The organism is Bacillus sp. ISL-46, assembly GCF_018613205.1.
On sequence record NZ_JAGGQR010000014.1, the window covers coordinates 173,014 to 230,684 of the forward strand.

The window sequence follows — 57,671 nt, forward strand, 5'->3', positions numbered from 1 at the left end:
GTGGTGATGTTCTTGCAAAAAATGAAGAAGAAGCCATTTCAATGGCAAGAAACTATCTTTCTTATTTCCCTGCTAATTTTTCAGAGAAACCGCCAGTTCGTGAGTCTGTGACTCCTAAACCATTGAAAAAACCATTAGAAGAGCTGATTCCGGCTAATCAGAATGCACCATTTAATATGCATGATCTAATAAACGGGATTATTGATGAAGACTCCTTCTTTGAGATCAAAAAACTTTTTGCTGGCGAACTTATTACAGGACTTGCCCGCATGGATGGGAAACCTGTCGGAATCATTGCCAATCAGCCGCGTGTTAAAGGCGGGGTATTATTCCACGATTCAGCAGATAAGGCTGCAAAATTTATTAATCTTTGTGATGCCTACCATATTCCCCTTTTGTTTTTAGTTGATGTTCCTGGATTTATGATAGGTACAAAGGTAGAACGGGCAGGAATCATTCGTCATGGTGCGAAAATGATTTCAGCAATGGCTGAAGCAAGTGTTCCAAAAATCTCTGTTATTGTACGTAAAGCATATGGAGCTGGTCTTTATGCAATGGCTGGCCCTGCATTTGAACCGGATGCTTGTCTTGCATTGCCTTCTGCTCAAATTGCGGTTATGGGACCAGAAGCAGCAGTTAATGCCGTTTATGCTAATAAAATTGCAGAGCTTCCTGAAGAGGAGCGAACCGCATTCATAGAACAAAAACGTGAGGAATATAAAGAGGACATTGATATTTACCATTTAGCTTCCGAAATGGTGATCGACGGTATTATTCCAGCAAACTCATTGCGTAAAGAGCTTGTTTATCGTTTTGAGGCATACTCTTCAAAATATCTCATTTTTTCAGAACGAAAACACTCTGTATATCCGGTCTAATTTTTAACAGTTAATTTCAAATGTAAGAGACTCTATTTTAATAAGGAGGCGGATCCTGTGAAGAATGGAAAAATTGTGAACTCCTTTGTGGAAGCAATACAAGATATTTCAGATGGCGATACCATCATTGTTGGTGGTTTCGGACTGTGCGGAATTCCGGAAAGAGCAATTCTTGCCTTAAGAGATCAAGGAACGAAGGATTTAACAATCGTTAGTAATAACTGTGGCGTTGATGATTGGGGGCTTGGTCTGCTGCTTGCAAATAAGCAAATTAAGAAAATGGTTTCATCGTATGTGGGTGAAAATAAAATTTTTGAAAAGCAGTTTTTAAGCGGTGAGCTAGAGGTCGAACTAGTCCCTCAAGGAACGCTTGCTGAACGAATTCGTGCCGGCGGCGCCGGAATACCTGGTTTTTATACGGCTACTGGGGTGGGAACTCCAATTGCAGAAGGAAAAGAGCACAAGGATTTTAAAGGAAGAACCTATTTATTAGAAGAAGGAATTGTCGGCGATTTTGCCCTGGTGAAAGCCTGGAAGGCCGACCCACTTGGAAACCTTGTTTTCCGAAAAACATCACGCAACTTTAATCCATTGGCTGCAATGGCCGGGAAAATTACAATTGCAGAAGTCGAGGAAATCGTTGGGGTAGGAGATTTAAATCCTGAAGAAATCCATACGCCAGGAATCTACGTTCAACGTGTGCTGCTCGGAACAAACTATGAAAAACGGATAGAAAGACGTACAGTAGTACAAGCCTAATAGTTTAAAAGAGACAAGGAGTGAGTGGATTGAAGGATGCGCGGTTAACCATTGTAAAACGTGCGGTTCAAGAAATTCAGGATGGAATGAACGTAAATTTAGGGATTGGGATCCCTACCCTTATTGCCAATGAAATTCCAAGCGAATACAACGTCTTGCTTCAATCAGAAAATGGCTTATTGGGCATTGGACCTTATCCGGTTGAAGGGACAGAAGACCCCGATTTAATAAATGCGGGAAAAGAAACGGTAACTGCTGTACCTGGTGCTTCTTTTTTCGACAGTGCAGAATCATTTGCAATGATTCGCGGTGGTCACATCGACCTTGCTATCTTAGGGGGAATGGAAGTTTCTCAAACATGAGATTTGGCTAATTGGATGATTCCAGGGAAGATGGTCAAAGGAATGGGCGGAGCCATGGACTTAGTAAACGGCGCAAAACGTGTTGTGATTATTATGGAACATGTTAATAAGCACGGAGAATCAAAGGTCAAAAAAGAGTGTACACTTCCCCTTACTGGAAAAGAAGTGGTCCACCGTTTAATAACAGATTTGGCTGTATTTGATTTCACTCCGGAAGGAATGGTTCTCGTGGAAACCCAGGACGGAGTATCGGTTGAGGAAGTTATTGAAAAAACGGAGGCTTCATTTAAAATTGGTGTCGAATTACTAGTTAAGTAAAAGGTGTTGGGCAAAATCTTATAGCAATAATGGAGGCAGTTTCCTACCGTAAGGATCATTATTTTATTGAACTAGATGACCAAGATTAAGTGGTTGATGAGATATTTTTTAGAGCTGTCCTTAAGGCAGCTTTTTTTTGATGAAAGGATTAGGTTATAGATTAAAAATTTATACAAATGTTTAATTATTGGTTTTTTTGTCCATAGTTTTTAAGTAAATCATTTTTATGGAGGGCATTAAACGTGGGAGAATTTACAAAAGAAATAGTACCATTACCCGAGGAATTTTATGTTCAGCCCACGCTTGACCTGGCAAAGGCATTGCTCGGATGCCTCCTTGTAAAAGAAACGAATGAAGGAATGACAGCAGGATATATTGTCGAAACAGAAGCTTACATAGGTCCTGGTGACAGGGCTGCACATAGCTACAATAATAGAAGGACGGCAAGAACCGAGGTCATGTTCCAACGGTCCGGCCTGGCCTATACCTATGTTATGCATAGGCACTGCCTCTTCAATGTGGTTAGCGGCGGTGAAGAAAATCCTGAAGCCGTTTTGATTCGTGCCCTTGAACCTCGAGATGGTCTCGAGATTATGAAAATAAGGAGGGGCATTGAAGAACTTTCAAAACTGACAAATGGCCCTGGCAAACTGACAAAATCATTGGGCATTACCATGGAGGACTATGGACGTCCCCTCACTCCTCCACGATTATTTATTGCCAAAGGCTTTTGTCCAGAAAGCATATCAGTCGGAAAAAGGATTGGAATTGAAACATCTGGTGAAGCCCGTGATTATCCATGGCGATTTTGGGTTACTAATAATCAATATGTTTCACGGCATCAAAAGTCTGAGTATGTAATTGTCTGAACAGTAAAAAGGACTTAACTCGTTGGTTAAGTCCCTATAATAAATGGATTCGTTAGTTTTCCTTAGTAATTATTAGGCTTACAGCCAATAATTTATTCCTTTCCTAAAGTTTATTTATCGAAAAGGATTATCCATTTAATCCTTTTGTTTCGATTTTACTAGTATGAAGTTTTTTCCGAAAGGACAATCCTAATCAACACCTCCTCATCATTAAATTGGATGGGTTCTGATCACCTGGACCGATAAAATCTAATGCGGCAGGAGAAAATACTGTAAATTTTCTTTTACTGCCCTCCAAAGCAATTCGGATTGGCTCATGAACTTCATGAGCCTGAAAGAAATTACCTCCCGTGATTATTCTCTTTTTCTTCCTCCTTACGATGGCAGTCATATTTTTCTTGCTATCTGCGTTAACAGTGGCACGCTCTTTCACTTTCTCATTAAGTACTAATAGTCCTTTCTCGGTTTGGAAAACTTCTTCTTCAATCGAAGCGACCATTCCGATTTCACGTTTGTTTATGACCAAGATGAAGTTATATCCTGTATCAGTTTTCTTTTGTAAAATGTTAACTTCATCTGTGATAAACGTGACGAATTCTTCGGGTTCTTTCGTGTGTGAATCTTGAGAGTTTTCTTTTTGCTTAATGACTCGATAATATGCTTTTGCTCCAATTCCTTCATCTGTAAAATCAAAAGGTTTTATACTCTGGGTGCGTACAAAGAATAATTGATTTACCTTCTCTTTACTGTTTAATTGGACACATAAAGCAACATCTTCTTTCATCACCGTTCCTTCTTCGTCAGAATGCATAGGGATATTCATTTTCATCCCTGGAAATTGAACGAAGATGTAACTGAAGTTTTTCTTAGGCTGTACATTCGAAAGTCTCATAAACTCACAACCTTTCCGATTTGTACAAGATTATTTTCCTTGTAGGTGTATAATTCAATATCGTTCTTCACATTCCTGTATGATTAGAAAGAGTTTTCATCGTCACTTTCTTATGAAATACGATGGTTCCTCCTAAATTATGAGTAAATCTCCTAGCGAAACATGTAAATGATAAAATTCTGCTTTCTAAAACGACAATTTACAGCCTATTATTGAGTATATTTTATAAATCCTGTTAGATTCTTTTTTTGGGAATTTTTTTTAGGTTGTGCACTATATGGAAGGATATGGATAAAAAAGTAAGGATGTCAGTGCTATATTCTCGAGTTTGAATGACATTCTTGTATACAGCAAAATACACCGTTTTTTTGACTTTGTGTGACCTTGAATTCAATGATAAGATGAAACCTACGTAAAAGAACAATTCGCCCAGGGGAAAAGAACTGAAAGGAATGATTTGTTATCAATCATTTACAATTAAGTTATACGAGCGAAATGGAAAAAGCGATGTATAGTGCACATGGTGTAGGTCATGAAGATTACAGAAGACATCATACAGTGAGAATGAGAGTCGAAAAACGCCGTAAAAAGGATTATACTAATTGTCTTAGAATGGTTGCAGATTTAGACCGGCTTGTTCATTTTAATAATCGATTAAAGGCATGAATCAAAGTGGAAACCAATGTGAATGAACACTGGTTTCCTTTTTTTGATTAAAAGCAAAAATAAATAAGAAAAATTCCTCATCCTTGTCTTATTTAGGGTGGTTTTTTTCCCATTTATTAAACTTATAAATAGGTTAATCTTAACTGGACAAGAAAATTTAGGTTCAGTAGACTAAAAACTAATTCATAATAAATACCTTTATTATCATAAGAGGTCATACAAGCAACTTTAATTAGAGGGGTAAGTTTGCTCTGAAATAATTAGAAAGCAATAGTAAAATTTCCTGTCACCTAATCTACTATAGCGGAGGAATGAACATGTTAGAATTTGATACAAATATGGACCAACTCGCCAAGATTAAAGTCATCGGTGTTGGCGGCGGGGGAAATAACGCCGTGAATCGTATGATTGACGAAGGAGTTGAAGGTGTAGAATTTATTGCCGTTAATACAGATGCACAAGCTCTTAATCAATCAAAAGCAGCGGTCACGATGCAAATTGGTACAGCATTGACAAGAGGTTTGGGAGCTGGGGCTAATCCAGAAATAGGTAAAAGAGCTGTGGAAGAGAGTAAACAGCAAATAAAAGAAGTGTTAGCAGGTGCAGACATGGTTTTCGTTACAGCCGGTATGGGAGGTGGTACCGGCACAGGTGCAGCGCCTGCCATTGCTGAAATTGCCCGCAATCTTGGTGCCCTGACAATTGGAGTTGTCACACGTCCGTTTAAATTTGAAGGCCGCAAGCGTGCAGCTAACGCAGAAACTGGAATTAATGAAATGAGGGAAGCAGTAGACACCTTAATTATTATTCCCAACGATCGCTTATTAGAGATTGTAGATAAAAAAACACCCATGATTGAAGCTTTTCGGGAAGCGGATAATGTACTACGCCAGGGTGTTCAAGGGATTTCCGATTTAATTGCTGTGCCAGGGCTAATCAACCTTGATTTTGCTGACGTGAAAACGGTCATGTCCCATAAGGGAACTGCCTTAATGGGAATTGGTATTGCTAAAGGTAAAGATCGTGCTGTTGAGGCTGCGCAGAAAGCCTTAAATAGTCCCTTACTTGAAACTTCTATCAATGGAGCTCATGGTGTGATCATGAACATAACTGGTGGAAATAATTTAAGTCTTTTTGAAGTACAGGAGGCAGCCGATATAGTTGCTTCTGCTTCTCATGAGGAATTAAATATGATTTTTGGTTCGGTCATTAACGAAAACTTAGATGAAGAAATTATCGTAACTGTTATTGCCACTGGATTCACTGAGCAAGAGGAGATATTAGCACAACCGCTTTCCCAGCCATCAATGGAAGAAATGTCTAATCCATATCAAAGGGAAAAACGTATACAGCGTGAACCAATAAACCGAGGCGAACCAGTTCAAGATTATGAAAGACACTCAGAACAGTCAGAAGAATCTCTGAATATACCAGCGTTCTTGCGCAATCGAAAAAAACGATTTTTATAAATTTAACATCCGCATTTTCATTTGAAAGGGTCAAAAGGACAAAACTTGTAGAATCTAATAGAATATGTCCTCATGAAAGGCTCATGAGGACAAATCTTGTAGAATCTAATAGAACATGTCCTCATGAAGTAAAACCAACGTTTCAGGAATACAAAAGTGTATTTAAAACCCGTAATGTTTGGGTCAGTATGCTAATGGCTATTTTTTACATGATGTACTTATTAGTATTTACCTGCTTCATGCCGATTTTTAGCTGGTGTTTCGAAAATATAGTACTGGCCAATATGGAGCCAACTTAGGAATCATGGGGATAGGGATGTGGACAGCCGTTGTTTTCTTCTTGTTATCCTTCTTACTTAAGGAAACCGAACCGGAAAAAGTATCTCGTGATATTTCAGAATATTCCGGAATTAATATATCTCTTTAAATTAAAAAAAGGACGCTATCATAATGTGTTGGAAAATACATTACGAAAGCGTCTTCGTGTTAACTTTAAAATAATTTCTTCACTTGTTATTTTTTCAATGTAGTGGTTGAACTTCTAATCACAAGCTCAGGCTCGTAAACGATGGATGGAGGAATGTTGTCCTTTTTTTCGACAGCAGCAACAATCCATTTTGCAGCATCAATACCCATTTGCATTTTTGGATGGGTTACTGATGTAAGCTTTACATCTGATGCCTCTGCTAAAAAGGAGTCATCGTAGCCAACAATCGAAACATCATCAGGAATACTTAATCCAAGTTCTCTTAACATATTTAATATTTGTAAGGCCAGTTGGTCATTGTAACACACTATTGCTGAAGGGATTGAATCTGCATTGAAAAATTTTTCTAATCGCTCTAATAATCTGCTATCTTTTTCATCGGTGGTATAGGTAATCACCATCTCCGGGAAAAATGTGATGCCATGCTCTCTGAAAGCGCGGATAAAGCCCTGCATACGATTTACCCCTTGGAGGTCATCAGTTTTAAAGAGTCCAACTATCTTTTCATGGCCTAATTTAATTAAATGTTCAGTAGCCGCAAAGCCGCCGTGCTCATCATTCACAATGATATGAGGAGGCATAAGCTGGGGATAGAATTGGTTAATCATTAAGTATGGGATATGGTTCTGTTCTAATTCCAGATAGTAATGAATGTTAGGATTGTAATTGCTGCTTTTGGTAGGCTCAACAATAAGACCGTCAATGTTCCTGCTTAACATCGATTGTAAACATTGTTTTTCTTTCTCAACATCATTATCCGTACAAGCAAAGGTTAAAGAATATCCCTCAGCTGTTAAATATGATTCAATTCCTTTGATAATGGAAGGGAAAATATAGTCAGAAATGTAGGTGGTTATAACTCCGATATTTTTTCCATTACTTGATTGATTCTGGATTTGAGGCTTTTCATTCCCCAACTTATTGGAACAAAAGGTTCCAGCACCTTGTTCTCTGTATAGCCATCCCTCATGAACCAAATCCCCGATAGCTTGACGAATCGTATGTCTGCTTACACCAAACATTTTGACAAGTTCATTTTCAGAATAAATCTTATCCCCAGGTTTTACCTGACCGCTAGTTATCCATTCTGTTATCTTTTCCTTTACCATATTATATTTAGTTTGTTGAGCCAATTGGATTACACCACTTTCAACTTGGAAGCAAGTTTATTTACTTATGCGTACAACATGTTTAATAAAATAATATTAACAAAAAAACAAGAGATTGACCATGAGATAATTTACTAGCATTATACGTACAAGTTGCGGCTGACCTATTATTTGTGATGCTTTTGGAATTTGTATAGATCAAGCTTTTGAATATGTATCCTCAGATTGCACAGTGTAAGGCTATATCGAAAATCATGTTATAATAAAGTTGAGCTATGTTCCGTAATAAGGCAATAATAAAAAAGAGTAGGAGTTAATAAAATGATTAAAGTTGTATGTAAAGCAAAACTAAAACCAGGTGTAAAAGTGGAAGAATATTTTATATTGGCAAGAGAAGTTGTGTCAGAAACTAGAAAAGAAAAAGGCTGTATAACGTACACACTTCATCAAGATATCAATGATCCGACCATCCTTACTATGCTCGAAGAATGGGTGGATGAAGAGGCTCTAAATCAACACAATAAAAGTGAACATGTTATGAAAATTGTTCCAGAGCTTAGAAAACTTCGAGAAAGTACAGAAATCAACCTTTATAGAGAAGTAAAATAATCCCCAATGGAAATTGGATCGAGTTTATGGAGATGAATCCTAAATCTCCATATATGAGAGGTAAAAAAAGGAAGTACTTACATATCCTTCTTGTCCCGAGCACCTTCCTCCCACGATAATGGTGCCTGATTTAGAATAAATGAGAAAAAATATGCTTTCTAAAACGACAATTTATAGACTATTCGCTAAATTATGTATTAAAATGAATTTTATATATTATAGCTTCACGAAAATAATATAGGAAACCCTCGTTAGCAAATTTTATCGGATAGTAAAAACTTTTAATATAACCTTGGAGGATGCTATGAACTTTGTTAGTACACGCGGAAACGTAAATAAAATTGGTTTTATTGATACAGTCTTAATGGGATTAGCTAATGATGGGGGACTATTAGTCCCCGAGAAAATCCCGCATATTCCTGCAGATAAGTTAGAAGCAATGTCCCAGTTAACTTATCAGGAACTAGCATACGAAATCTTTTCCTATTATGTTGATGGTGAAATTCCAGACAATGAGCTAAAGGGTTTAATCGAGAAAAGCTACGCAACCTTCCGCCACCCAGAAGTAACACCTGTTCAAAAGCTGAAGGATAACATGTATGTGCTAGAACTGTTCCATGGTCCGACCTTTGCTTTTAAAGATATTGCTCTGCAATTCTTAGGGAATTTATATTCCTATGTATCAAAGAATACAGGTGAATCAATTCATATTCTCGGCGCTACTTCAGGGGATACGGGTGCCTCAGCGATTGAGGGTGTCAGAGGAAAAGAAGGCATTCGCATTTGCATTTTGCACCCCCATGGCAAGGTAAGTAAGGTACAAGAATTACAAATGACGACCGTTGATGACAAAAGTGTTTTGAATTTAGCCATAAATGGAACGTTTGATGATGGTCAAAGAATCATCAAGGAATTGTTCGCAGATGTGGATTTTAAAAACAAATACCATCTGCGTGCGATAAATTCCATTAACTTTGTTCGTATAATGGCGCAAACAGTTTATTATTTCTATGCGTATTTCCAAGTAACAAAAGAGACAGGTTCACAGAGCGTTAACTTCAGTGTGCCGACTGGAAATTTTGGAGATATATTTGCTGGTTATCTTGCAAAGAAAATGGGTCTGCCGATTGGTAAACTCATCGTGGCGACCAACGAGAATAATATTTTAGAGGATTTTATCCGTGATGGGGTGTACATGCCTGGTGAGTTCCGCAGTACGTATAGCCCTTCTATGGATATTCAAGTAGCTAGCAATTTTGAGCGATATTTGTACTACCTGCTTGGTGAAAATCCAAACGAAGTATCTGACTTAATGGAGAAATTCAAGTCAGAAGGGAAAATTGTCGTGAACGAGAAGCAGCTCCGCCAGGTGAAAGAGGATTTTGCGGCACATGGAGTTGAAGGGAAAGAATGCTTGGAAACCATCAGTAAGTACTATGCTGAAACGAATTATTTATTAGATCCACATACTGCTTGTGGGGTCGCTGCATACGAAAGTTGTAATGAACCTATTGAGGTTTGTGTTACACTTGCAACAGCCCATCCGGCAAAATTTAATGAATCCATTGAACGTTGCGAAATTAAGCAGACATTCCCTGAAGAAATTAGACAATTGTTTAATAAACCACAGCATCTAGAAGTTGTTGAGGCGGATAAAGATGAAGTGGTTCGTCAGTTAGAAACACTTTTTCGTTTTTCAGCTAAATAAACTCTAATTCTTTTAAAAGAAAAGGCAACTACCCCTTATTTGTGGTAGTTGCCTTTTTCTATGCGATTCACTCTACTATTGAAATCAAAGAAAAGAAAACACACCGATAAACCTTAATGGAAGAGAAAAACAAATGAAGCTATCATGGGGATTAAATAAAAAATAACTATTATTAAACAACTACCTATCTCTAGAAATAAGAGACAGGTAGTTGTTTTTATTTTACTCATCAACAAATCACAGTCTAAATGAATCTAGTATGATAATTTTGGATGATATTGAAAAAGTTCTAAATATATATAACCTTTTCTAAAAAAGTTAGAATTTTAAAAAAATAGAATAAAAATTACAATAAAAAGTGTAAAGAGGATTTATAAAAATTTATGGGGGGCAAAAGAAAATATCGTTTAAGGATGTTAATTTCAAAAATGTAACCGTTATCAAGTTTTTAAAAATGATTAGAAAATTGGAGGGATTAATCAATGAATGTTTGGCAACCAAATAGCCCATTAGGGGGATTACCATTTATTAAGAATGCAAGTTCAAAACGTGAATCAAGCTACGATCGAACAGGGGGAAATAGAGATTTTGTTATAGTGGAACCTGGAGCAACTGCAGTAATGGCTGATATCAAAGGAGCCGGGTGTATAAAACATATTTGGATGACTACCAGATGCTATGCACCTCAATACTTAAGGAAGCTAGTGCTAGAAATGTATTGGGATGGGGAAGAAAATCCAAGTGTGAGAGTTCCTTTCGGCGATTTCTTTGGTATAGGGCATGCTACATGCAAGCACTATGTCTCCCTTCCTTTAAGTATGGTGATGGGGGAGAAAAGAGGACCTAAAGGGCCATTTGCTGCATCAATGAACTGTTATTTTCCGATGCCATTTGCCGATGGTGCTAAAATTCAATTAATCAATGAAAGTGAAGAAAAAATAGAGAATTTGTTTTATTATGTAGATTATGAATCATATGACAGCAAGGAACAAATTCCGGATGATCTTGGAAGATTTCATGCCACCTGGAACCGTGAAAACCCTTGTGAAAAGGTAGTGTTTAACAGTGATATTGAAAACCCGGCACCATGGGACCTTCCAGGTAAAAATACAACGGGTGATGAAAACTATGTCATTCTAGATGCTGAGGGGAAAGGGCATTATGTTGGATGCGTATTAAACATTGATAATTTTGATGCCTCCAATCAAGAGTACACATGGCCAGGCGAAGGTGATGATATGTTCTTCATTGATGGAGAACAATGGCCGCCATCCCTCCATGGTACAGGGACAGAAGACTACTTTAATGCAGCATGGGGTTTCCCTAGTGGAGAATATGCCGGTCCTTATCATGGTGTATCTTTAGGAAGCGATGTACAAGAGCACTTTGGAAAATGGAGCCTATACCGTTTCCATATCGAAGATCCAATCCGTTTTAACAAATCGATTCGCGCAACGATAGAGCATGGCCACGCAAATGATCAAGGAAATGATTATTCTAGTGTTGCTTATTGGTATCAACTGGAGCCTCATAAACCACTTCCGGAGCTTCCTCCAGTAAAAGAACGCCTTCCTAGAAGATGGCCAGAACATGGTTTGTGGGATCGATAATTTAAATCAAAAATTAAGGGGGCTGTAAAGGGTGAAGAAAAAAGGAATTCTAACGATTGTTTCTCTATTTTTAGTATTATCTGTCTTTTTATCGGGATGCTCGGAAGAAAAAACAGGAAGTTCAGAAACAAAAGGTGATAATAAATCCATTACTGTTCTTGTTGAAGGGGGAAGCCCGGCATTTAAGGTAGCAAAAGAAACAGCAGCGGAATTTAAACAGAAAACAGGCTATGAAGTGAAAATTGAATCGGTTCCCTATACCGGAGTTTATGACAAATTAAAAGCTGAGGTAGCTTCACAGGCAGGAGCTTTCGACGTTGCAACCATTGATATTCTTTGGTTTCCTGCTCTTGCTGGTGGACTTTTACCCTTAGATGATCTAATCGTAGATGACGTTAAAAATGATTTATTTCCAGGTCTAGTAGAAGGCGGAAGCTATAATAATGAAGTTTATGGAATGCCTGTATGGACGAATGCAAAAAATTTAATCTATCGGAAAGATCTATTCGAAGATCCAAAGAATAAAGCTGATTTCAAAGCAAAATATGGCTATGATTTACATCCGCCAACAACATGGGATGAATATAGAGATACAGCAAAGTTTTTTACTAGAGATACCGATAATGATAAAAAAGTTGATATGTATGGAACAACGGTATTTGGTGCGAACAATGGGGATGCAGTAGCTAGCTGGCTTGATCATGCTGCTCAAGCAGGTGCGAAACCCTTGGTAGTTGGTGATAATGGCAAAGTTCTTGTAAACACGAAACCGTATGTTGATTCATTACAATTTTTAGTTGACCTTTTAAAGAAGGATCAATCAGTTCCAGCAGGAGCACTTGAAATGGCATCTGCTGAAACTTCTGAGCTATTTTGGAATGGAAAATCTGCAATGATGTTAGCATGGGGTCACTTTTATGTCCCTTCAAATGACCCAAAACAATCAAAGGTGGCAGGAAAAGTAGGAAGTGCCCCAATGATCGGTGGGGGAGCAGGAATAGGTGCAGTACCAGGTCCATGGTATCAGGTTATCCCAAGTTCTTCAAAAAAACAGGAGATCGCCAAAAAGTACTTGAACTTCATTTATGATAAGAATGAACTATTTATGAAATCATTGGGAGTAGCAGCCAGAAAATCTGTTTTTGAAAATTATAGCACGAAAAATGGTTATGAGCATTTGCAACCACTTATGACAACATTAAGCGGACCACAAACTCAAAATCGACCTGCTATTAAGGAATGGCAGCAAATCGAAAGTGAAGCACTCATCCCAGCCGTGCAATATGCACTTTCAGGAGAAAAGACACCACAGGAGGCACTTGATTGGGCAGCGGGAGTAATAAAAGATCTATTGCCGCCACAATAAAATGAATATGTTGATAGAACCTTTTCGTGGGCTCTTTATTCCATGAAGAGGTTCTTATCCAAAAAATATAGTTTAACAGATTAATAGAAAGGAGTGGATTTCATGAGAATGAAAAATGGGGCATTATCGACCATGTTTTTCTTTCCTGCAGGTATCTTTATGTTGGTGTTTCTGGTCTATCCAATATTACTTTTAATCAGAGATAGTTTTTATAAGATAGATTTAATAAATCCTTCATTAAGAGAATTTGTCGGCTTTGCTAACTATACAAACTCGTTGACTTCCTCACGATTTTTAAAAGCACTTTGGAACACAGTGGTTTATATAGGAGTAGCGGTGTGTATCGAGTTTATCTTAGGTCTGATCCTTGCATTGCTCCTAAGTAATGCTTTCAAAGGAAGCCAATTTATTCGGACACTATTGTTAAGCCCGCTAATGTTAGCACCTTTAGTAACGGGGTTGATTTGGAAATTTATGCTTAATGATCAATTCGGCATCATCAACTGGGGGCTTTATAAACTAGGACTCCTCTCTGACCCACATCAAATACTCTGGTTATCCGACTCCCGTTTTGCACTCTATTCTACGATTATTGCAGATATCTGGTTAACAACACCTTTCATTATGCTCGTATTATTAGCAGGTATTAAAGGAATCCCCATTAGTTTATATGAATCTGCTGAAATAGATGGGGCTAATAAATGGCATAAGTTTCGTTACATTACGTTTCCTTCGCTTATTCCGGTAGCAACAGTAGCATTACTAATTCGTATTATTGATGCTGCAAGAACCTTTGATATTGTTTGGGTGCTTACACAAGGGGGACCAGGTTTTTCTTCTGAAGTGCTAAGTACATATATGTATAAGACATTAACTCGTTATGGAGAAGTCGGGCAGTCTAGTGCAATGGCGGTAATCTTTATAATCATTTTATTAATCCTAAGTTCTTTCTTCATTACAAAAATGTGGTCTCCTAGGAAAAGACATGGATAAAGATAAGAGAGGTGAAAGATAGAATGGCCCATATGCCAATAAAAGAAACAATGGTAGGAAAACCGGTTTGGATCACTAATTTTTATTATAAACATAAAATATGGACGATGATTATATTTTTGGTCACATGTTTGCTGGCTTTATTATTCTTAGGTCCGTATATCTATCTATTGTTAACGTCCTTAAAACCATCCGCCGAGGCAGTTACTGCACCACCGAGGTTATGGCCTTCGAAATTTTCGCTAGAAAATTATAAAAACATGCTAAATACCTTACCGATAGGGAAATATTTTTTGAATAGCTTAATTACTGCAGGCGCTAGTACCATTTTAAGTGTATTTTTTGGTGCAATGGCTGCATATGGAATCTCCAGGTTCTCTTCCATTACTGGAAATTACTTTTTGTTATTTACCTTAGTGATAAGAATGGTACCAATGATTAGTATTGCTATACCGATGTATATGATTATAAAAAGTATGGGCTTAATTGATACCCATTTGGCCTTAATATTGGTGTATACCAGCTTGAATGTCCCGTTTGCCATTTGGTTATTAATTGGTTTTTTTGACTCGGTGCCTAAAGAATTTGATGAAGCTGCAAGGGTGGATGGATGCAGCTGGATCGGTTCCTTTATACGAATTATTCTACCGGTTTCACTCCCTGGATTGGCAACGACGGCTATCTTTACCTTTATGTTGGCATGGAATGATTTCTTGTTCTCGTTACTTATGACCAGTACGAAGGCAAAAACGGCTACAGTGGGAATTTCAGAATTTTTAACAGCTTATAATCTTGACCTAGGTCCAATGACAGCCGCTGCCATCTCGTTTAGTTTACCGGTTATGATATTTTCCTTTTTCGTTCAACGCTACATTGTAAGTGGAATGACTTTAGGAGCAGTGAAAGAATAATGATTTTAAGGAATGAAAAAAGGCTGAGGGCGGAGTGAGGTAAATTTATGTTCGATGTAACGAGTATTGGAGAGTTATTAATTGATTTTAATCAGACTAGAATTACTGATAATGAGACTGTATCTTTTGTTAGGAATCCTGGCAGAGCCCCAGCAAAAGTATTGGCTGCCTTAGCGAAATTTAATAGAAGGGTTGCGTTTATCGGAAAGGTTGGAAACGATTCCTTTGGACATTACCTTCAACAGGTGAGTAGATACAACTGGAGCTGATGATGCTTTCTTAGGAGGGATTCTTCACAAAATAATAGAATATAATATTAATCCTTCCCAATTGATGTTATCTAAGGTGGTTGAAATGGCTAAGTTTGCTAATACCGTTGCTGCTATATCTCACAAGAAAAGGTGGTATTCCTAGCATGCCTACACTTGAAGAAGTGGAGGAACTATTGGACCTCGAAGGGAGTAAGTAAAATTGATGAAATCTAAGTTAGTAACTGGCCAGGAAATATACCGTCCACAATATCATTTTACTCCTAAAAAAACTGGATGAATGATCCCAACGGATTGGTTTATTATCAACAAGAATTTCATATGTTCTATCAATACCATCCTTTTGGTACCAAATGGGGGCCCATGCATTGGGGGCACGCAGTAAGTAAAGATTTGGTTCATTGGGAGCATTTAGAGATTGGTTTATCTCCTGACGAAAATGGAATGATTTTTTCAGGAAGTGCTGTTGTAGACTGGAATGATACTTCAGGTTTCTTTAATGGAAAAACCGGATTAGTAGCTATTTTTACCCAACACGATTCTGACCCAAACAGAGAGCAACCTAGACAGCAGCAAAGTCTTGCCTACAGTATCGACAATGGTAGAACCTGGATTAAATATAGTCATAACCCAGTTTTAGTTAATGTGGAAAAAATTGATTTTCGTGATCCAAAGGTTTTCTGGCATGAACAAACAAATAATTGGATTATGGTTTTGGCAACTGGGGATTGCATTGAAATTTATAGCTCTCCTAATTTAAAGGAGTGGAGATTTGAAAGTTCATTTAAAGGACACACAGGAGCAAAGTTTGGTGTTTGGGAATGCCCAGACTTATTTACCCTACCAATTGAGGGTGATCCAAACCAAACCAAATGGGTTCTTCTCGTTAGTCATGGAGATCAACCGACTAGTCGTTATGGTTCGAGAACGCAATATTTTGTGGGAGATTTTGACGGCCATACCTTTACAGAGGACGGATCGGATCACAAAGTAAAATGGCTTGACAGTGGTAAAGATAACTACGCTGGAGTCAGTTGGTCAGACACTGTCGATTCCAGAAGAATTTATATAGGCTGGATGAGCAATTGGAGGTATGCAAATGAAACCCCAACACAAGGGTGGAGAGGAGCCATGACGCTTCCACGCGAACTATTTCTGACATCTAAGAGCTTACTGCTTCAAAAGCCAATAAAGGAGTTGGAAAACCTCCGCGATAAACATATCCAAATCATGAATCAAATGATAGCACCAGATAAAGATTTCCTGTCAAACCTTCAAGGAACGACATGGGAAATCATTGCTGAATTTGAGTTTGAAGAAGTCAAGGAATTTGGATTAAAAGTTTTTAAATCACCTAATAAAGAAACTTTGATAGGTTATAATGTCGATAAAGAGGAGATTTACATTGATAGAAGAAACTCAGGTGAAACCTCTTTTAATAGATTCTTTGCATCTTTAGATAGTGTATCGTTTAAAGCTCCAAACAATCGAATAAAATTCCATGTCTTTGTGGATCATTCTTCAATTGAGGTTTTTTGTAATAATGGAGAAATTGCCATGACCAATCTTATATTTCCAGACTCATTAAGTAAGGATCTTGATTTGTATTCGAGTGGAGGGAACGTAAAACTACTCTCACTGGATGTCTATCAATTGAAGCCCATTTGGTCATAAGGAGTTAAATCATCTTAAAACGAAATAAGAAAAAATTTACTAGATAAGATTGAGAGATGGACCGCGAACGAATCAATTTTTATATCAGCAGAGTAAGCGGTACCTGAATAAAATTCTTAAACTGGAGAAACCAAATGCCAAAACTACTGAGACTCATTGACTCTCCAATCAAGCGTAAAATTATCTTATTAGCTTTGTTTTCAGCTCTAATACCTTTACTTGTTATTGGTCCTTTTACGTTCATTTATTTTAATAAAGTAATAGAAAATAAAGTATCTACAACCATTAATAACTTTTTAAATATAGTCGATTGGAATATAAATTCATTTGTAAGCAATGTAGAAAATTTATCTAATGGTATCTTTCTTTCAAATGAAATTCATGCATATTTAACTTATAAAAAAACAGATCCAAAGTTATACAGATTAGAGACTTCATCCCTAGAAAACCTAAATAATATAACGGTAGTAAACAATCCTTATATTAATGCCATTTATGTTGGTAATGAAAATCACGGCTTTTTGAAAATAAACCGTGGGGAACGGAATATTAAAAATAACATCTATCAAACAATAAAAAAGTCCAATATCTATCCGCATTTGATCAATGGCCAATGGCAAGGTGAATGGTTAAATGGTAGTGATTTAAAACTTGTTAAAGATAGTAACCATTCTTTACTTTATGGTAGAAATATTAGAGACCTTGGAACGAAGGAACAAATGGGGTTAGTACTTATTGATCTTGATCAATCTTATTTCGAGAATATGTTTAAAAATAGTAATCCTCCTGGAGATATTTTGGTGTTAGATGGGGATAAAATTTTGTTCTCGAGTAGTGATCATAGTTTCTCTCCCTCTCAAGTAGCTAAAATAATTCAAGGGCGTGGTAAAAGCGGGACAATTAAAAAAGTGATGAATGGAACGCAATATTTCTTTAATTATCATACTAACAAGAAAACAAATTGGGATGTTGTATGTATTATCCCATATGAAAATATTGTTCGTGAGGTAAATCAACTTCGTTTGATAACCATCTCTTTATTAATGATAGCGCTGATATTGTCCTTGATAATTGCCTTATTTATAACTAGGAGAATTACAAAACATTTAAGTTTGTTGCGAATGGTTACTGAAAAAATGGAAAAAAGAGAAACTGTACTTGGTATTCACTTTAATAATGAGGATGAAATTGGACAAATTGGGAACCGAATTGTTCACCTTTATAACTGGAATAATGATTTAACAAAAAGGTTATATAAATCACAAATTAAGGAAAAAGAAGCAGAGCTACTAGCCCTGCAAAGCCACATTAATCCGCATTTTTTATATAATACTTTGAACACTATTTTTTGGATGGCGGAGAAGTTAAAAGCGAAGCAGATTGCAAAAATTGCGATTAATTTGTCAAAAATCTTTAAACTTACATTAAATGATGGAAATCATATTACCTCTGTTAAGAATGAAATAGAACAAGTTAAAAGTTATCTGGATATCCAAAATATTCGTTTTGACCATAAAATCAACTATGCAATTAATATCGAACCTGAAATCCTAGAAGTAAGAATCATTAAATTGCTTTTACAGCCTATTGTAGAAAACTCAGTCTACCATGGTTTAGAACAGCAGGAAAGTGGAACCATCATCATTGAAGGTTATAAGCAGCAAGACGGTTTAGTTTTTAAAATTAGTGATACTGGAAAAGGATTTGACATGAAAGAGGTAGATATAAACACACAAGGTTATGCTTTGAAAAATATTAATGAACGATTGAAACTTTTTTATGGAAAAGAATATGGATTAAAGATCGAGAGTGAAATAGGAAAGGGAACGACCGTTTATCTTAAGATTGGCCTGAATAATGACGGAATCATCCATGACAACATTTAAGGGGTTTTCTATTATGTATAAACTTTTAATTGTTGATGATGAAAAAATTGTAATTGAAGGCTTGAAATCTGCAACTAACTGGAAGGAACATCACATTGAAATTGTAGGATCGGCCTCTGACGGAGAAGAAGCCTTTAAAGAAATTATTAACAAAAAGCCTGACATTGTTTTAGCAGATATAAGAATTCCAAAAATGAATGGATTGGATTTAATAAAAGAAACAAAGAATCTTAATCTAGAAACTGTTTTTATCATTATTAGTGGATATTCAAAATTTGATTACGCCAAAAGGGCCATTCAACTCGAGGCAATTGACTATCTGGTCAAACCAATTGAGGTGGATGAAATTGTTTGTTCTATTAAAAAAGCCATTTTAAAACTTGAAAAAATAAAAAATGAAAAACAAACAACTGAACGGATTAATGAATATCAAATTGCATTAGAAGAAAAGCGTGTTCTTGATTACATCTTAGGACATAGATTTGTTGACCCTGAAATAGACCAAAAATTAAATCGTTTTTCTTTTTTAACCATCGGATTGAAAGGGTTTACATGGGATGATTCAAAAGAGACTAAAAAACTTCAGGTCCCATTAGGTTGTATGAAAAATCTATTGGAAAACAGGGGAATTGAGAGTTTCATTTATACGATTGATAGTCAAATTGTAATCATGTTTTCCAATTCCTGTTTAGAGATTAGGAATGACTTGGTTCATGATCTTGTGTCATTGATTTTTCATGATATCAAATTCAAACCGATTGTTGGAATCAGCAATGTACATGAAAATATTTCGGAAATAAAGAAAGCATACAGTGAAGCAAAAGAAGCATTGAAAAATGGAATTTTTTCAAACCAGTTAGTAACATATTATAAAGAATTAGAAACTTTCAATCATTCATTTGGAAACAGTATTATCGAAGAAATTAATCAATTTTTTAATGAAAAAAACCCAGATCTTCTTAGCAGAATGAATCTTTTCATGGCCAAAGTTTTTCTCGATTGCAAAAAGAGTAACCTGTCACCGGAAAAATCAAAATATTTATGTTTTAAAATCGTTAATCATTTTTTGGAATACATCGAAAGGGAATATGAAGTAAAAAATATCGGCGGCGAAAGATATTTATTATACGAAGAGTTAAATCTATTACAGTCTTTGGAAGAAATCAGAGATTGGCTTGAACAATTTATTGATCAATCAACTGAATTTTTAAATGAGCACCACGTGTCCTATAATGAAAAATTAATCATCGACTTAAAAAGTTTCATAAATACTAATTATAAGGAACCCATTGTTTTAGATGATTTAGGTAAACTGTTCCATAAAAACCCTGCATACCTGTGCAGTTTGTTTTCTAAGGCTGTTGGTAACACCATCTTTGAATATATTACAAATGTTAGATTAAATAATGCGAAAAAACTACTAAGAACCTCAAATTTAAAAGTTTCCGAAATTTGTAAACAGGTAGGCTACGAAAATCAAAAATACTTTAATCAAGTATTCAAGAAAAATATCGGAACAACCCCAGGTTTATACCGTTCACAACACATACTAAAGTAAATTGTGATGGAGTGTTATTTGAGAGTCCACCTGAATCTATGTGGGAAATTGCGAATAATTCAATAAAGCCTTCGGAGGCGAAAGGAAAATGAATAAACGAAATATGAGACTACGAAACATCTTCACAAAAATGGTAGCAAGACTTATTTTTTAAGTTATAAATTCGTTCATTTTGAATAATACTGTATGAAACCATGAAGCGAAAATAATGTGTGTCCAGAGAGCCTTCAAATTATTATATTTGGAGGTTTTTGGTATGCGTAAAGGCTTGAGGAAACATGAAAGAGTTACAAACAGGTTATAGCAGCGGTTTCACCTTTAAGAATTTTAAAGCCCATGATATGCTCCATACCGTTAGAAGAGCTATTCATTTTTACCATGAAAATGGAATTTGGAATAATTTGGTGCAAAAAGCGATGAGTCAAGATTATAGTTGGCTACAATCCGCTAAGAAATACAACGGAATTTATGAGAATCTACTAGCGGACTCAGCAATTGAGTGAAGGAATCTCTATGGTGAACCGGGGATTGGGAAGTCTTCTTTGGTTGCTAAATATTTGCATAATACAAAATATAATCAACAAAATGATTCGAAAGATTCGTCACCTTTCCGAGTGCGGTACAAAACGGTATTGGTTGAGTCATTACGGTATCGAACTTATGAAAAACATGAGAGGCATTCAAGACCTACCAAGCCTGACAAATGGCCCTGGCAAACTGACAGAATCACTGGGCAGTACAATCGAGGACTATGGCCGCACCCTCACGCTTCCTCCTCTATATATTGCCTAAGGCTTCAGTCCGGAAAGCATATCAGCCGGGAAAAGGATCGGAATTGACAAATCTGGTGAAGCCCGGGACTATCCATGGCGTTTTTGGGTTACGAATAATAAATATGTTTCAAGGCATCAAAAGTCTATTTATGTATTTTAAAGTAAGGCTCTTTTCTAAATTATTGTTGCTTTTTTTGATTCGCTGATTAAGTGGTTGGAATCACTGATAAAATTGCAGATTCGCTGATAAACTTACGAAATTCGCTGATATATTAGATTAATTCACTAAAAAGGTGTGATTTTACACCTTATTATGACCTTTTTGGTGATTAAACTTGGTAAATAACCACATTCTTTACGAAAACAACCTAAAAAGGACTTAACACGTTGGTTAAGTCCCTATAATAAATGGATTCGTTTAGTTTTCCTTAGTAAGTTTGGCTTGCAGCCAATATTTCATTCCTTTCCTAAAGTTTATTCTATCGAAAAGGATTATCCATTTAATCCTTTTGTTTCGATTTTACTAGTATGAAGTTTTTTCAAAAGGGACGATCCTAATCAGCACCTCCTCATGATTAAAATGGTTTGGTTCCGATCACCTGGACCGATAAAATCTAATGCCGCAGGAGAAAAGACTGTAACTTTTCTTTTAACGCCCTCTAAAAGAATTCGGATTGATTTAATAACTACAATATTCTGAAAGACATAGCCTCCTGAGAAAATCTCCTTGTTGGCTCTCCTGCCGAGGACAGCGATAATTTTTTTACTAGCCGTTTTAGTGGTAACAGGATCATTCGATTCTTTAGTAATTCGCAATGATTCTTTCTCTGGTTGAAAAACTTCTTCTTCCATCGATGCAACTGTACCAATCTCACATTTATTTAACACCAAGACGAAGTCATAGCCTGTTTCTGTTTTCTTTTGTACAATTTCTACTTCATCTGTAATAATCGTGACGAAATCTACGTTTTTATTTATGTGTGAGTTTTGAGAGGTTTCCTTTTGTTTCACAACTCGATAAAATGCTTTTGCTCCAATTCTTTCATCTGTGAAGTCAAACGGTTTTATACTTTGTGTGCGGACAAAGTAGAGTTGATGCACCTTTTCTTTGCTGTTTAATTGGACACATAACGCAACATCTTCTTTCACAGCCTTTCCCTCTTCGTTAGAGAGCATAGGGACATTCATTTTCATTCCTGGAAATTGAACGAAGATGTAGCTGTAGTTTTTCTTAGGTTGTAGATCCGAAAGTATCATAAACTCACAACCTCTCTATTTTTGTTACAAGATTATTTTTCTTGTAAGGGTATAATTCAATATCATTCTTCTCATTCCTGTATGTGTATGATGAGTTTTCATCGTCACTTTCTTATGAAATACGATGGTTCCCCCTATTTGTTGAGTAAATATGAGGAAATCTATTATCGAAAAATGTAATTGAGAAAAAAATACCTTTTAAAACGACAATTTATAGACTATTCGCTCAATTCTGTGTGAAATAAAATTTATATAATTTTAATCCACAAAATAATATAAGATTCTCGTGTTTTTAAATGAATGTTGTCTTACAATTAAGATAGTAAAACTTTTAATATACTTGGAGGCTGCCATGACCTTTGTTAGTACACGCGGTAATATGAGTAAAATTGTATTTATTGATACAGTCTTTTCGCAAATGTGGATTTTAAGAACAAATATCATCTGCGTGCGATAAATTCCATTAACTTTGTTCGAATAATGGCGCAAACGGTTTATTATTTTTGTGCATATTTCCAATTGAAAAAAGAGACCGATATAAAGTATATTTCTTTTCTTCTCCATAGATAATATAACTAAAGGAGATGATGAGGATGGAAACAAAGGATGATTTTCTAAACGGAGCTAAAGTTACGAAAGATAATCAAATTTATGGAACCCCTAATAGCAAAAGCAAAAATGGTACCGGTGACTCACCAAATGATAATACCGGAAAGAATAAAAAGGGACTTGATCGTTAAATAGTCAGCCAAGAAATTCTTGGCTGCTTTTTTTTTACCAAAATAGCTCTGGGGATAAACTTAAAAAGATTTTATTGGAGCGCTTCAATATGTCATTAAAAGGAAGCCGCTCATACCTATATGCTCCACCAAGGTGGGGCTGGATATTTACAACATAGCGGCCCATCAAGAAGATTAAGAGAAGTTTATTTTCTTGTCAATTTAACACCAACAGTCAAGCACCTAGAAAAATTTCTTTATGGCTAAAACATTTTATGGAGAATATAAATTGTTGATTTACAGTGGGACACGATACTTAAAAATTTGCCGTGAATAAATTATAACTTTTCTCATCAACTTAAGAAATAAACAAATTAGAGAAGTAGGTGTAATAGGTGTCGCGGAACTTTTATCAGTGCTTCACCCTAATTTCTTTAGGCATGGTTTTTTTATTAATGATGTCATCCTGCAGTCATTCACAAATAAAAAATGGTAGTCCAAATGGTGTTCTAGAAAATACGTACAGTATCGAAAAGCCATCGCCAGAGAAAATGCAGAATTTTCATCCAGGTTATTCAGAAACGGACGAACAGAGAGTTCAGGTACATAATATTAATAAAATTCCTCGTGAAGTTTTAGGCTTTTACACAGAACAGGAAGGCGGTTTTCCAGGTTCTCAACCTACATTTAACTCGCAATTCACCAATATAAGCATCATTGCACCCTTTTGGTACAAGCTTGATGATAAACGTCCAGGCAGTCTGATAGATTCCGTTACAGCTGCTCATAAGAAAAAGGTTATTCTAAGCGCTCATGAAAAACAGGTGAAGGTATATCTAGTTGTTCACAACCTCTTTTATGAAACCACGGAGAAGGGTAAGCAAGTAGCGAGTAATGTACTCGATAACGATAAAAGCCGGAGTGTTTTCATTCGAAATTTACGAAATGAAATAAATCAGTTCAGTTATGACGGTATTAATATAGACATGGAAAATTTGTATTTGACAGACCGAGATTCTTTTAGCCTAATGATTAAAAAATTGTCTGATACACTGCATCGTGATGGAAAAGTAGTGACGGTTTCCGTCCCGGCAAACACAGGTGATTCGCGTGCTAATCCCTGGTCACCGTGGTTTGATTACGCAAAACTTGGTCTATTTGCAGATCGGTTAATGATTATGACCTACGATGAACACAACGCAAACACAACACCCGGGTCAACGGCGGCGGCTGATTGGACAGAAGCAACGATTCGTTATGCTTTGAATAAAGGAGTACCAAAATCAAAAATTTTACTCGGTATCGCTGGTTATGGATGGGACTGGGACAAAACAGCAAATAAAGCATTATATAGCTCCTATGCACTGTTAATGGAGCATAAAACAAAATATAAAGCTGAAATTTTGTGGGACCCTCGTACGAAAACACCTCATTACAATTATGTAGATGAAAAAAACCACATCCACGAGGCTTGGTTTGAGAATAGTGACAGTCTGCGGTCTAAACTAAACCTTGTAGAAAAATATAACTTACAAGGAATCGGGATTTGGCGACTCGGCTTAGAAGACCCTATGTACTGGAAGGCCATACCCGAGACAATAAAAGTAAAAAAATAATGATCTATGAATGAATTTTCCCTACAGAAAGTAAGACATATAAAAAAGCAGATCTAATGGATCTGCTCAGATTGTCGAGAAAGGTTCATTTTCTCGGCAATTTTTCATTTTGTCTGATCCAAAATCCCGATTTTTATTTATTGATTGTCCCTGCTAACTGGCCTGTTGATTTCCGCTCCAGGTGCTTCGCTTTCCGCGAGCGGTAAAATCAACAGACAAGTTGAAAATCCTATATATTAAAATTATTTTAACAAAGGTCCTATATTACTATTAAAATAGTAGCTGAGGTAGAAAGAAATGGTAAATATGGCTTTCGAAGTTTTTTCGTAATCGGGATACTATAAAGATATAATTACAGCATATTAATGTCCATATGAATACTATTTATCAATATAAAGGTAGGATGTAAAAGGAAATAATGATACCACTGGATGAAGTAAGTTCTTAAAAGGGAGTGATAGTAAAATGCTTTATATATGGAATATTGAAAAGATCATAAAAGGTACATTAGATAAGCACAATTTAAATATTGACTATGAATTTAACAATAATCTCACTGTACCTATGAGTTATAACATATCGACAAATACTATAAAATTTAATTATCTACAAGTTAACGGTTATATCAACAAAATTAGAATTAAAGAGATAGATGAAAACTTTGTTAGAATTATTCTTTATCATGTGATTGGGTATTACTTGGATTTTAAAAAAAACAAACATGATCTTAGGATTCTAATGTATGGTGAAGATGAAGAAATAGAGAAGCTTAAATCTGAAATTGAAACGAATGCTTGGGAATACGGGAGAACATTGGTACCGGAACAACTGTTACAGTCATATGATAAAGTACGTGAATTAGATAAAACTTTAATAAAGGGCCAATTAACCAATATGTAATCATCATTGTTACTTATGGGGTTTTGTAAGGGAAACTTCTTTTTCGTCATTAATCAACTATCTTAGCTTTTTAAAATATATTACTCGTGAGGTGGAAAAAATTGAAGGCGGATGCTGTTTTTGAAGGTGGTGGGGCTAGGGGAATTGCTTTTATTGGAGCGATTCAAGCAATGGAAGAGGAAAAAGTAGAATGGCAAAGATTAGCTGGAACATCAGCAGGAGCTGTAATCGCTGCTCTTTTGGCAAGCGGCTACAAAAGCTATGAAATTAGAGATCATTTGAGCAAACTAGATTTTTCAAAGCTACGAGGTAGAACGTACTTGAATCGAATTCCGATTTTTGGTACCTTATTAGAACTAATGATTCATCTTGGAATTTATAAAAACGATTACTTGGAAATCTGGATGGATTCACTTCTTATAGAAAAAGGAATTAAGACATTTGCGGATCTACCAGAGGAAAAATTGAGGATAATCGCTTCTGATGTTACGAATGGCCAAATGCTTGTTTTGCCAGATGATTTGGATCGGTATGGGATGACTCCTGCTGATTTTAAGGTTTCAACCGCAGTTATGATGAGTGCCTCTCTCCCATTTTTCTTCCGTCCGGTTATTTGGAAATCAAAAGACCGTAAAAAGTCCTACATTTTAGATGGTGGTTTACTAAGTAACTTTCCAATATGGATATTTGATACGGAAAACCCTCGGTTTCCAACGTTCGGCTTCCGTTTTGTGAAAGATAAAGTTAACATAGATCCAGTAATACCAACGCCCATCCACCTTTTTAAAAATATATTTAATACGATGATTCAAGCCCATGATCTACGACATTTGAACAAAGAGACGATTGAACGTACCATTCAAATTCCAACTGGTGACATCAACGCTACTGATTTTGAATTGGATACGGATGAAATCGATTTTCTCTATATGTCAGGCTATTCTTCTACAAAAGAATTTTTATCGAAGTGGGATTTTGAACAATATAAGGTTAAAAGAATGCAAAGATTAAAGAATAAGTAGCTGAAAAGGCCATTTCTCGAACTTTATTTAGAAAATAGATTAAAAGTGAATGTAATCAGGTGCACAATAGCAAGAGCACCTAATAGATTCGTACCGATATAGAGTAGAACGTCCATTAGTTTCCTCCTCAATTTTTTACACTTCAATACTTAAGTCATTATAAACAAGGTATATTGAAAAAGTTGTCGATATTCCTCATTTTAAATGAACTGTTAACTTCTTTTAATAAAAGAAAAAAATTTTCATTGTTTGACTTATGTTTGTAAAAAAAGCCATGCTATTCTAAGCACGGCTTTTCTCATTTCCACCATTTCCACCATTTCCTTTGCTCGGCGACTGCGATTTGCTTTCTGGTTTCTTCCTCAATCATTTTACTTCGTTCCTTCTCCATTTGCTCCATACGTTCTACATACTTCAAAATTAGATTAATCTTCTCTTCTTGCCTAGCTTCCCGTACTGCCTTCTCCTTCAAATGTTTGATTAAATCTAAGTTTACTTGATCCAAATGTTCTATACGATCCAATAGCTCTTTAGTGTTAGTATTTTGCTCAATATCCCCCTCATTAGTTGTCTGTAACGGCACCACTTCCGTAAAGGTTACCGTTTTATATTCTACAGAGTTCCATGTCATCACTGCCTCGGCTGAACGTTCCATCGTCATACCCTCTTGCTTACTGAATTCGATTAATTTGCGGAGAGTGATAACATCTTTATCTATATAGGTTCTATGTCCTCTATTATTACGCTGAACTTGATACCCATGTCCTTCTAAGAGAATGGCATACTTCCGTAATGTACTACCATCAATTCCAAGCAATTCCTGTACGTCACTAGGTGAATATATTATCGTCATAACACTACACCTCCAATTTAACACTTCTATAAAACGCTGAGAATTCCTTTTTTTATTAGAATTTTTTCTGAATGAAGTATAGGTAATGCACTATATGGAAGGATACGGCTATAAAAGTAAGGATGTCAGACATCATTCAGTGAGAATGAGAGTCGAAAATTAATTTAAGTCTTTTTGAAGTACAGGAAGCAGCCGATATAGTTGCTTCTGCTTCTCATGAGGAATTAAATATGATCTTTGGTTCGGTCATTAACGAAAACTTAGATGAAGAAATTATCGTAACTGTCTTTGCCACTGGATTCACTGAGCATGTCATTGGTCATAAGAAGCAAATAAGAAGAATAAACATCAAAATAGTGTGGGGATTTCTTACTGGGAGGAATAAACATGAACGATGTCTTTGCGAGAACAGCAAAATTTGAACACCGTTTTTGGCTCCAAATATTAGGTGATCATTCGAGGCTTATTTTCGAAGCTCTTGCACCCGTTCAAAAAGAGGAAATTGAGAAGGCATCATCTTTTATTCGAGTTTTTGACAAACTTCTGGAGCGTGCAAATTCCTCAGATTTAGTGCCATTAACAATTGAAGCTGAAACAGAGGTTATAAGATTACGGGAATTTAAATTGGACTTATTAAGAAAACATCTGATAGGGAAAATAAAAATTCACCTTTCGCCAACCTTTATTAATCATATGGTCAATGAATTAGAGGAATACTTAAGAATTTTAATACACCTAAAAGCAGGGGAAGCTCCTCCTGTTTACCATGAACTACATCATCATCTTTTATGGTTATTAGATGCTGCGGGTCATTCAGAGGCAATTTCCTCTAATTTAGATAGTGTTGAAAAGAAACTCATTGAGAAAAGTAATACATTTAGGAAGAACTTTGAAGATTTTTACCTGAAATCAGTTGAACTAGCAGGATATTTAAGAACTAATTTGACCTCGTTCCCTGCTTTGTTAAAAATGAATTCAGACAGCCAGTTAGAAATAAAATTATTTCAAAATTTTCTACATGAAATAGAAGAACTCAGACTAAGTAAGCAAGCATTAGGAACATTCGCCCCCCTAATGGCGGATCATATGTACCGTGAAGAATGTTATTATCTTATGAAATTAGCAGAATCGGCAAATCTTGACTCACCCAATTGTGATCCTGCTAAACCTCGACTTAAGGAATATTTTAATGAGAAATAAAAGGGAAACACAACCACAACCAATGATCGGTCAAGCATGGACTGGTAGACATGTGATCTTGCTTCACTGTACAAACAATAATCAATTAATAAATCTTTATAAAAGTTTCCATGCTCCGTTTGAGCCTCCACGTCAAAATTGTGCAGAAACTTTGTCGCAATTACTGAGTATCGGATATCGTGTTATGGCGATTACGCCCATATCAGCAAATCATATTCAATATTTTTTGGTACTAGGAGATTAAAGATGCAGAATCCACGAATGCGATAAAAATGAACCCAATCCTTTGCAGTGGGTTCATTTTTTGTTTCTCCATTAATCTAGATTCTCCGAAATTAATTATTGACAAAGTGATTGAATACTACTAAAATTAGAAATTATTTAACAATAATTTAGTTTGTGAGATAAGAAGTAATAATGCATAACTTTTTTTAGCGGGGGATTTTGAACCATTTGTTCTTCTACATAAATTAAATACTAAGCAAGCTATGATTGCTATGGATCAAACTATAGCAGGAGCAGCTTCTGGAGAGACCGCAGGAAATCTGCGGCGCCGAAGGGTTCACAATCTCAGGCAAAAGGACAGAAGAGTACGAGTTTTATTTGTTATTCTGACAAAAGAGTAATGGATATTATTTGTTATTCTTATGACCGAAGAGATTGGAGAAATTCCAATCTCTTTTTTCATGGAGTTTAACCATTTGTTCATATCTTCACAAAGTGAACAAAGGAAATTATTACTAATGAGGGGGCAAATGAAGTGGTACAACAAGAATTAAAACGAGATTTAAAAAATCGGCACGTACAACTGATTGCGATTGGAGGTACGATTGGTACAGGTTTATTCCTAGGTTCAGGAAAAGCCATTCAGTTAGCAGGTCCATCTATCATTATTGCATACTTAATCGTGGGTATCGCATGTTTTTTTGTAATGAGGGCATTAGGAGAGCTTCTTTTATCAAATAAGGGCTATCAATCATTTACGGACTTCGCCGAGGATTATATTGGACCGTGGGCTGGTTATGTAACTGGATGGACGTATTGGTTTTGTTGGATTATGACAGCAATGGCTGATATTATTGCTGTTGGTGTATATGTACAATATTGGTTCGATATCCCACAATGGATGCCTGCTATAGTCTGTTTAATTCTATTATTGGGACTAAATTTATTAACAGTAAAGCTATTTGGAGAATTAGAGTTTTGGTTTGCTTTAATTAAAGTGATCACCATTCTTGCTTTAATCATCATAGGGGTCATTTTGTTAATTATTGGATTTCAAACAGATTCAGGAACGGTTACAGTAAAAAATCTATGGAGCCATGGTGGTCTTTTCCCAAATGGAATATCAGGTTTCTTACTTTCTTTTCAAATGGTTGTATTTGCATTTGTAGGTGTTGAATTAGTAGGTGTATCAGCAGCCGAAACATCCAATCCACAAAAAAATATCCCATCTGCAATAAATAAAATACCTTTAAGAATACTGTTTTTCTATGTGGGAGCCCTTATTATCCTTTTATGCATCAATCCATGGACGCAACTGAATGCAGGAAACAGTCCTTTTGTAAAAACGTTTAGTTTAGTTGGTATTCCGATTGCTGCAGGAATTATTAATTTTGTCGTCTTAACATCAGCTGCGTCTGCCTGTAACAGTGGATTGTTTTCAACGAGCCGCATATTATTTAATTTAAGTAATCATCAACAGGGACCAGCGAATTTTGCTAAATTAAATAAAAATCATGTACCGAGTAACGCATTATTTATATCTGCACTTGTTCTTTCCGTCGGAGCTCTTTTAAGTAAGCTGATTCCAGAACAAGCCTTTGGTATCGTGACAACGATTAGTGCGATTTGTTTTATTTGGGTTTGGAGCATTATCTTAATTTGTCATCTGCGATATAAGAAATCACGCCCCGATTTACATGAAAAGTCGATTTTTAAAGCACCGTTTACACCATTTATTAATTATCTTGTTCTCACGTTATTTGCATTTATTCTCATTATTATGCTATTTGCAGAATCAACTCGTGTCGCTTTATTAATGACACCATTATGGTTCATTCTTTTATTCATAGTGTATTCATTTAAAAGGACAAAGGGAAAAAATATTAGAATATCTGCGTAAAGTAGAATTCTTGCAATATAATAAAAATATTGTCACATGATATGTATCGTGTTACTATTAGATGAAATTAAATTCCTTTAATTTGGTCCAGAGAGGCCAAAAAGGCAAAAGTAAACTTCATTATACTAATTATGTATATGAATGCCCTTTTGTCCTTTGGATGAAAGGGCATTTTATTTTTGCCCATTATCTTTTAATCAAAGTCCTGTGAGGCTTGAAAGGAGAACGACAAAAATGGATTATCGTAAAAAAACAGTAGTTGCATCAGTAGCAGGTTTAACATTAGAGGGCATGGATATCATGTTTATCTCCTTTGCGATGTCGATGATTATTGCAGAGTTTCATATTGACATGGTTGCTGGAGGTCTTATTTCTTCGATTACCAATTTAGGTATGCTCGCTGGAGGAATCATTTTCGGTATCTTAGCAGATAAATTTGGGAGAGTTAAAATATTTACCTATACGATTCTACTATTTGCTATCGGAACGGCGTTAACTGGTTTAGCCGTAAATATTGGACAAGTATACATCTTTAGGTTTATTGCCGGCTTAGGCGCAGGTGGGGAATACGGAATTGGTATGGCGCTTGTGGCTGAAGCATGGCCAAAGAATAAACAAGGACGCGCTTCTTCTTATGTTAGCATCGGTGCACAATACGGTGTGATTCTGGCTGCTCTTCTTAGTGCCATGATCCTGCCTGCTGGGGGATGGAGAGGATTGTTTTTCATCGGATTGGTTCCGGTTATATTCGCCTTTATCGTCCGAAAAAAATTAGACGAATCACCCGTGTGGCTTGCATCACAAAAGAAAAAACAACTTGTGCCAAAGCAAGGGAATTTAAAGCAATTGTTTGCTACTCCAAGAACTTCAGTTACGACGATTGCTTTAGCTATTATGGCAACGGTCCAAATTGCAGGTTATAATGGCTTGATGATTTGGCTGCCATCCATGCTTCAACAATCCCAGGGATTATCAGTTTCAAACTCGGCTCTTTGGACGATTAGTACAGCTGCGGGAATGATTGCAGGTATGTTAACTTTTGGACAGTTTATGGATCGACTTGGAATGAAGCGGTCATTCGGAATCTTCTTATTCGCTTCCGCAATCGCAGTCTTTTTATACTCCTTTGCGTCAGGAAGTGCGGGTCTTTTAATCGGCGGTGCGATTGTAGGATTCTTCTCGAATGGAATGTTTGCTGGTTACGGTGCATTAATAAGCAATTACTATCCAGTAGAAATTCGCAGTACAGCAACCAATACTATCTTTAACTTCGGTAGAGCATTAGGGGGATTATCTCCTATTTTAGTAGGATATATCCTGCAGCATGCTAATGTTACGATTGCAATGGGATATCTTGCTGTACTCTACTGTATCTCCTTTATAGCAATGGTTAGTTTGAAAAAAAGAAAAGATAATCAAGATCAAAACATTACTTTATCTAAAGCAGTGTGAATTGACTCTTATAGCATCTTCATAAAATAATAAAATCTAAACTAAATTGAGGCTGCAAATCAAATTGGATTTGTGCCTCTTTTTTATGGAGATTGTTCGCTAATTTTTCCTGATTCTTTAATTCTAAGGCCTCTTTTTCGTGATAAATAGTATTGTTGGTGTCATTATAACGTCCCCAAACATACACTCTTCTTAAAGATGGGTTGGAAATTAGACGTTGAGGAGAGGACAAATTGAACTTCGAGATGCAAAAAGCGAATATGTTGGCTGAAAATATCAAGGGTTTTATAAAATATGTTCAGAAAAGCCATGAAAATAAAAACAGCTTTAGGTTTAATCCGGATAAATTGTTTCAAATAAAACTCCTGATTGAGGAGTTTAAGTTTCAAATACTTGCAGATGAACTTTTAAGAATCAATAAGTTTTCTTGGGATGAAAAGTACACGTATTATTTAGTTGATCAATTTATAGAAGGAATCGAGATTATTGATGAATACATCCATAATAACTACAATGATTTATTTCTCTTAACGGCTAGAGTTTACACATTAAAGGATCTCAGTCAATCATTTAGCAGGCAGGGAAAACTGTATCATTGGTCCTAAGATTTCCTTTTTTTAACTAAGGCATTGGTATTAATAAAGCCAATGCCTTTTCATTTCGTCAAATAGGAATTAATGTAACCATACCCGTACAAAATACAGGAACAAAAGTGAAGGGTATTTATGCTATTATTATTTGATTATAAGAATTTTCAGGAAATAGGTTGACACATTCGGACAAACCATGATATAAACACAATAAGAAATTTTTAGTAATTAAAAGCATAAAAGTATGAAATAATATGAGAAAAGTGGAATAAACAGGGGGAAATGACGATCATGGAAACTCGTAGCAAAATTTTAGACTGTACCATTCGTGATGGAGGATTAGTTAACAATTGGGATTTCAGTGTCGAATTTGTTCAAGACTTGTATAACGGCCTAAGTGAAGCGGGTGTTGAATACATGGAGATTGGCTATAAAAATTCTCCAAAGCTTCTTAAAGCGACTGAGCCCAATCCATGGCGATTTCTTGATGATAACTTCCTGAAAGAAATTATCCCTGTCAAAAAGTTCACGAAGCTATCGGCTTTAGTCGATATTGGGCGTGTAGATCCCAATGATATTCTACCTCGTGAACAAAGTGTTTTAGATATGATTCGAGTAGCGTGCTATATCCGTGAAGTAGATAAGGGCTTAGAACTTGTCCAAATGTTCCATGATTTGGGATATGAGACGTCACTGAACATTATGGCATTATCAAGTGTTCCTGAACAACAGCTGATCAAAGCTTTTGAATTGGTGAAGGAAAGCCCTGTAGATGTGGTCTATATCGTTGATTCCTTTGGAAGCTTAGACCCTGTAGATATTGAGCACCAAGTGAAAAAGTTCAAAGCGTTGATCCCTAACAAACAGCTTGGAATTCACACACATAACAATATGCAGTTAGCTTTTGCCAATACATTAACTGCGATGCGAAATGGGGTTACATATCTCGATTCGTCTGTATATGGCATGGGTCGGGCAGCAGGTAACTGTAACACAGAACTTCTTGTTAGCTACATCCAAAAATCAAGCTATGAGATTAAGCCAGTTCTTGGAGTCATTGAGAAGCACATGCTAGAAATGCGTGAAAAGTGGGAGTGGGGCTTTATCATTCCTTATATGATTTCAGGTGTTCTTAATGAACATCCACGTGTTGCCATGGCATACCGTGATAGTGCTGAACGTGATCAATTCGTAGATTTTTATGACAAGGTAACATCACCTGAAAGTACAGTGGCTACAACTTTAAAATAGGTTAAATTACTTAAAGCACCTCTATATTTGAGGTGTTTTTTTATCTTTACTAATTATATATGAGGGCAAATCTCGCATTACATAAAATTTGCTTTTTCAACAAAAAAACAACCTACTCTTCTTTTTTGATCATTCCCTCTATCAAATTGTCAAAATTCTTATTAAAATCCCTATTTCCAGTTTCTTGGTTATCGTTTATACTATTCTAGAAATTATAAAAAATTATTGGGGGAAAATTTTTTGAAGCGTCTATTGTCCGTTTTACTAGCTGTAACTCTTACTCTTGGGTTGATACCTATCACTGCTTTTGCACAGATTGATTCTCAGGACCAGGAGTTTCAAAACTTTTTACAAGAAATCGGTATGTCGGAAGATGAATTTTTAACATATTTGGAGGATATACACGACTTTACCCTGGCAGACTTTGATTCAGTCTCAGAATTAAAGGATTATCTGGGACCACTTGTTGACGAAAGCAATTTACAAGATTTGCTCGATGAGTTCGAATTAACGAAACAAGAACTCGAAGATATGCTTGCTGAAAATAGCACTTCCTTGGATGAGTACATTTTTTACGACGACCTTTACTTTGACGTTTATGAATTTCAATACCAGGAGGAATTAACCCCGATTACAGATGAAAGCCTCCAGCAGCTTCTTGATGATTATGAGTTTGAATCAAAAGAAGAACTTGAAAAGTTTTTAAATAAATACGATGATTCGATTGAAAACTACGAAAACATTGAAGAGCTTGAAGCTACAGTAGCAGTACTGGTCTCTCAGGAAGGAAAAGACGAAATAATCAACATTCTCGATAAGTTTGGCTTATCGCTTGATGAGTCCAAAAAGCTTGCAAATTACTCCATGAACATTTTTGAAGACCCGAATACCAATGTGGAGGATTTCTACACAAAATTAGAAGATATCGCGAATCGTCTAATGGCATTCCGTGAATTCGACAGTTCTGATGATCTGTCCGCGGATGAAATTGCAGAAATACTGGATGTTTGGAATGATCTGCTTAATCTTTTCGAATTGAAAACGGAATTTTATTTAACCAAAGATGGAAAAACAATGCCTCTTTTAGTGGAATCTCTTTTAAAAATGGATTCTACAAATGGTGCGGATTTAAAGATTAAAATCTTCTCGAAAGACGGAGAGTTTCTTGCTGATATGGTGATCACAGCTGAAATGTTCGGTTCAGATTTCTTGGATGAAACTGGTGAAAACCTGAAGCAAACAGAACAAGTCGCAAAAGAGGTTTCCAAAGTAGCTACAAAGCTTCCTGAGAAAGCACTAAAAAGGACAGTCAAAGGCGGCAAATTGCCAAACACCGCTTCAGACTATCTGCCCAATGCATTAGGCGGCCTTGCCATCGCAGCTGCTGGCATAATTCTGTTCAGAAGAATGAAAGTAAAAGGGATTTAATAAATGAAAAAGGAAAAAAAAGGGGGAACTAGGCAGCTGGTTCTTCTTTCCCTATCAATCGGGATTGTCATTTTTGGATTATGGTTCAGTGGAACAAATGCTTTTAAATTTATAAAAGGGTATTTGTTATTTAAATCCGCTCAAGCCAACTCTGAACAGGTTGAAGTGAAAAAGACTGAATCTAAAAAGCCCGGCGCCATTAATGCTGGAGACTCTCTATATTCCGAAATTCCGAAAAAAGGGGAAATAATCGGTGAGCTGTTTATTCCGAAATTAAGGGCAACGCTTCCCATTTATCACGGTACAGATGAGGATGAACTAGAAAAAGGGGTCGGCCATTTTGCAGGAAGTGTCCTTCCCGGGGAAAAAGATAACTCGGTGCTATCTGGACATCGCGATACGGTCTTTCGCAGACTTGGCAGTGTCGGAAAAGGAGATCTTTTAATTGTTTCCACTTCAGCTGGCAAATTTACGTACAAGGTCAGGAAGGTTCGGATTGTCGATGCCGTCGATCGAACCGTCATTGTTCCTAAACCACGTGCTACATTAACTGTGACAACATGTTATCCGTTCAATTTTATCGGAAATGCCCAGCAGCGTTATATCCTTGTGGGGAGTTTAATAAAAAGTGAGAAAAAGTAAAGCTGGTGTAGGGGCTCCCCCCTGCAACAGCTTTACTTTTTTTAGTTAAAATTACTATGCTCCCAAAATTTTAATATATTTACATATTACATTGTTAAACCAAACAACTTTAAATATAATGGGAATAGTTGGATAGTTGAAAAAATAAAAAAGAATTTGAATTATATTGCAAATTATTTATAAGACAACCTTAAGAAGAGGTAATGTACAGTATGAATGAGGAGTTAATAAAAAATGCAAATGCAAGCTATCAGTTAGCTGAGCAGGAGGCTGCTCATTATTTTAAATCACTTTTTGATCAGGTTATGCAAAAGACCTTTGTCCCTACATTAACGAAAGATATTCAATCTTGGAAACACAACCATATTCATCACACTTCGATATTATCCTTTTTTTCACGTCGAAAGGGAAAACCTGATAATCGAGCCTATCACAATTATATCCGATGGCTCAATTACACCGGCAAACTTGATAATTACTTGGATCGCAGCATCTCCTATATTTTCATGCGGGACCTAGGCAAAGCTCTGGACTCAACTGAGACACAGAATAGGGTAAGGCGTGTCGTTGACAGTTTAAAAAATCACCTAATTCAGTCTACCGCAACAAACCTTAGTGTCAATTCTGAGACGTTTAGCATGGCCGGGTTGTACCGAATCGCCCAGAAAGAAGGCATCGAATCCACGATGATCTGGTTGCTAAACAAATTAAAGACTGTATCCTCCAATATTCCAACGGGAATGGATGCTGAGAATGCTCAGCGAAAGCTCATTAAAATTATTGCTGGGGTAATTATGCATGAGGTGGAAGAGATGGGCGATGAGGTATCGCCTGAAGAAAGAAGGCAGAAACTTGATGGTGCTATTAGGCTAGGCTATTGCTATGGTTTGACCTATCCATTTATTGACGATCTTCTCGATGCCAAAGTCTTATCTGCCAATGAGGAAAAACAATATTCCGATTTAATTCGTACCACCCTTATCACAGGAACTGTGCCGGAATTGGGTGAGTGGACGGGGAATAACGTAAACCTAATCCGATTTATTCATTCAGAACTCCGCGATGCCTTTGAGTATATTAAATCTCACTTGCGTCTAGACACCCGCAAAAAATTTTTCGAGCAGGCCTATGTGTTTTTTAATTCACAGGAAGTGGACCGTGTAAAGGATCTATCCAACGCAAATTACTCGAATGAAGAGTTATACATTCCGGTCATTTTAAAATCCTCTTCTTCCCGATTGATTGTCCGCTCAGTTATTAGTGCTCCGGAGGATAAAGGCTTTGACACCCGAACATTCTTTTATGGCATATACAACCAGCTTGCGGATGATTTTGCAGATATGTATGAAGACTTGAAGGAGGGCAGGGTAACCCCCTATACCTATTATCTGAAATATCATGATAAGCGAATCGATCTTATCAATCCCTTTGAATTATACTGGACGGTCATCTCCAATTTGATCCATAAGGTGTATCACTCAGATCACAAGGCCTGTGAGGTGATTCTTGATCGTGCTATAAATGGTCTTAAGAGATTTAAAGAACGAATGGGAACTGAAAAATACAACGAAGTTATGAAACTATTTTTTTCAGGAGTTCCAAAGTTTAATCATGTGATTCAAAATATGGTTCGGGAAGCTGATGATGTCGATTTCTTTGATAAACTACTTCGTGACCATATGATTACCACTCTGAAAAATGAACGGAAAGAGCGGGAAGGGTTTTTAGACACTGTTGAAACTGTTCGTAAGGAGATCAACCACATCTTAAAAATCCCTAAAATCGAAGAAGTTGAGCCAATAATTGATGCTGCCAATTACAGTCTGGAAGGTGACGGGAAGCGATTGAGGCCAATAATGACCTGGGTCATGGGCGTTAACGAATATGGACTAAATAAGTCTGCAATCATGCCACTTCTGAAATCATTGGAATATATGCATACCGCATCCTTAATCTTCGATGATTTGCCATCACAGGATAATGCCTCTACCCGTCGGGGGCGTCAAGCTCTACATTCGGTTTATAACGTTGCTATAGCAGAATTAACTGGCCTGTTTCTGACCCAAAAGGCAATAGAAGAACAAGCATCTCTTGATCAATTCGATTCGAAAGCGGTGCTTAACTTGATCCAATACTCGGCTCAAATGACAGCTGTTATGTGTAAGGGACAGGCAATGGATTTGGATTCTAAAGGGAAACAATTGACACTGGAACAATTGAATTTGATGTGTTTTTATAAAACCGGAATAGCATTTGAAGCTTCCCTGATCATGCCTGCAATCCTTGCTCATGCAAAGGAGTACGAAATGGAAGCTTTGAAAAAATTCGCCCAACATGCTGGTATTGCGTTTCAGATAAAAGATGACCTGCTTGATGTGGAAGGAGATCTGATCTTACTCGGAAAACCGATTGGCAAAGATGCTGAAAACAACAGTTCTACTTTTGTGTCAATCCTAGGTCAGGATGGTGCTAGAAAAGAGATGTGGGAACATTACTGTCTTGCAATGGAAGCGTTGCACGAGATGCCACGCAATATTACTTTTTTGAAGCATTTATTAAATTATATAGTTAACCGCGATCATTAATCGTTTGTCATATTGTTATATTTAGAAGATGTTTAAACCATTGTTTGTTTTACTTGACGTTTTGTCCTGGTAAAAGCAATAAAATCACAAAGTTCTTCTTCAGTTAATGGAGTACCATCGAGATAAATTAAACTGTTACCCGACTGTAATACGCAGTTTAATTCAACCTTTATTTTTTCTTCGTCGACCCGATTTAAGAGAAAATCAACTGTTGTATCAAATAGTTCGGCCATTTGAGATAAAGCATGTAAAGAAGGCTCTCTATACCCTGATTCATAGCCTGCATAGGTACTTTTGGCAATGCCCAGCTGATCGGCTGTTTCCTGCATTGACCACTTTTTAAGTTTTCTAAGGTTTACTAATCGTTTTAACACTCTCGTTCCCTTCCCCCATGTTTGTTTGCTTGATTATATCATAGAAAAAATCGATTAAAAAGAAATATATACGCGAAATGAAAACAATGATTGATTTTATTATCATAATAGCTTTATAATCAGTTATATTCATTCGCAAAACGCGTACGGGCAGAAATAAAAGTAAAGCGGGGGATAAGGATGAAAAAAATATTATTACTTGCAACAGGGGGAACAATTGCATCGGTGGAGGGCAATGAAGGGCTAGTTCCTGGCATGTCTCCTGAAGAATTACTCCGATATAGCCTGAATGTATCAGAATCAATAAAGGTAACGTGCAAAATTCTTATGAATAGAGATAGCACAAATATGCAACCAGAACATTGGGTTATGATGGCAAATGCAATAGCCGATAATTACACTATGTATGATGGATTTGTCATTACACATGGTACTGATACATTAGCCTATACTTCCTCAGCGTTATCCTATATGCTGCAGGGGTTACAAAAACCTGTTGTTGTAACTGGATCCCAAGTTCCAATTAGCTTTAGTCGAACCGATGCCGTAAAAAATGTTGCGGATTCAATTCGATTTGCTTGTGAAGATATTGGTGGCGTTTTTGTTGTCTTTGATGGACGAGTTATTATTGGAACCCGTGCAGTCAAAATTAGAACGAAAAGTTATGATGCTTTTGAGAGTATTAACCATCCTTATGTTGCATATATAACTGGGAACGATGTTAATTACTATTTCAAACCAAAGTTGGTGCAGCAAGAATTAAGTGTAGATACACGTATTTCTCCAGATGTATTTGTTTTAAAATTGTTTCCAGGAACGAAGCCTGAAGTATTTGATTTTGTGAAATCTTGCTATCGAGGTGTCATTATTGAAAGTTTTGGCAATGGGGGGCTTCCGTTTGAGGAACGGAACTTATTACCCAAGATTAAAGAATTAACTGAGGCTGGTATAGCCGTTATCATAACTACTCAATGCTTAGAGGAAGGGGAAGACCTTTATCTCTATGAGGTTGGAAGAAAGGCAGCACAATATAATATCACACTATCAGGTGATATGAACACCGAAGCTATTGTTTCCAAGCTAATGTGGGCGCTTGGAAAAACAAATGATAGTATAGAGGTAAAGACACTCATGGAAACCCCCATTGCGTGGGATTTAACAACTGATTACGAATAAATAGATTGAAGACCGTTTAATTATTTGAACGGTCTTCTTGCAATAAATGGCTGTTTGTATGTATCTATTACTTCCTTTTAGTAGAATCAGCATCCCCAAATTCAACTAGGAAATTGGTACTGAAAGCGTCCTTGCTCACTCAAATTCTATTCTCTAGAGGACTTCTATTATAGTCTTTTTTATCCATTCACTTTATATATTTACTCCTATAGTATAAATAATAAATGCAAGGAAAGAAGGAAGATCGTGAACACGGATCAAGCTTTTGATTTGTTAATGGAAGCAGGAGTCACAGAAGATACTAGTATTCAAACGGTTAGACGGTGGCTCCGTGAAAGAAAGATTAACTACGAGGGAACAGGACAACGGGATTCAGGATACATAATTGATAATTCAGATCAAGTTTTTAACATGTTAAAGGATGCAGGTGTAACCGATAGCATCGCATTTCAAATTGTTCGTCGCTTGCTGCGTGAAGGTAAGATTCAAACCGTGGGGACTGGAAATCGGAAAACAAATAACCAGCAAAATGAAATTGATTCAAAGCAATTTATAATTAGTCCGTCAGATCAAGAAAAGGTCGTCCACCAATTGAAAATAAGAATAAAAGCACAGGATGAACATATAAAAGGGATTGAACATCTACATAAGACGTCCGTAACCAATTTAATTAAGCAAAGAGATATTTTACATAAAGAAATTGCCAACCTAAAGAATGAGAAAAGTGAATTACAAAAGGAAACCAAGAAATTACTTAAAGAAAATATTGATTTAACTAATGAATTGTTAAAATTAAAAGAAGAACTTTTTAAAGGAAACAAAAGAGGCACTGATAAGACACATGACATTCCTCCTGTTTCTCCTAAATCGAATGATTATCGTCAAAAATTAGGCCTTTCAAAAATGGCGAGCGATAAAGAAGTCTTAACCAGGTATAAAAAATTATTAAAATTAACCCATCCAGATCACGGCGGTAATGCAATAGCCTTTCATTTCATTAAAACCGACTATGATTATTTTAGAAATAGTATCAAAATGAAATAAGTTCAAAGGATTTATAGCTTTAGTCGCCAATAACCCTAGTGGCGACTTTTTTGCTTGGCTAAAAGTTCAGAAAGAAGGAAAATTAAATAATAATTCATAAAGAAGGAAGAATGAAAAGAGGACTATTCGCTCATCAGATAAGTTCTAACTAATATGATTAATAATAAAGTAAGTAGCATTTAGGAGGAATATCATGCGGCGAAAGTTTAGGGGAAAAATGCTACGGGTATCCTTGTTCCTAGTAGTTCCCGTCTTAATTTTTGGAAATTACTTTGCTACAGCTACAAATAACGAAAATACCCACAAAAACCGAATTACCGTTTTTTTGGCTGGAGATTCGACCGTTTCTGATTATTCCAGCTCGTTAGCACCTAGGGCAGGCTGGGGACAAGTTTCTAAACGGTTTTTCGATGATAAGATTGTCGTAAATAATGAGGCCGCATCTGGTAGGAGTTCAAAAAGTTTTATTGATGAAGGGAGACTCAAATCAATCTTAGATCAGATTGAGAAGGGTGATTACCTGTTTATTCAATTTGGTCATAATGATGAAAAAAAAGAGGATCCAACCCGTTATACGGAGCCCTATTCAACCTATAAAAGCTATTTAAAACAATATATTGACGGTGCCCGTGCTAAACAAGCCATTCCTGTTCTAGTGACACCTGTTGAACGCCGGCGTTTTTCTGAAAAAGGAAGAGCGCGTGATACGCACGGGGAGTATCCTGCTGCCATGAAGGAGCTTGGAATGGAAGAAAATGTACCTGTCATTGACCTTACTGCCAAAAGCAAGGCATTGTTCGAGGAGGTTGGACCAGAAGAAACGAAGAATATTTTCCTTTGGCTTGATGCCGGAGAGAATGTTAACTATCCAGACGGAGTTCAGGATAACACTCATTTCCAGGAGGCTGGTGCTGAGAAGACTGCCCGTCTTGTGCTTGAAGGCATCGAGGAATCAAAGCTAGTACCGCTTTGTAATCACATTTTGAAATAAGGAAGAAAAATCAAGTGAGGAACTATCATGTGATAGTTTCTTTTTTTTCTCAAATGGGAGACATTCCACAAAGAAATCTTCTAATATAAGATATAATGTACATTGTAGTAATCCATACAGTTTAACAAGGAGGGGGAAAACAGCCTGAAAACAAGAAAAATATCACTCCAGACCAAAATATTTGGGCTGGTCCTATTACTGGGATTATTGTTGATCCTGCTGCTGACCACATTTTTCAGCTATATGGAAAGTAAACAAATAGAGGAAAATAAGGGAAGGCTGGCACTGGAAATCTCCCGAACGGTTTCATTCATACCGCCCATTATCACCGCCTTTCAAACAAGTGACCCATCGAAAACAATTCAGCCCATTGCCGAAAAGATTCGCACTGAAACTGGTGCTGAATTCGTTGTTATAGGAAACAAAAATGGAATAAGGTATTCGCACCCTTTAAAATCTTTGATCGGGAAGAAAATGACAGGCGGAGATAACGAAAGGGCCATTAAAAATCAGGAATATTATGTATCTAAGGCAAAGGGGTCACTTGGACCTTCAATTAGAGGTAAATCTCCTATTTTCAACAAAAAGGGAGAGGTAATTGGAATCGTTTCTGTTGGATTTTTGCTTGAAGATATCCATCAGCAAATCTTGAAAACTGTCACCAAGGTACTTCTTGTTTCACTCTTTGCTGTTTTGATTTCACTGATCGGTAGTATCTTGCTAGGACGGAATATCCGTAAAGATACAATGGGGCTTGAACCTTATGAGATTGCCGCACTTTATAAAGAAAAAAACGCAGTACTACATGGAGTAAAAGAGGGGATTTTAGCCATAGATAATGAGGGCTACATAACGATGATGAATCAACCCGCCAAAAGACTTTTACATATTAAGGGATCTGTCCGCCATCTAAAAGTAGATGGGTTGTTTCCTTCTGACTATTTATATGAGGTATTAAAATCAGGAAATCCACAAGTTGATAAAGAAATGGTTTGGAAAGATAAAACAGTGATCGTCAACTGTACGCCACTCTTTGAAGCGTCTGGGATAAGTGGAGTGGTTGCTTCGTTTCGTGATAAAACAGAAATTGAGCAAATGGTAAACACCCTATCAGAAGTAAATAGGTATTCGGAAGATCTGCGTGCGCAAACACATGAATATTCCAATAAATTATATGTGTTATTAGGTCTTCTTCAGCTAGGAGAATATGAACAGGCAATCGATATGATTCAAACGGAAACACAGGTATTGCAATTTCAGAATTCTATTGTTTTTAACCATATTAAAGATACGAAAGTACAGGCCATCCTTTTAGGGAAACTTGGAAAGGCTTCAGAAAAGAAAGTAAAGTTTGAGGTTGTATCTGATAGCTATTTAGAGGCATTGCCATCCCATTTTAAGCTATCTAATCTAATTGTCATACTTGGAAATTTAATAGACAATGCGTTTGAAGCTGTCTATGGTTTAGATTCTCCTACAGTGAAATTTTTCGTTACCGATATAGGCAGCGATATCATTTTTGAGATTGCTGATAATGGGAAGGGATTTAGTGATAACGAAGTTCCGCTTCTATTTGACAGGGGCTATTCTTCTAAAAAAGGAGCTGAACCAAGGGGATTTGGCCTATCTAATGCTGAAGAGGCAGTGTTAGAAATGAATGGGATGATTGAGGTGCAAAGTACCCCGGAAAGTGGGACTGTCTTTACAGTTTACCTTCCAAAGGAATACGAGAGGAGACAAACACTTGACTAGGATAAAAGTAGCCATTGCTGAAGATGATTTTCGAGTTGCCGATATCCATGAGAAATTTTTAACAAAGTTTAATGAAATTGATGTTGTAGGTAAATCATTGAATGGTGATCAGACTCTTCAAATTCTAATGGATAAAACTCCTGATTTATTGATTCTCGATGTGTATATGCCTGATATGCTCGGATCCGATCTGCTCCCAATTATCCGGGAGCGTTTTCCAAGGGTTAGTATAATTATGATCACAGCAGCGACCGATAAAGTTTTCCTAGAAAAAGCATTAAGCTACGGAGTAGAAAATTATTTGATTAAACCTGTAAATAGAGAAAGATTTGACGAAGTCATTTTAGAATATATAAAAAAGCACTCCCTCCTAACTTCCCAAGAAGATGTAGACCAGAATTATGTAGACCTCCTGTTCGGAAATAAAAAGATTGAAAAGGTGGGAAGGGGCACGGGATTACCTAAAGGAATTGATGAAATCACACTTGGAAAGGTGAAAAACGCACTTCTGATTAATAACCAAGGCCTTTCAGCTGAAGAAGTGGGAAAGGAAATTGGAGCATCCCGGATTACTGCACGCCGATATTTAGAATATCTATCCTCTATTAAGGAAGCAAAAGCGGAAGTGGTTTATGGTATTGTCGGGAGGCCGGAAAGAAAATATTATCCTGTTTAGTAAGGGTGCCTAAAGGCATCCTTTTTTTATGTGAAACATTTTAAGGAAACTCCAGCAGGCATATAGGATTCTCCTGTGAACAAAATGAACAAAATATAGAATAATGTACGATAATAACTTTATTTTGGAAACGTTTTCAGTTAGGAATATTTCGATTATTATTAATTTACAAACAAAAGGGGTGGAAGAGATGCTGGCAACTTTAGGATTTTTAATGATCATTATTTTTATGGTATTAATTATGACAAAACGTTTATCTGCAATGATTGCTCTAATGGTGATACCTGTTGTATTTGCATTGATAGGCGGATTCGGAAAAGAAATGGGACCAATGGCGCTTGAAGGTATAAAAAGTGTGGCACCAACAGGAATTATGATTCTATTTGCGATTCTCTTCTTTGGAATCATGATAGATGCAGGGGTTTTTGATCCTATCATTTCAACGATTTTGAAGGTAGTTAAAGGGGATCCTGTTAAAATAGCGATTGGAACAGCAGTTCTTGCGTTAATAATCTCCCTTGATGGTGACGGAACAACTACATATATGATCACCATTTCTGCCATGCTTCCTTTGTATAAACGTATTGGCATGAAACCATTGGTACTTGCAGGGATCGCTGTATCATCTTCAGGTGTTATGAACCTTCTTCCTTGGGGAGGACCAACAGCTAGAGCAATGACAGCATTACATCTTGAGATGGGAGATATTTTCACTCCTGTAATTCCTAGTATGGTGGGGGGAGTGTTGTTTGTATTGTTCATGGCCTACTGTCTTGGTAGAAAAGAGCGTAAACGGATAGGTGTTATGGAAATTGATTATAGCACATTGTCTTTGATGGCAGCTACATCTGAGGATGCTTTCCTTAAACGTCCCAAATTAATTCTTGTAAACTATCTGCTAACTATTCTGCTTTTAGTTGCACTAATCCAAGAAATGCTGCCTACAACCGTATTATTTATGATTGGATTTGCAATTGCGATCACCATCAATTATCCAAATCTAAAAGAACAAAAAGAACGGATTATGCACTACGCTGATAATGCACTATCAGTTGTGTCAATGGTATTTGCTGCAGGTATTTTTACAGGTATTCTTTCTGGAACGAAAATGGTAGACGCTATGGCAACTACGATGATCTCTCATATTCCAGATGCTTTGGGCTCCCATTTTGCAATTATTACTGCGATTATCAGTGCACCATTAACATTTTTTATGTCCAACGATGCATTTTACTACGGAGTTTTGCCATTACTTGCCAAAGCAGGAAGTGTATATGGAATTGATCCGGCTGCAATTGGACGAGCGTCACTTATGGGGATGCCTGTACATTTATTAAGTCCTCTAGTACCTTCAACTTACTTATTAGTCGGTATGGTTGGAGAAGAATTCGGAGACTTGCAGAGAACATTCTTTAAATGGGCCTGTGGATCCACAGGGGTTATGATTTTTGTTGCTATTATTTTGTCCATTTTTCCCTTTTAATTAAAATTTGCTGAATTCTCATGAAAATCATTTAATAATTTGACTGGAGATGAATGATTATGTGGATACTCACTGTCTATTCAGAAGGGAAAATCCCTGCATTGTTTGAATATAATACAGAAAAAGAAGCTTTAGAAGCTTTTAATAAAGTAAAAGGTTGTAGGATTCTCTCAGAGGTTATTTACTATAACGACACTAAAGTATCTTGAATTTTCTGGTAAATAGGTACTATTAAACAGACTCTGTAACCTCCTTTGCTTTGTTGGAAACTCCAACTAAGCAAGGAGGTTTCTTATGTATCAATATGCTGCAGTATAGCAGTCCCGCTGCATTAGGTTTTAATTGGAGGGAAATTTTTGAGTGTTTTACTTCTTATCATATTAAATGTCATTTTACCTGTTTTTTGTCTTATTGGAATTGGTGCGTTTCTTCATCGAAAAATTACATTTGATATGAATACATTATCAAAATTAAATAACTATTTGCTCATGCCTGCTGTAAGTTTTGTCAACATTTATCAGACTAAAATGGAGGGAGAAACAGTCTTAAATATTCTTACTTTCTTAGTAATCCAAAGTCTTTGTCTTATTTTCTTCAGTACCATCATATCTCGATTAGCCAAATTTGATAATAGATTATCTTCGACCTTCAAAAACAGTGTGATACTAAATAATTCTGGGAATTTTGGGTTACCTGTAAGTCAACTTGTATTTCAGCATAATCCACTTGGTTTATCCATCCAAGTGGTGGTTATGATTTATCAAAATCTTCTTACCAATACATATGGGTTATTTAATTCAATAAGAGTAAATTACAAAGGTTTACAAGCAATGAAAGTATTTATGAAAAATCCAGTTGTTTATGCCTTTTTGTTAGGTTTGGTTTTTAATTCACTTTCTATCAAAATACCAAAATACTTGTGGACTCCGATTGAAAATATTTCAAATGCCTTTGTGGCTGTGGCCCTGGTTACGCTCGGTGCACAAAGTGCTTTTTTAAAAATAAATCGATTCTCTATCTCACTTATTCTAAGTCTCTTTGGCCGTTTAATACTTTCTCCCTCCATCGCGATGATCATTATATTACTTTTAAAATTGGAGGGTACTACGGCGCAGGCTTTGTTTATAGCAAGCTCGTTCCCAACTTCAAGAAACAGTGCACTTTTCGCGTTAGAATACGGAAATTACCCAGATTATGCAGCACAAGTGGTATTGTTGTCTACATTACTAAGCATGATTACTGTAACTACTGTTGTATATTTGTCGACAATATTATTTTAATCGTGCGAAGACTAGAGGAACAGAAGCAGGAAACCTTAATGGCGCCTGCTTCTTTCATCTATAGAGATAACATTAATATATCCAAGTTCGAAATGTCGATTGCACCAGAGTCTCGAATTTCTTTTAATTGATTAATATCTAGGATGTCAATTGTACGGGTTGATATTTGGATCCATTGTTGGCTTTTCCATTTATTCAGTATTTTATTTACCGTAATCCTAGAGGTCCCTATGTAACGGGCAAAAGAAGATTGGTCGATTGAAAAATTACCATTTTCGCTTACTAACTTTAAAAGGAAGTGGGCCATTTGCTGCTCAATAGGCGAATTAAGAAAGGAAATAATTTCTGCAAGAATCCTAAATTTATAGATTAGTGAGTTGGTGAAAATACACGCTGCCTCAGGATGTTCCTCACAAATCATGAATAAAGCCTCATCAGAAAAAAAATAGATCTCAGATGAACTACTCGAGGTGGCTGAGGTTAAATAGGGTTCATTTTTCACACCGTGCTCCCCAAATAGCATTCCTTCTGGTACATAATTCACCGTCCGTTCCACACCTTCTTGTGAGAGAAGAGTTATCTTTATCCCACCCTTAGATAAGTAGAAAAAACCCTTGCCTTCACTTCCCTGATGGTATACAACTGAATTTTCCTCAATCTCTAGTTTTTTTCCATATTTTAAAAATGGGCTCCACGAATATCGAAGATTTTTCAAATTATCACCTTACCAAGAAGCTTTTTTAATTCATCAGGTTTCTTTATTAAAAACTTCTTACCACGAATCTCAATAATTTCTTCAGCTTTCCATTGTTTTATAATCTTATATAAGGTGATTCTCGTTAAGCCTGTGCATTTTGTAAGGTCTTGTTGTGTGAGAGGAACTTCGTAATTCTTAAATTCGTAACAAATATTTAGTAGTATCACCGACAGTTGCTGTTCTGGTGTGAGAGAATCCAAATAAATTTTATCAGCTAATATGTGCATTTTATGAATAACGGTTTTGATAAAAATGTTAAGGATAGAAGGTTGAGCTTTAATTAATTTTTGAAAATGTTCACATGAGAAAAAATAGAGAATAGAGTCATTTACTGCCGTTGCGGTAGTAAAATGTGGCTGTCGGTCCATCGCTTGAACTCCTAATAGCTGCCCGGGAATAGCGATGTTTAACAAACGCTCTTTTCCAAACGAAGTGGTAGACGTTACTTTAATTAATCCCTTTTGGATATAATAAAATCCATCCCCGATCGTCCCTTGCTGGTAAATAGATGATTTCTCTTTGAAGAATTGTCTAGTACCAAACTGCAAGCATGATTCCCAATTAATATCACTGTCAAACAAGATTGCCAACTAATCAACTCCTAAGTGAAATGTATGTAAAAAGACAATAAAACTGTAAATCTAGGAAATATGTAATTAATCACATGCTATAAAATAGTGACACTAAATTGTTAACGCTTACATCTGAATGCAAGGAAAAAGTTTATATGCGTTAACCACTTAACAACAGTGTAAAAGATTAAAGATAGAAAATCAATATTGGGTGGATGAAGTCTAGCATATATAAAAAGAAAAGCAGCTCATATCATTTGTATTTAGAATGATGTGTGTTGCTTTATTTGTTTCAATAAAATGAAAATTTTATTTTTTTAGAAAAAATGTTAATCAGACTACAATGACTCAAAAAAATCAATTTTATAATGAAAATATGAAATTAAAGGAGGATGTTTTATGGGAATTCGTACAGGAGCACAATATATCGAGGCATTAAAAACCCGAAGTCCAGAAGTTTGGTTATCAGGAAAAAAAGTAAAAAATATCTTTGAAGAGCCAGTTTTTCATCAGCCAATTCTTCAAATTGCAAAGCTATATGATATGCAGCATGACTCCAAATTTCAAGAGGACATTACTCATATTTGTGAAGAAACAGGAGAAAGAATCTCGAATGCATTCTTGGTACCAAAAAGCTATCAAGATTTACAAGCTCGGAGAAGAACCTTCGAAGAGTTTGCCAAAGCGACCTTTGGTTTAATGGGAAGAACACCTGATTTCTTAAATGTAGTCGTTACATCCATGGCGAGCAATTCGGAGTTCCTGGACAAATACAATCCTGAATGGGGAAAAAATATTCGATCATATTATAAGTTTATCCGCGATAATGATTTATTTTTAACCCATGCAATTATTAATCCGCAGAATGACCGCAGCAAATCATCACACGAACAACAGGATATGTTTACCCATCTAGGTGCTGTTAAAGAAACACCTGATGGCTTAATTGTAAGAGGAGCGAAAATGCTAGCTACACTTGCACCGATAACTGACGAAGTAATTGTTTATTCTTTTCCTGGATTTAAGCCTGGTGATGAGCGCTATGCACTTGCGTTTGCACTACCACTTGATACTCCTGGTCTTCGCATTATCTGCCGTGAAGCAATGCAGGATGGACAGCGTTCGGTATATGACCACCCATTAGCATCAAGATTCGAAGAAATGGATGCGGTCTTAGTCTTTAATGATGTTTTAGTACCTTGGCATCGTGTATTCCTTTATAACAATGTTGAAGCAGCAAATTTACTCTATCCGAAAACAGGAATCGCTCAGCAGCCAGCTCATCAGTCTGGTGTAAGAGGGTTAATCAAACTACAATTTGCAACCGAAGTGGCTTGTAAAATCGCCGACTCCATCGGTGTTGATGCCTACCTAAATGTACAAAATGATTTAGGAGAATTAGTCCAATCGGTTGAATCGATTAGGGCATTACTCAGAATTTCAGAGTATGAACATGAAGTAACTGCTACTGGGGAAGCGATGCCAGCCTATGCACCACTAGAAACAATTCGAGGATTGCTGCCAAAAATGTACCCACGTGCGATTGAAGTGATCCAAATCATTGGTGCAGGTGGCCTACTAATGTCTCCAACAGATGCTGATTTCGAGAATCCGGAATTAAGAGAGGATTTAGAGAAGTATTATCTTGGAAGAGAGGGAGTTTCAGCGGAAGAACGCGTTCATCTCTTTAAGCTAGCATGGGATTTATGTGGCGAGGCATTTGGACAAAGAGTTCTTCAATACGAACGCTATTATACTGGAGATCCAATTCGTAAAAGAGCGATTTTCTATAACAACCACAAAAAGCAGAATTCCTTTGAGCTGGCTGATGAAGCAATGAAAATATTTAATCGAAAAAATGAGGTTACAAGCTTATAAAAGTAAATCAAAAGTAAGAGGAGGTGTGAACGATGCAAACGCTAAAAGATGGAGTTTTGACATTATCTGGTTCGGTGATTGCTATTGGTGCTTTTGATGGAGTCCATAAAGGACATCAAGCTGTGGAAAAGAGTCGGGTTTATCAGGTTCCTAGCGTTGTATATACTTTCGACCCGCCTCCTCGAAATTTTTTTAAGGGCGTTCAAATTTTGACACCAATTCAGGAAAAGGTCAGCAGGATAGCGAAGTTAGGTGTGGATTATATAATCGTTGCCAGCTTCGATGAATGGTATGCCACCCGTCCCCCTGAAGATTTTATTTGTGAATTATCTAAGCTTAACCCAGTAGAGATTTCAGTTGGTTCTGATTTTCATTTTGGAAAAAACAGAGCAGGGGATGTAAATCTTTTAGAAAAGTATTTTCATATCAATATCACTCCTCCTGCTTATTGTAACGGCGGTAAACTTATTTCATCGACGAGAATCCGCCAGTTAATTTCAGAGGGAGATTTCCAGCAGTCCTACTCATTACTAGGACTGTAAACGGAAGTCAAGTAAATGAGACTACATGGTATCCACTGAGTATTAGAAGGGAGATCACTCTATGAAGTTATTAGGAATTTCAGGCACAATTATTGGCGCAAAAACAAGTATTGTTGTTCAAAAGGTATTAGAGGATGTAAAGAAACATCATCCTATCGTTGAAGTAGAATTGTTGGATTTAAGAGAGTATGAGATTCAGTTCTGTGATGGACGAAATCCTTCAACCTATACAGGTGACACTAAGAAAGTTCTCGATATTGTTAATTCTGCTGACTTCTATATTATCGGAACACCGATATTCCAGGGATCTTTATCTGGCCCACTCAAAAATTTGTTTGATTTAATCAATCCTAAGGAGATTCGCAACAAAGTAATCGGTTTTGTTGCAACAGGTGGTACATACCAGCATTACCTGGTTATCGAAAATCAATTGAAGCCGATCGCAGGATTTTTCCGAGCCTTTGTGGCACCAGGCTATGTCTATGTTAATAACGATCATTTTAATGAAGAAAATGAAATCATCGATTCTGAGGTTCTAACAAGAATTACTGCTTTAGCAAAAGAAGTGGTCTTCATGCAGGAGGCATTAAAATCATCTGAGGAAAAATTTGCAACAGTAAATGGATAAGCTTTTGTATTAAAAGTTGAGAGGAGAAGATTTTTATGACAAACTCATTAAAACCAATTAACCTTTGGGGATTTATTGAAGAAAATAAAGATTTACTTAAGCCGCCAGTAAATAATAAAGTAGTTTGGAAGGATTCTGAACTAATGTTCATGGTCCTCGGAGGTCCAAACAAACGACGTGATTTTCATGTGGACCCATCTGAAGAGATATTTTATCAATTAAAAGGTGATTGCTACGTTGAAATTATTAATGCGGAAGGTAAAAGAGAAGTAATTACAGTGAGAGAAGGAGAAGTATTTCATCTCCCTCCAAATGTTCCCCACTCCCCACATCGGGTCGCTGATACAATCGGGATCGTAATTGAACGTGACAGAGATGAAGGTGAATTAGAGGATTTTGTTTGGTTTTGTGATGAATGTGATCATGAAATGCACCGCGTTACCGTCCAATTGACAAATATTGAAGTCCAGGTAAAAGAAGCGATTCATGGATTTAACAGTAATTTAGAGCTTCGCTCTTGTAAGAACTGCGGACATATTATGCCCGAAGAAGCGAGTGAATGGAAATGCGAGTAGATTTTCATACACATATCATCCCTGAAAATTTCCCTGATTTTGCGAAAAGGTACCAAAACGACAAGTGGCCAGTACTCCAGCCTACCTGCTCTTGTGGTGCTAATATTATGGTGGCTGGGAAGGTTTTTCGAGAAGTGACAGACCAGGTTTGGAGGCCTGAAAAAAGGATTTCCGATATGGAAAGAGAAAATATAGACATACAAGTTTTATCGCCAATTCCTGTAACGTTTTCCTATTGGGCACCTACAGAAGAAGCAGTAGCTATGGCAAGATATCAAAATGATTTCATCGCCGAAACAGTAGCTCAGCATCCAACCAAATTTATTGGTCTAGGGACGGTTCCTCTGCAAAATGTCGAAGAAGCGATTCGTGAACTAGACCGCTGTGTACATCAACTAGGATTAAAAGGGATTGAGATTGGAACAAACATTAATGGCAAAAATTTAGACGATGAATCATTAATTGATTTCTTTGCGATGTGTGAGAAATGGAATGTTCCAATATTTGTTCATCCATGGGAAACACTGGGTGGAGATCGTTTTTCCTCCCATAACTTAATGTATACGGTTGGAATGCCAAGTGAAACAGCATTGGCTGCAGCAAGTCTGATCCTGGGAGGTGTCATCGAGAAATTTCCAAAACTTAAAATTTGTTTTTCTCATGGAGGCGGGTCACTTCCTTACATTCTCCCTAGACTTGATCATGGTTGGAATGTTTGGCCGCATTTGCAGTTCACGGCGCATCCTCCAAGTTTTTATGCCAAGAAATTTTTCTATGATTCAATCGTAAATAATCCTGTAAATATTAAATTCTTAGTCGAAAAATTTGGTGCTGAACAAGTCATTATGGGATCGGATTACCCATTCTTACTGCGGGAAACTCCACCAGGGAAGATTATTGATGACACCTTAACACTAAGCGAAGAACAGAAAAGAGCAATGTTAGGTGAAAATGCACTAAGATTTTTAAATATACCGGTTAATTTATTAATTTAATAGGAAATGAGATGAGAAGATGATAGACAAGGTGATCACCCCAGAAGAGAGATTAGGGGAACTTGGATTAAAGCTTCCAGCACTCCGCCCCGCATCTGGTAATTATGTAAGTTGTGTTCGTACAGGGAATCTTATTTTCACATCAGGACAAGGTACAGATGAATACCGTGGAAAACTTGGTGAAGATGTATCGATAGAAGTAGGCTATCAAGCAGCAAGACAATGTATGCTTAATCTATTAGCAGTAGTCAAAAATGAACTGGGTGACCTTAGCAAAGTGAAAAGGATTGTTAAAATCCTTGGTATGGTCAACAGCACGCACGATTTTAAAGACCATCCTAAAGTAATGAATGGATCCTCCGATTTGTTGGTAGAAGTGTTTGGTGAAAAGGGAAGGCATGCGAGATCAGCAGTAGGGATGTCTCAGCTGCCACACAATAACGCTGTTGAAGTTGAGATGATTGTAGAAGTTGAGGATGGTGATCTCGGTGAGTAAAGTCCTAGAAAAACAACTTCAAATTAACGATGCCAAGCTTTTTATTAATGGAGAATATGTAAGCGCTATTTCAGAAGAAACCTTTGACACGATTAATCCTGCCACGAATCAAAAATTAGCTGCTGTCGCTAGTGCAAGTGAGCAAGATGTAGAAAGAGCGATTCAGGTCGCAAAGCGTACTTATGATAGTGGTATTTGGAGTAAAATGCCAGTAGAAGAAAGAGCAAAGATCCTGTGCAGAATGGCAGATCTTGTCATGGAACGTGTCGAGGAGTTAGCGCTAATTGAAACATTAGATGTGGGTAAGCCCATTAGAGAAAGCAGAGATTTTGATATCCCGCGTGCAGCATCAAACTTAAGATTCTTTGCAGAAATGGCAAAATATATCAATCACGAGCATTACGAACAATCCAAGCATATGAGTTATACAAAATACGCTCCTGCAGGTGTAGTAAGCTTAATCATTCCTTGGAATTTACCATTCATGCAAATGACTTGGAAAGTCTCTGCTGCGTTAGCTGCTGGTAATACGGTGATCGTTAAGCCTGCTTCCTATACACCACTCAGTGCGGTCATGTTAGGTGAAATTGCCAACGAAGCAGGATTACCGCCAGGCGTGTTGAATATACTAACAGGTCCAGGTGGAACAGTAGGAACGGCAATGACCACTCATCCATACGTTCGCAGGATTTCTTTTGTCGGGGAGAGTTCCACTGGTAAAACAGTTATGAGAAATGCAGCATCCCAGTTAATTCCGGTATCATTAGAATTAGGTGGTAAATCCGCCAATATCGTATTTGAGGATGCCGACTTAGATGAAGCAGTCGCAGGCTCAATCGAAGCAATTTTTAGAAATCAAGGGGAAATCTGCTTAGCCGGTTCTCGACTATTGGTGCAAGAATCGGTTTATGATAAATTCCTAGAAAAATTTGTTACAGCAGCAAAGAACATCAAAGTGGGCGATCCATTGGATGAAACGACAGATATGGGCGCACTGATTTCCAAAGGTCATCTAGAAACGGTTGACAACTATGTGCAAATTGGAATTTCTGAAGGTGCGAAACTTGCTGCAGGCGGTAAGCGTGTGGCAGGATTGTCACATGGTAACTTTTATGAGCCAACAGTGCTCTATGATGTAAATAACAAAATGAGAGTCGCACAGGAAGAAATCTTTGGTCCTGTATTAGTCGTCATTCCATTTAAAACGGAAGAGGAAGCGATTCAAATCGCCAACGATTCGATTTATGGTTTGGCAGGAGTCGTTTGGTCGAATGATTTAAGACGAGCTCATCGTGTCGCTTCTCAAATCGATTCAGGGTTATTCTGGATCAATTGCTGGTATTATCGTGATTTAAGAACGCCATTTGGAGGATCCAAGGCAAGTGGTATCGGCCGAGAAGGTGGACGTCATAGTTTTGAATTCTACACAGAGGCTAAGACGATTACAATGAAATTATAATATTAAAAGTAAAAGGTGGCTGAATGGCCACTTTTTATCTATTAATATAGAAATGGAAGGTTTAGGAAAAAATGGGAGTATTAGTAGAAAAGATTGCAAATGAATTAATCGACGCAGAAAATCATCAATATTCTGTCGCACCGCTGACGGAGCGCTTTTCCGTATTGACTGTAAGCGATGCCTATCAAATCCAACTCCAAGTTATCGGTAAAAAGTTAAAAGCAGGAAATGAAGTCATAGGGAAAAAGGTTGGGCTGACAAGTAAAGCAATGCAGCAAATGCTTGGCGTCGATGAACCTGATTACGGCCACCTGTTAGATAATATGAAAATAGCCGATGAAGCAACGATAAAAATTGCTGATTTTATCAGTCCGAAGGTTGAGGCGGAAATTGGTTTTATTTTGGAGCAAGACTTAGTTGGTCCAAATGTGAATTATCTAGATGTGTTAATGGCTGCGAAATATGTAGTACCAACCATCGAGATTATTGACAGCCGTATTTCTGATTGGAAAATCAAATTGATTGATACAGTGGCAGATAACGGTTCGTCAGCTAGAGTAGTGGTTGGGAAAAAGCTGTGTCCTATCGACAGTTTGGATTTGCGAACCCAAGGAATGGTCCTTTATAAAAATGATGAGCTTATGGCCACGGGAACTGGAACTGCCGCTCTAGGACACCCCGCCCAAGCCGTCGCATGGTTAGCCAATAAATTGCATGAATTTGGGATTACTCTTAAAGCAGGTGAGTTAATTCTTCCCGGAGCACTTTCTGGTGCGATTGCAGTAAAAGAAGGCGACACGATTTTGGCTGATTTTGGCCCACTAGGTACTGTATCTGTAACTTTTGAGTAAACGAGTTTTTTCTTGAATAAAAATATTAAAAGTGGAGGTTCCATTATGACACTGTTGCAAGGAACAGAACAAGAAATCGTAGACTACCTATTAGCTGCAGAAAAGGAAAAGCGGGAAGTCGAGAAAATCACGACTAGTTACCCTGATTTAACTTTTGAGCATGCCTATGAAATACAACAAAAATTAATCGAGCAAAAAGAACAGGAGGGACTTCGCCGAATTGGAGTGAAACTCGGTTTAACAAGTAAGGCAAAGCAAGAGATGATGGGTGTCCATGAAGCCATCTACGGGTATTTAATGGATGATATGCTTGCACCTGAATGGGAACCAGTCCAATTTAGCAGTTTTATTCATCCCAAAGCAGAACCGGAAATTGCTTTCTTGATTAATGAAGATATCCAAGGAATTAATGTTACAGCCGAAGATATTTTAAAGGTGACGAAATATGTAGCACCAGCGATCGAGATTATTGATAGCCGTTATTTAGACTTCAAGTTTACTCTCGTAGACGTCGTTGCGGATAACTGTTCTTCCTCAAAATTTATCGTAGGGAACAAATGGGTATCGCCGAATGCTCTAAACCTGAAAGAAATTGGCGTATATATGTCTAAGAATTCAGAGGTTGCAACAACGGGGACCAGTGCTGCCGTATTAGGAGATCCAGCAGCTGCTGTTGCTTGGGCTGTAAACAAGCTCGGAAGAACTGGGCAGGGATTAAAGAAAGGTGATATCGTTCTTAGCGGTGCGATAACGGAAGCGATTAGCTTTCAACCCGGGGATACGATTTTGGCACAATTTGCGGATCTAGGCAGTGTCTCATTCTCCAGCAAATCATAGCCTCCCTTCACGCCCTAACTATAATGACACAAGATTCGAGGAGGAATAGGATGCTTTTCACTTTAGAGTATGCAAAACAATTGGATCAAGAAGATATACTTAACAGATTTCGAGAAGAATTTTACATAAAGCCGAATTCCATTTATATGGACGGGAATTCATTGGGGCTGCTTTCGAAAAGAGCAGAACGGACGCTGTTGGAGTCCTTAAATGATTGGAAAGAGCATGGAATTGACGGTTGGATGAGTGGGAACAACCCTTGGTTTTCTTTATCGGAAAAATTAGGAGAGATGATGGCTCCTCTAGTAGGTGGTTCAGCAAATGAAGTGATTGTAACAGGTTCCACAACTGTCAATTTGCATCAGTTAGTTGCTACTTTTTATAAGCCAGAAGGGACAAGGACTAAAATTTTGGCTGACGAATTAACCTTTCCATCAGATATTTATGCACTTCAAAGTCAGCTGCGTATTCATGGATTTGATCCCGATACACATCTTAT

The 57,671-nt window shown here is 36.9% G+C and carries 54 protein-coding genes, 5 pseudogenes and 1 riboswitch (2 of these 60 only partly in view); of the genes and pseudogenes, 52 read left to right on the plus strand and 7 right to left on the minus strand.

All coding sequences use genetic code 11. The annotated features are described in order from the left end of the window. From J7E67_RS08895 to J7E67_RS08910, 4 genes and pseudogenes are all read left to right on the plus strand, one after another. A protein-coding gene (locus J7E67_RS08895) for an acyl-CoA carboxylase subunit beta (RefSeq protein ID WP_214731483.1) crosses the window boundary here: on the plus strand, window positions 1-878 show its 3' portion. Its footprint begins 655 nt before the window's first position; the window shows 878 of its 1,533 coding nt (coding positions 656-1,533); its start codon lies beyond the left edge, outside the window; its stop codon occupies window positions 876-878. 72 nt (window positions 879-950) lie between these two features. Further along, entirely contained in the window at window positions 951-1,637 is a 687-nt protein-coding gene (locus J7E67_RS08900) for a CoA transferase subunit A (RefSeq protein ID WP_374102989.1), read from the plus strand. Window positions 1,638-1,666: 29 nt separating this feature from the next. Then, a pseudogene (locus J7E67_RS08905) lies at window positions 1,667-2,317 on the plus strand (3-oxoacid CoA-transferase subunit B). Between the two features lie 242 nt (window positions 2,318-2,559). Then, window positions 2,560-3,186: a DNA-3-methyladenine glycosylase gene (locus tag J7E67_RS08910; RefSeq protein WP_308160704.1), complete on the plus strand. Its 627-nt coding sequence runs from the start codon at window positions 2,560-2,562 to the stop codon at window positions 3,184-3,186. A gap of 193 nt (window positions 3,187-3,379) precedes the next feature. Here the strand turns inward: J7E67_RS08910 and J7E67_RS08915 are convergent, their stop codons facing one another. Beyond that, window positions 3,380-4,078 (minus strand): hypothetical protein, encoded by a 699-nt coding sequence (locus J7E67_RS08915; RefSeq protein WP_214716459.1) that lies wholly within the window; start codon window positions 4,076-4,078, stop codon window positions 3,380-3,382. Window positions 4,079-4,585: 507 nt separating this feature from the next. On the opposite strand from J7E67_RS08915, the gene J7E67_RS08920 reads away from it, so the two are divergent. Together J7E67_RS08920 and ftsZ are read left to right on the plus strand one after the other, a co-directional pair. Further along, the gene (locus J7E67_RS08920; protein ID WP_214731485.1) at window positions 4,586-4,744 is read left to right on the plus strand and encodes a YuzK family famiily protein; all 159 of its coding nucleotides are present in this window, start codon (window positions 4,586-4,588) and stop codon (window positions 4,742-4,744) included. 317 nt (window positions 4,745-5,061) lie between these two features. Beyond that, on the plus strand, window positions 5,062-6,213 hold the full coding sequence (gene ftsZ, locus J7E67_RS08925) for a cell division protein FtsZ (RefSeq protein WP_214716461.1): 1,152 nt from the start codon (window positions 5,062-5,064) through the stop codon (window positions 6,211-6,213). Window positions 6,214-6,726: 513 nt separating this feature from the next. Here the strand turns inward: ftsZ and J7E67_RS08930 are convergent. Further along, on the minus strand, window positions 6,727-7,833 hold the full coding sequence (locus J7E67_RS08930) for a GntR family transcriptional regulator (protein ID WP_285290615.1): 1,107 nt from the start codon (window positions 7,831-7,833) through the stop codon (window positions 6,727-6,729). A gap of 297 nt (window positions 7,834-8,130) precedes the next feature. Between J7E67_RS08930 and J7E67_RS08935 the strand changes: the two genes are divergently transcribed. The 13 genes and pseudogenes from J7E67_RS08935 to J7E67_RS31215 form a co-directional block, all read left to right on the plus strand. Continuing rightward, on the plus strand, window positions 8,131-8,418 hold the full coding sequence (locus J7E67_RS08935) for a putative quinol monooxygenase (protein WP_088086698.1): 288 nt from the start codon (window positions 8,131-8,133) through the stop codon (window positions 8,416-8,418). Between the two features lie 304 nt (window positions 8,419-8,722). Continuing rightward, window positions 8,723-10,126, plus strand: a complete 1,404-nt coding sequence (gene thrC / locus J7E67_RS08940) for a threonine synthase (RefSeq protein ID WP_214716463.1) — start codon at window positions 8,723-8,725, stop codon at window positions 10,124-10,126. A gap of 482 nt (window positions 10,127-10,608) precedes the next feature. Beyond that, window positions 10,609-11,736, plus strand: a complete 1,128-nt coding sequence (locus tag J7E67_RS08945) for a glycoside hydrolase family 172 protein (RefSeq protein WP_214712989.1) — start codon at window positions 10,609-10,611, stop codon at window positions 11,734-11,736. Between the two features lie 31 nt (window positions 11,737-11,767). Next, window positions 11,768-13,102, plus strand: a complete 1,335-nt coding sequence (locus J7E67_RS08950; protein WP_214712988.1) for an ABC transporter substrate-binding protein — start codon at window positions 11,768-11,770, stop codon at window positions 13,100-13,102. Window positions 13,103-13,204: 102 nt separating this feature from the next. Beyond that, on the plus strand, window positions 13,205-14,095 hold the full coding sequence (locus J7E67_RS08955; protein WP_251026657.1) for a carbohydrate ABC transporter permease: 891 nt from the start codon (window positions 13,205-13,207) through the stop codon (window positions 14,093-14,095). A gap of 23 nt (window positions 14,096-14,118) precedes the next feature. Then, window positions 14,119-15,006 (plus strand): carbohydrate ABC transporter permease, encoded by an 888-nt coding sequence (locus J7E67_RS08960; protein WP_251026658.1) that lies wholly within the window; start codon window positions 14,119-14,121, stop codon window positions 15,004-15,006. Window positions 15,007-15,053: 47 nt separating this feature from the next. Next, window positions 15,054-15,275 carry a PfkB family carbohydrate kinase gene (locus tag J7E67_RS08965; protein ID WP_214712987.1) on the plus strand — a complete coding sequence of 74 codons (222 nt, stop codon included), beginning with the start codon at window positions 15,054-15,056 and terminating at the stop codon, window positions 15,273-15,275. A gap of 34 nt (window positions 15,276-15,309) precedes the next feature. After that, window positions 15,310-15,420 carry a hypothetical protein gene (locus tag J7E67_RS32285; protein ID WP_374223923.1) on the plus strand — a complete coding sequence of 37 codons (111 nt, stop codon included), beginning with the start codon at window positions 15,310-15,312 and terminating at the stop codon, window positions 15,418-15,420. Between the two features lie 149 nt (window positions 15,421-15,569). Further along, the gene (locus J7E67_RS08975) at window positions 15,570-16,949 is read left to right on the plus strand and encodes a glycoside hydrolase family 32 protein (RefSeq protein ID WP_308161369.1); all 1,380 of its coding nucleotides are present in this window, start codon (window positions 15,570-15,572) and stop codon (window positions 16,947-16,949) included. A 134-nt stretch (window positions 16,950-17,083) separates the two neighbouring features. Further along, window positions 17,084-18,835 (plus strand): sensor histidine kinase, encoded by a 1,752-nt coding sequence (locus J7E67_RS08980; RefSeq protein ID WP_214712986.1) that lies wholly within the window; start codon window positions 17,084-17,086, stop codon window positions 18,833-18,835. Window positions 18,836-18,848: 13 nt separating this feature from the next. Next, window positions 18,849-20,393 carry a response regulator gene (locus J7E67_RS08985; protein WP_214712985.1) on the plus strand — a complete coding sequence of 515 codons (1,545 nt, stop codon included), beginning with the start codon at window positions 18,849-18,851 and terminating at the stop codon, window positions 20,391-20,393. 278 nt (window positions 20,394-20,671) lie between these two features. Continuing rightward, complete coding sequence (locus J7E67_RS08990) at window positions 20,672-20,896, plus strand: hypothetical protein (protein ID WP_214712984.1); 225 nt, start codon at window positions 20,672-20,674, stop codon at window positions 20,894-20,896. 139 nt (window positions 20,897-21,035) lie between these two features. Next, window positions 21,036-21,326, plus strand: a pseudogene (locus tag J7E67_RS31215) (DNA-3-methyladenine glycosylase); the annotation flags it as partial. 398 nt (window positions 21,327-21,724) lie between these two features. Here J7E67_RS31215 and J7E67_RS09000 read toward each other — a convergent pair. Further along, on the minus strand, window positions 21,725-22,423 hold the full coding sequence (locus tag J7E67_RS09000) for a hypothetical protein (protein WP_214712983.1): 699 nt from the start codon (window positions 22,421-22,423) through the stop codon (window positions 21,725-21,727). Window positions 22,424-22,831: 408 nt separating this feature from the next. Here J7E67_RS09000 and J7E67_RS32290 point away from each other — a divergent pair. The 6 genes and pseudogenes from J7E67_RS32290 to J7E67_RS09020 all read left to right on the plus strand — a co-directional run. Beyond that, a pseudogene (locus tag J7E67_RS32290) lies at window positions 22,832-22,975 on the plus strand (threonine synthase); the annotation flags it as partial. Between the two features lie 41 nt (window positions 22,976-23,016). Beyond that, the gene (locus tag J7E67_RS09005; RefSeq protein WP_214712982.1) at window positions 23,017-23,163 is read left to right on the plus strand and encodes a hypothetical protein; all 147 of its coding nucleotides are present in this window, start codon (window positions 23,017-23,019) and stop codon (window positions 23,161-23,163) included. A gap of 102 nt (window positions 23,164-23,265) precedes the next feature. After that, window positions 23,266-23,409, plus strand: a pseudogene (locus tag J7E67_RS31220) (acyl-CoA dehydrogenase family protein); the annotation flags it as partial. A gap of 188 nt (window positions 23,410-23,597) precedes the next feature. Next, entirely contained in the window at window positions 23,598-24,758 is a 1,161-nt protein-coding gene (locus J7E67_RS09010) for a glycosyl hydrolase family 18 protein (RefSeq protein WP_251026659.1), read from the plus strand. Between the two features lie 465 nt (window positions 24,759-25,223). Then, window positions 25,224-25,658 carry a hypothetical protein gene (locus J7E67_RS09015; RefSeq protein WP_214712981.1) on the plus strand — a complete coding sequence of 145 codons (435 nt, stop codon included), beginning with the start codon at window positions 25,224-25,226 and terminating at the stop codon, window positions 25,656-25,658. Window positions 25,659-25,759: 101 nt separating this feature from the next. Next, window positions 25,760-26,680: a patatin-like phospholipase family protein gene (locus tag J7E67_RS09020; protein ID WP_214712980.1), complete on the plus strand. Its 921-nt coding sequence runs from the start codon at window positions 25,760-25,762 to the stop codon at window positions 26,678-26,680. 298 nt (window positions 26,681-26,978) lie between these two features. Here the strand turns inward: J7E67_RS09020 and J7E67_RS09025 are convergent, their stop codons facing one another. After that, window positions 26,979-27,533, minus strand: coding sequence for a MerR family transcriptional regulator (locus tag J7E67_RS09025; protein WP_214712979.1), 555 nt, complete (start codon window positions 27,531-27,533; stop codon window positions 26,979-26,981). 161 nt (window positions 27,534-27,694) lie between these two features. Here J7E67_RS09025 and J7E67_RS09030 point away from each other — a divergent pair. From J7E67_RS09030 to J7E67_RS09070, 9 genes and pseudogenes are all read left to right on the plus strand, one after another. Further along, a pseudogene (locus J7E67_RS09030) lies at window positions 27,695-27,841 on the plus strand (cell division protein FtsZ); the annotation flags it as partial. A 79-nt stretch (window positions 27,842-27,920) separates the two neighbouring features. Continuing rightward, complete coding sequence (locus J7E67_RS09035) at window positions 27,921-28,733, plus strand: DUF2935 domain-containing protein (protein WP_214712978.1); 813 nt, start codon at window positions 27,921-27,923, stop codon at window positions 28,731-28,733. Window positions 28,734-29,248: 515 nt separating this feature from the next. Further along, a riboswitch (glycine riboswitch) is annotated at window positions 29,249-29,329 on the plus strand. Window positions 29,330-29,493: 164 nt separating this feature from the next. Continuing rightward, entirely contained in the window at window positions 29,494-30,858 is a 1,365-nt protein-coding gene (locus tag J7E67_RS09040; protein WP_214712977.1) for an amino acid permease, read from the plus strand. A 234-nt stretch (window positions 30,859-31,092) separates the two neighbouring features. After that, complete coding sequence (locus tag J7E67_RS09045; RefSeq protein WP_214731454.1) at window positions 31,093-32,310, plus strand: MFS transporter; 1,218 nt, start codon at window positions 31,093-31,095, stop codon at window positions 32,308-32,310. 233 nt (window positions 32,311-32,543) lie between these two features. Continuing rightward, on the plus strand, window positions 32,544-32,915 hold the full coding sequence (locus tag J7E67_RS09050) for a hypothetical protein (RefSeq protein WP_168243107.1): 372 nt from the start codon (window positions 32,544-32,546) through the stop codon (window positions 32,913-32,915). Window positions 32,916-33,191: 276 nt separating this feature from the next. Beyond that, entirely contained in the window at window positions 33,192-34,151 is a 960-nt protein-coding gene (locus tag J7E67_RS09055; RefSeq protein ID WP_088086728.1) for an aldolase catalytic domain-containing protein, read from the plus strand. Window positions 34,152-34,391: 240 nt separating this feature from the next. Further along, a complete protein-coding gene (locus J7E67_RS09060; protein ID WP_214731455.1) occupies window positions 34,392-35,579 on the plus strand; it encodes a processed acidic surface protein in 1,188 nt (395 codons plus the stop codon). A gap of 3 nt (window positions 35,580-35,582) precedes the next feature. Continuing rightward, complete coding sequence (locus J7E67_RS09065; RefSeq protein ID WP_214712974.1) at window positions 35,583-36,221, plus strand: class D sortase; 639 nt, start codon at window positions 35,583-35,585, stop codon at window positions 36,219-36,221. A gap of 203 nt (window positions 36,222-36,424) precedes the next feature. Then, entirely contained in the window at window positions 36,425-38,806 is a 2,382-nt protein-coding gene (locus J7E67_RS09070; RefSeq protein WP_214712973.1) for a polyprenyl synthetase family protein, read from the plus strand. A gap of 32 nt (window positions 38,807-38,838) precedes the next feature. Here J7E67_RS09070 and J7E67_RS09075 read toward each other — a convergent pair whose 3' ends face one another. Continuing rightward, window positions 38,839-39,180: a helix-turn-helix domain-containing protein gene (locus J7E67_RS09075; RefSeq protein WP_214712972.1), complete on the minus strand. Its 342-nt coding sequence runs from the start codon at window positions 39,178-39,180 to the stop codon at window positions 38,839-38,841. Window positions 39,181-39,360: 180 nt separating this feature from the next. Between J7E67_RS09075 and J7E67_RS09080 the strand changes: the two genes are divergently transcribed. The 8 genes from J7E67_RS09080 to J7E67_RS09115 all read left to right on the plus strand — a co-directional run bounded on the left by J7E67_RS09080 (window position 39,361) and on the right by J7E67_RS09115 (window position 47,582). Continuing rightward, window positions 39,361-40,356: an asparaginase gene (locus tag J7E67_RS09080; protein WP_214712971.1), complete on the plus strand. Its 996-nt coding sequence runs from the start codon at window positions 39,361-39,363 to the stop codon at window positions 40,354-40,356. A 246-nt stretch (window positions 40,357-40,602) separates the two neighbouring features. After that, window positions 40,603-41,400, plus strand: a complete 798-nt coding sequence (locus J7E67_RS09085) for a hypothetical protein (protein WP_214712970.1) — start codon at window positions 40,603-40,605, stop codon at window positions 41,398-41,400. 193 nt (window positions 41,401-41,593) lie between these two features. Beyond that, on the plus strand, window positions 41,594-42,391 hold the full coding sequence (locus J7E67_RS09090; RefSeq protein ID WP_251026660.1) for a rhamnogalacturonan acetylesterase: 798 nt from the start codon (window positions 41,594-41,596) through the stop codon (window positions 42,389-42,391). 144 nt (window positions 42,392-42,535) lie between these two features. Continuing rightward, complete coding sequence (locus tag J7E67_RS09095) at window positions 42,536-44,143, plus strand: ATP-binding protein (RefSeq protein ID WP_214712998.1); 1,608 nt, start codon at window positions 42,536-42,538, stop codon at window positions 44,141-44,143. Continuing rightward, the gene (locus J7E67_RS09100) at window positions 44,136-44,819 is read left to right on the plus strand and encodes a response regulator (RefSeq protein ID WP_214712969.1); all 684 of its coding nucleotides are present in this window, start codon (window positions 44,136-44,138) and stop codon (window positions 44,817-44,819) included. The genes J7E67_RS09095 and J7E67_RS09100 overlap by 8 nt, the downstream gene beginning before the upstream one ends. A gap of 103 nt (window positions 44,820-44,922) precedes the next feature. Beyond that, on the plus strand, window positions 44,923-46,302 hold the full coding sequence (locus J7E67_RS09105; protein WP_374102952.1) for a CitMHS family transporter: 1,380 nt from the start codon (window positions 44,923-44,925) through the stop codon (window positions 46,300-46,302). A gap of 59 nt (window positions 46,303-46,361) precedes the next feature. Continuing rightward, window positions 46,362-46,511: a hypothetical protein gene (locus J7E67_RS09110; RefSeq protein WP_214712967.1), complete on the plus strand. Its 150-nt coding sequence runs from the start codon at window positions 46,362-46,364 to the stop codon at window positions 46,509-46,511. A 147-nt stretch (window positions 46,512-46,658) separates the two neighbouring features. After that, entirely contained in the window at window positions 46,659-47,582 is a 924-nt protein-coding gene (locus J7E67_RS09115) for an AEC family transporter (protein ID WP_214712966.1), read from the plus strand. A 58-nt stretch (window positions 47,583-47,640) separates the two neighbouring features. Here the strand turns inward: J7E67_RS09115 and J7E67_RS09120 are convergent, their stop codons facing one another. Beyond that, the gene (locus tag J7E67_RS09120) at window positions 47,641-48,297 is read right to left on the minus strand and encodes a Crp/Fnr family transcriptional regulator (RefSeq protein WP_214712965.1); all 657 of its coding nucleotides are present in this window, start codon (window positions 48,295-48,297) and stop codon (window positions 47,641-47,643) included. Further along, window positions 48,294-48,929: a Crp/Fnr family transcriptional regulator gene (locus J7E67_RS09125; RefSeq protein ID WP_214712964.1), complete on the minus strand. Its 636-nt coding sequence runs from the start codon at window positions 48,927-48,929 to the stop codon at window positions 48,294-48,296. Before J7E67_RS09125 ends, J7E67_RS09120 begins: the two co-directional genes overlap by 4 nt. 381 nt (window positions 48,930-49,310) lie before the next feature. Here J7E67_RS09125 and J7E67_RS09130 point away from each other — a divergent pair, with 381 nt between their 5' ends. The 10 genes from J7E67_RS09130 to kynU form a co-directional block, all read left to right on the plus strand. Then, window positions 49,311-50,789, plus strand: a complete 1,479-nt coding sequence (locus J7E67_RS09130; RefSeq protein ID WP_214731456.1) for a 4-hydroxyphenylacetate 3-hydroxylase family protein — start codon at window positions 49,311-49,313, stop codon at window positions 50,787-50,789. Window positions 50,790-50,821: 32 nt separating this feature from the next. Further along, complete coding sequence (locus J7E67_RS09135; protein WP_214712962.1) at window positions 50,822-51,331, plus strand: FAD synthetase family protein; 510 nt, start codon at window positions 50,822-50,824, stop codon at window positions 51,329-51,331. A gap of 61 nt (window positions 51,332-51,392) precedes the next feature. Beyond that, window positions 51,393-51,959 carry an NADPH-dependent FMN reductase gene (locus J7E67_RS09140; RefSeq protein ID WP_214731457.1) on the plus strand — a complete coding sequence of 189 codons (567 nt, stop codon included), beginning with the start codon at window positions 51,393-51,395 and terminating at the stop codon, window positions 51,957-51,959. 35 nt (window positions 51,960-51,994) lie between these two features. Then, window positions 51,995-52,534 (plus strand): 3-hydroxyanthranilate 3,4-dioxygenase, encoded by a 540-nt coding sequence (locus J7E67_RS09145; protein WP_214731458.1) that lies wholly within the window; start codon window positions 51,995-51,997, stop codon window positions 52,532-52,534. Then, window positions 52,525-53,529, plus strand: coding sequence for an amidohydrolase family protein (locus tag J7E67_RS09150; protein WP_214712997.1), 1,005 nt, complete (start codon window positions 52,525-52,527; stop codon window positions 53,527-53,529). Before J7E67_RS09145 ends, J7E67_RS09150 begins: the two co-directional genes overlap by 10 nt. Window positions 53,530-53,551: 22 nt before the next feature. Then, on the plus strand, window positions 53,552-54,025 hold the full coding sequence (locus J7E67_RS09155) for a RidA family protein (protein ID WP_214712996.1): 474 nt from the start codon (window positions 53,552-53,554) through the stop codon (window positions 54,023-54,025). After that, window positions 54,006-55,484 carry an aldehyde dehydrogenase gene (locus J7E67_RS09160; RefSeq protein WP_214712961.1) on the plus strand — a complete coding sequence of 493 codons (1,479 nt, stop codon included), beginning with the start codon at window positions 54,006-54,008 and terminating at the stop codon, window positions 55,482-55,484. Before J7E67_RS09155 ends, J7E67_RS09160 begins: the two co-directional genes overlap by 20 nt. A 71-nt stretch (window positions 55,485-55,555) precedes the next feature. Continuing rightward, on the plus strand, window positions 55,556-56,335 hold the full coding sequence (locus tag J7E67_RS09165) for a 2-keto-4-pentenoate hydratase (RefSeq protein WP_214712960.1): 780 nt from the start codon (window positions 55,556-55,558) through the stop codon (window positions 56,333-56,335). 45 nt (window positions 56,336-56,380) lie between these two features. Continuing rightward, window positions 56,381-57,172 carry a 2-keto-4-pentenoate hydratase gene (locus J7E67_RS09170; RefSeq protein ID WP_214731459.1) on the plus strand — a complete coding sequence of 264 codons (792 nt, stop codon included), beginning with the start codon at window positions 56,381-56,383 and terminating at the stop codon, window positions 57,170-57,172. A 50-nt stretch (window positions 57,173-57,222) separates the two neighbouring features. Further along, a protein-coding gene (kynU, locus tag J7E67_RS09175; RefSeq protein ID WP_214712958.1) for a kynureninase crosses the window boundary here: on the plus strand, window positions 57,223-57,671 show its 5' portion. 823 nt of this gene lie beyond the right edge of the window; only the first 449 of its 1,272 coding nucleotides appear in the window; its start codon is at window positions 57,223-57,225; its stop codon lies beyond the right edge, outside the window.

Coding starts and splice junctions, on each gene's coding strand:
- J7E67_RS08915 (WP_214716459.1), bottom strand. CDS start 4,078: ATGAGACTTTCGAATGTACAGCCTAAGAAAAACTTCAGTTACATCTTC.
- J7E67_RS08920 (WP_214731485.1), top strand. CDS start 4,586: ATGTATAGTGCACATGGTGTAGGTCATGAAGATTACAGAAGACATCAT.
- ftsZ (WP_214716461.1), top strand. CDS start 5,062: ATGTTAGAATTTGATACAAATATGGACCAACTCGCCAAGATTAAAGTC.
- J7E67_RS08935 (WP_088086698.1), top strand. CDS start 8,131: ATGATTAAAGTTGTATGTAAAGCAAAACTAAAACCAGGTGTAAAAGTG.
- thrC (WP_214716463.1), top strand. CDS start 8,723: ATGAACTTTGTTAGTACACGCGGAAACGTAAATAAAATTGGTTTTATT.
- J7E67_RS08945 (WP_214712989.1), top strand. CDS start 10,609: ATGAATGTTTGGCAACCAAATAGCCCATTAGGGGGATTACCATTTATT.
- J7E67_RS08955 (WP_251026657.1), top strand. CDS start 13,205: ATGAGAATGAAAAATGGGGCATTATCGACCATGTTTTTCTTTCCTGCA.
- J7E67_RS08960 (WP_251026658.1), top strand. CDS start 14,119: ATGGCCCATATGCCAATAAAAGAAACAATGGTAGGAAAACCGGTTTGG.
- J7E67_RS08965 (WP_214712987.1), top strand. CDS start 15,054: ATGTTCGATGTAACGAGTATTGGAGAGTTATTAATTGATTTTAATCAG.
- J7E67_RS08980 (WP_214712986.1), top strand. CDS start 17,084: ATGCCAAAACTACTGAGACTCATTGACTCTCCAATCAAGCGTAAAATT.
- J7E67_RS08985 (WP_214712985.1), top strand. CDS start 18,849: ATGTATAAACTTTTAATTGTTGATGATGAAAAAATTGTAATTGAAGGC.
- J7E67_RS08990 (WP_214712984.1), top strand. CDS start 20,672: ATGAAAGAGTTACAAACAGGTTATAGCAGCGGTTTCACCTTTAAGAAT.
- J7E67_RS09000 (WP_214712983.1), bottom strand. CDS start 22,423: ATGATACTTTCGGATCTACAACCTAAGAAAAACTACAGCTACATCTTC.
- J7E67_RS09005 (WP_214712982.1), top strand. CDS start 23,017: ATGGAAACAAAGGATGATTTTCTAAACGGAGCTAAAGTTACGAAAGAT.
- J7E67_RS09010 (WP_251026659.1), top strand. CDS start 23,598: ATGATGTCATCCTGCAGTCATTCACAAATAAAAAATGGTAGTCCAAAT.
- J7E67_RS09015 (WP_214712981.1), top strand. CDS start 25,224: ATGCTTTATATATGGAATATTGAAAAGATCATAAAAGGTACATTAGAT.
- J7E67_RS09025 (WP_214712979.1), bottom strand. CDS start 27,533: ATGACGATAATATATTCACCTAGTGACGTACAGGAATTGCTTGGAATT.
- J7E67_RS09035 (WP_214712978.1), top strand. CDS start 27,921: ATGAACGATGTCTTTGCGAGAACAGCAAAATTTGAACACCGTTTTTGG.
- J7E67_RS09045 (WP_214731454.1), top strand. CDS start 31,093: ATGGATTATCGTAAAAAAACAGTAGTTGCATCAGTAGCAGGTTTAACA.
- J7E67_RS09055 (WP_088086728.1), top strand. CDS start 33,192: ATGGAAACTCGTAGCAAAATTTTAGACTGTACCATTCGTGATGGAGGA.
- J7E67_RS09065 (WP_214712974.1), top strand. CDS start 35,583: ATGAAAAAGGAAAAAAAAGGGGGAACTAGGCAGCTGGTTCTTCTTTCC.
- J7E67_RS09070 (WP_214712973.1), top strand. CDS start 36,425: ATGTACAGTATGAATGAGGAGTTAATAAAAAATGCAAATGCAAGCTAT.
- J7E67_RS09080 (WP_214712971.1), top strand. CDS start 39,361: ATGAAAAAAATATTATTACTTGCAACAGGGGGAACAATTGCATCGGTG.
- J7E67_RS09090 (WP_251026660.1), top strand. CDS start 41,594: ATGCGGCGAAAGTTTAGGGGAAAAATGCTACGGGTATCCTTGTTCCTA.
- J7E67_RS09105 (WP_374102952.1), top strand. CDS start 44,923: ATGTACGATAATAACTTTATTTTGGAAACGTTTTCAGTTAGGAATATT.
- J7E67_RS09110 (WP_214712967.1), top strand. CDS start 46,362: ATGTGGATACTCACTGTCTATTCAGAAGGGAAAATCCCTGCATTGTTT.
- J7E67_RS09130 (WP_214731456.1), top strand. CDS start 49,311: ATGGGAATTCGTACAGGAGCACAATATATCGAGGCATTAAAAACCCGA.
- J7E67_RS09135 (WP_214712962.1), top strand. CDS start 50,822: ATGCAAACGCTAAAAGATGGAGTTTTGACATTATCTGGTTCGGTGATT.
- J7E67_RS09140 (WP_214731457.1), top strand. CDS start 51,393: ATGAAGTTATTAGGAATTTCAGGCACAATTATTGGCGCAAAAACAAGT.
- J7E67_RS09145 (WP_214731458.1), top strand. CDS start 51,995: ATGACAAACTCATTAAAACCAATTAACCTTTGGGGATTTATTGAAGAA.
- J7E67_RS09150 (WP_214712997.1), top strand. CDS start 52,525: ATGCGAGTAGATTTTCATACACATATCATCCCTGAAAATTTCCCTGAT.
- J7E67_RS09160 (WP_214712961.1), top strand. CDS start 54,006: ATGGTGATCTCGGTGAGTAAAGTCCTAGAAAAACAACTTCAAATTAAC.
- J7E67_RS09165 (WP_214712960.1), top strand. CDS start 55,556: ATGGGAGTATTAGTAGAAAAGATTGCAAATGAATTAATCGACGCAGAA.
- J7E67_RS09170 (WP_214731459.1), top strand. CDS start 56,381: ATGACACTGTTGCAAGGAACAGAACAAGAAATCGTAGACTACCTATTA.